The organism is Pseudomonas sp. MWU12-2029, from assembly GCF_023242425.1.
Taxonomy (GTDB): Bacteria; Pseudomonadota; Gammaproteobacteria; order Pseudomonadales; family Pseudomonadaceae; genus Aquipseudomonas; species Aquipseudomonas kribbensis.
In genome coordinates this window covers 287,564-345,234 of record NZ_JALJDY010000007.1, presented here as the reverse complement: position 1 = coordinate 345,234, position 57,671 = coordinate 287,564, and the positions used below count along the sequence as shown (strand labels likewise).

The 57,671-nt window shown below is 61.8% G+C and carries 49 protein-coding genes (2 of these 49 running past the window's edge); 29 read left to right on the top strand and 20 right to left on the bottom strand.

The features are described 5' to 3' along the window. On the bottom strand, positions 1-1,203 hold the 5' portion of the coding sequence (locus M5B44_RS19760) for an SfnB family sulfur acquisition oxidoreductase (RefSeq protein ID WP_248740246.1). Its footprint begins 12 nt before the window's first position; only the first 1,203 of its 1,215 coding nucleotides appear in the window; the start codon lies at positions 1,201-1,203; its stop codon lies off the left edge, out of view. Between the two features lie 259 nt (positions 1,204-1,462). On the opposite strand from M5B44_RS19760, the gene M5B44_RS19755 reads away from it, so the two are divergent. From M5B44_RS19755 to M5B44_RS19710, 10 genes are all read left to right on the top strand, one after another. Further along, positions 1,463-1,924 carry a VOC family protein gene (locus M5B44_RS19755; RefSeq protein WP_248740245.1) on the top strand — a complete coding sequence of 154 codons (462 nt, stop codon included), beginning with the start codon at positions 1,463-1,465 and terminating at the stop codon, positions 1,922-1,924. Positions 1,925-2,064: 140 nt separating this feature from the next. Then, entirely contained in the window at positions 2,065-2,940 is an 876-nt protein-coding gene (locus tag M5B44_RS19750) for an alpha/beta fold hydrolase (protein WP_248740244.1), read from the top strand. 223 nt (positions 2,941-3,163) lie between these two features. Next, positions 3,164-4,366 carry a PepSY-associated TM helix domain-containing protein gene (locus tag M5B44_RS19745; protein ID WP_248740243.1) on the top strand — a complete coding sequence of 401 codons (1,203 nt, stop codon included), beginning with the start codon at positions 3,164-3,166 and terminating at the stop codon, positions 4,364-4,366. Beyond that, positions 4,363-4,902: a thiamine pyrophosphate-binding protein gene (locus M5B44_RS19740; RefSeq protein WP_248740242.1), complete on the top strand. Its 540-nt coding sequence runs from the start codon at positions 4,363-4,365 to the stop codon at positions 4,900-4,902. The genes M5B44_RS19745 and M5B44_RS19740 overlap by 4 nt, the downstream gene beginning before the upstream one ends. A gap of 20 nt (positions 4,903-4,922) precedes the next feature. Next, positions 4,923-5,231: a hypothetical protein gene (locus tag M5B44_RS19735; RefSeq protein ID WP_225739982.1), complete on the top strand. Its 309-nt coding sequence runs from the start codon at positions 4,923-4,925 to the stop codon at positions 5,229-5,231. Next, a complete protein-coding gene (locus tag M5B44_RS19730) occupies positions 5,228-5,794 on the top strand; it encodes a DUF6162 family protein (protein ID WP_248740241.1) in 567 nt (188 codons plus the stop codon). The genes M5B44_RS19735 and M5B44_RS19730 overlap by 4 nt, the downstream gene beginning before the upstream one ends. 35 nt (positions 5,795-5,829) lie before the next feature. Next, entirely contained in the window at positions 5,830-6,759 is a 930-nt protein-coding gene (locus M5B44_RS19725; RefSeq protein ID WP_248740240.1) for a metal ABC transporter substrate-binding protein, read from the top strand. Continuing rightward, positions 6,756-7,499, top strand: coding sequence for a metal ABC transporter ATP-binding protein (locus M5B44_RS19720; RefSeq protein WP_248740239.1), 744 nt, complete (start codon positions 6,756-6,758; stop codon positions 7,497-7,499). Before M5B44_RS19725 ends, M5B44_RS19720 begins: the two co-directional genes overlap by 4 nt. Then, a complete protein-coding gene (locus tag M5B44_RS19715; RefSeq protein ID WP_248740238.1) occupies positions 7,499-8,398 on the top strand; it encodes a metal ABC transporter permease in 900 nt (299 codons plus the stop codon). The genes M5B44_RS19720 and M5B44_RS19715 overlap by 1 nt, the downstream gene beginning before the upstream one ends. After that, complete coding sequence (locus M5B44_RS19710; RefSeq protein ID WP_248740237.1) at positions 8,399-9,298, top strand: metal ABC transporter substrate-binding protein; 900 nt, start codon at positions 8,399-8,401, stop codon at positions 9,296-9,298. 71 nt (positions 9,299-9,369) lie between these two features. Here M5B44_RS19710 and M5B44_RS19705 read toward each other — a convergent pair whose 3' ends face one another. The 5 genes from M5B44_RS19705 to M5B44_RS19685 all read right to left on the bottom strand — a co-directional run bounded on the left by M5B44_RS19705 (position 9,370) and on the right by M5B44_RS19685 (position 13,823). Then, complete coding sequence (locus tag M5B44_RS19705; protein ID WP_065257038.1) at positions 9,370-9,594, bottom strand: MbtH family protein; 225 nt, start codon at positions 9,592-9,594, stop codon at positions 9,370-9,372. An 83-nt stretch (positions 9,595-9,677) separates the two neighbouring features. Then, a complete protein-coding gene (locus M5B44_RS19700) occupies positions 9,678-11,090 on the bottom strand; it encodes an aspartate aminotransferase family protein (RefSeq protein ID WP_248740236.1) in 1,413 nt (470 codons plus the stop codon). A gap of 143 nt (positions 11,091-11,233) precedes the next feature. Further along, a complete protein-coding gene (locus M5B44_RS19695; protein ID WP_248740235.1) occupies positions 11,234-11,719 on the bottom strand; it encodes a GNAT family N-acetyltransferase in 486 nt (161 codons plus the stop codon). A gap of 101 nt (positions 11,720-11,820) precedes the next feature. Next, entirely contained in the window at positions 11,821-13,143 is a 1,323-nt protein-coding gene (locus M5B44_RS19690) for an ATP-binding protein (RefSeq protein ID WP_248740234.1), read from the bottom strand. Further along, entirely contained in the window at positions 13,143-13,823 is a 681-nt protein-coding gene (locus M5B44_RS19685) for a response regulator (RefSeq protein ID WP_114884486.1), read from the bottom strand. The genes M5B44_RS19690 and M5B44_RS19685 overlap by 1 nt, the downstream gene beginning before the upstream one ends. A 153-nt stretch (positions 13,824-13,976) precedes the next feature. On the opposite strand from M5B44_RS19685, the gene dsbD reads away from it, so the two are divergent. The 3 genes from dsbD to dsbG are packed head-to-tail and all read left to right on the top strand — an operon-like array spanning position 13,977 to position 17,331. Further along, a complete protein-coding gene (gene dsbD / locus M5B44_RS19680; protein ID WP_248740233.1) occupies positions 13,977-15,710 on the top strand; it encodes a protein-disulfide reductase DsbD in 1,734 nt (577 codons plus the stop codon). Next, positions 15,710-16,585: a TlpA disulfide reductase family protein gene (locus tag M5B44_RS19675; RefSeq protein WP_248740232.1), complete on the top strand. Its 876-nt coding sequence runs from the start codon at positions 15,710-15,712 to the stop codon at positions 16,583-16,585. Before dsbD ends, M5B44_RS19675 begins: the two co-directional genes overlap by 1 nt. Beyond that, positions 16,561-17,331, top strand: a complete 771-nt coding sequence (gene dsbG, locus M5B44_RS19670) for a thiol:disulfide interchange protein DsbG (protein WP_248740231.1) — start codon at positions 16,561-16,563, stop codon at positions 17,329-17,331. Before M5B44_RS19675 ends, dsbG begins: the two co-directional genes overlap by 25 nt. 33 nt (positions 17,332-17,364) lie before the next feature. Here dsbG and M5B44_RS19665 read toward each other — a convergent pair whose 3' ends face one another. From M5B44_RS19665 to M5B44_RS19655, 3 genes are all read right to left on the bottom strand, one after another. Further along, entirely contained in the window at positions 17,365-18,402 is a 1,038-nt protein-coding gene (locus M5B44_RS19665) for a hypothetical protein (RefSeq protein WP_248740230.1), read from the bottom strand. 31 nt (positions 18,403-18,433) lie between these two features. Next, positions 18,434-19,258 (bottom strand): alpha/beta fold hydrolase, encoded by an 825-nt coding sequence (locus tag M5B44_RS19660; protein ID WP_248740229.1) that lies wholly within the window; start codon positions 19,256-19,258, stop codon positions 18,434-18,436. Positions 19,259-19,378: 120 nt separating this feature from the next. Further along, complete coding sequence (locus tag M5B44_RS19655) at positions 19,379-32,377, bottom strand: non-ribosomal peptide synthetase (RefSeq protein WP_248740228.1); 12,999 nt, start codon at positions 32,375-32,377, stop codon at positions 19,379-19,381. Positions 32,378-32,757: 380 nt separating this feature from the next. On the opposite strand from M5B44_RS19655, the gene M5B44_RS19650 reads away from it, so the two are divergent. Further along, complete coding sequence (locus tag M5B44_RS19650; protein WP_096821112.1) at positions 32,758-33,312, top strand: RNA polymerase factor sigma-70; 555 nt, start codon at positions 32,758-32,760, stop codon at positions 33,310-33,312. Between the two features lie 72 nt (positions 33,313-33,384). Here M5B44_RS19650 and M5B44_RS19645 read toward each other — a convergent pair whose 3' ends face one another. The 3 genes from M5B44_RS19645 to M5B44_RS19635 all read right to left on the bottom strand — a co-directional run bounded on the left by M5B44_RS19645 (position 33,385) and on the right by M5B44_RS19635 (position 35,998). Further along, entirely contained in the window at positions 33,385-34,398 is a 1,014-nt protein-coding gene (locus tag M5B44_RS19645; protein ID WP_248740227.1) for a GNAT family N-acetyltransferase, read from the bottom strand. Positions 34,399-34,485: 87 nt separating this feature from the next. After that, positions 34,486-35,247, bottom strand: a complete 762-nt coding sequence (locus M5B44_RS19640) for a substrate-binding periplasmic protein (RefSeq protein WP_248740226.1) — start codon at positions 35,245-35,247, stop codon at positions 34,486-34,488. 127 nt (positions 35,248-35,374) lie between these two features. Beyond that, entirely contained in the window at positions 35,375-35,998 is a 624-nt protein-coding gene (locus M5B44_RS19635) for a TetR/AcrR family transcriptional regulator (protein WP_248740225.1), read from the bottom strand. A gap of 187 nt (positions 35,999-36,185) precedes the next feature. Between M5B44_RS19635 and M5B44_RS19630 the strand changes: the two genes are divergently transcribed. The 8 genes from M5B44_RS19630 (at position 36,186) to M5B44_RS19595 (ending at position 45,468) form a co-directional block, all read left to right on the top strand. Next, positions 36,186-37,976 carry an acyclic terpene utilization AtuA family protein gene (locus M5B44_RS19630; protein ID WP_248740224.1) on the top strand — a complete coding sequence of 597 codons (1,791 nt, stop codon included), beginning with the start codon at positions 36,186-36,188 and terminating at the stop codon, positions 37,974-37,976. A 12-nt stretch (positions 37,977-37,988) separates the two neighbouring features. Then, a complete protein-coding gene (locus tag M5B44_RS19625) occupies positions 37,989-38,858 on the top strand; it encodes an SDR family oxidoreductase (protein WP_248740223.1) in 870 nt (289 codons plus the stop codon). A gap of 3 nt (positions 38,859-38,861) precedes the next feature. Continuing rightward, entirely contained in the window at positions 38,862-40,478 is a 1,617-nt protein-coding gene (gene atuC / locus M5B44_RS19620; protein WP_248740222.1) for a geranyl-CoA carboxylase subunit beta, read from the top strand. Between the two features lie 30 nt (positions 40,479-40,508). Continuing rightward, positions 40,509-41,666 carry a citronellyl-CoA dehydrogenase gene (gene atuD, locus M5B44_RS19615; RefSeq protein WP_085710720.1) on the top strand — a complete coding sequence of 386 codons (1,158 nt, stop codon included), beginning with the start codon at positions 40,509-40,511 and terminating at the stop codon, positions 41,664-41,666. Then, a complete protein-coding gene (locus M5B44_RS19610; RefSeq protein ID WP_248740221.1) occupies positions 41,663-42,460 on the top strand; it encodes an enoyl-CoA hydratase/isomerase family protein in 798 nt (265 codons plus the stop codon). Before atuD ends, M5B44_RS19610 begins: the two co-directional genes overlap by 4 nt. 68 nt (positions 42,461-42,528) lie before the next feature. Next, complete coding sequence (locus M5B44_RS19605) at positions 42,529-44,490, top strand: acetyl/propionyl/methylcrotonyl-CoA carboxylase subunit alpha (protein ID WP_248740220.1); 1,962 nt, start codon at positions 42,529-42,531, stop codon at positions 44,488-44,490. Positions 44,491-44,559: 69 nt separating this feature from the next. Next, complete coding sequence (locus M5B44_RS19600) at positions 44,560-45,102, top strand: exonuclease domain-containing protein (RefSeq protein ID WP_248740219.1); 543 nt, start codon at positions 44,560-44,562, stop codon at positions 45,100-45,102. A gap of 81 nt (positions 45,103-45,183) precedes the next feature. Further along, the gene (locus M5B44_RS19595; protein ID WP_007940055.1) at positions 45,184-45,468 is read left to right on the top strand and encodes a pyrimidine/purine nucleoside phosphorylase; all 285 of its coding nucleotides are present in this window, start codon (positions 45,184-45,186) and stop codon (positions 45,466-45,468) included. A 71-nt stretch (positions 45,469-45,539) separates the two neighbouring features. Here the strand turns inward: M5B44_RS19595 and M5B44_RS19590 are convergent, their stop codons facing one another. Together M5B44_RS19590 and M5B44_RS19585 are read right to left on the bottom strand one after the other, a co-directional pair. Then, a complete protein-coding gene (locus M5B44_RS19590) occupies positions 45,540-46,346 on the bottom strand; it encodes an MOSC domain-containing protein (RefSeq protein WP_248740218.1) in 807 nt (268 codons plus the stop codon). 90 nt (positions 46,347-46,436) lie between these two features. Further along, on the bottom strand, positions 46,437-47,372 hold the full coding sequence (locus M5B44_RS19585; protein ID WP_085710725.1) for a chemotaxis protein CheV: 936 nt from the start codon (positions 47,370-47,372) through the stop codon (positions 46,437-46,439). Positions 47,373-47,828: 456 nt separating this feature from the next. Between M5B44_RS19585 and M5B44_RS19580 the strand changes: the two genes are divergently transcribed. The 3 genes from M5B44_RS19580 (at position 47,829) to M5B44_RS19570 (ending at position 50,339) form a co-directional block, all read left to right on the top strand. Beyond that, positions 47,829-48,299, top strand: a complete 471-nt coding sequence (locus tag M5B44_RS19580) for a hypothetical protein (protein ID WP_096821100.1) — start codon at positions 47,829-47,831, stop codon at positions 48,297-48,299. 490 nt (positions 48,300-48,789) lie between these two features. Further along, the gene (locus M5B44_RS19575; RefSeq protein ID WP_134827815.1) at positions 48,790-49,683 is read left to right on the top strand and encodes a sensor histidine kinase; all 894 of its coding nucleotides are present in this window, start codon (positions 48,790-48,792) and stop codon (positions 49,681-49,683) included. Further along, the gene (locus M5B44_RS19570; protein WP_085710728.1) at positions 49,680-50,339 is read left to right on the top strand and encodes a response regulator transcription factor; all 660 of its coding nucleotides are present in this window, start codon (positions 49,680-49,682) and stop codon (positions 50,337-50,339) included. Before M5B44_RS19575 ends, M5B44_RS19570 begins: the two co-directional genes overlap by 4 nt. Here M5B44_RS19570 and yegS read toward each other — a convergent pair. Continuing rightward, positions 50,323-51,240, bottom strand: coding sequence for a lipid kinase YegS (yegS, locus tag M5B44_RS19565; protein WP_248740217.1), 918 nt, complete (start codon positions 51,238-51,240; stop codon positions 50,323-50,325). The genes M5B44_RS19570 and yegS overlap by 17 nt on opposite strands. 314 nt (positions 51,241-51,554) lie before the next feature. Here yegS and M5B44_RS19560 point away from each other — a divergent pair, with 314 nt between their 5' ends. Next, on the top strand, positions 51,555-51,863 hold the full coding sequence (locus tag M5B44_RS19560) for a hypothetical protein (RefSeq protein ID WP_192552129.1): 309 nt from the start codon (positions 51,555-51,557) through the stop codon (positions 51,861-51,863). Positions 51,864-51,905: 42 nt separating this feature from the next. Here the strand turns inward: M5B44_RS19560 and glp are convergent, their stop codons facing one another. Together glp and moaB are read right to left on the bottom strand one after the other, a co-directional pair. Next, positions 51,906-53,132, bottom strand: coding sequence for a gephyrin-like molybdotransferase Glp (gene glp / locus M5B44_RS19555; RefSeq protein WP_248740216.1), 1,227 nt, complete (start codon positions 53,130-53,132; stop codon positions 51,906-51,908). Beyond that, positions 53,116-53,655 (bottom strand): molybdenum cofactor biosynthesis protein B, encoded by a 540-nt coding sequence (gene moaB / locus M5B44_RS19550; RefSeq protein ID WP_248740215.1) that lies wholly within the window; start codon positions 53,653-53,655, stop codon positions 53,116-53,118. Before moaB ends, glp begins: the two co-directional genes overlap by 17 nt. An 81-nt stretch (positions 53,656-53,736) precedes the next feature. Between moaB and mobA the strand changes: the two genes are divergently transcribed. Continuing rightward, complete coding sequence (gene mobA, locus M5B44_RS19545; protein ID WP_248740214.1) at positions 53,737-54,339, top strand: molybdenum cofactor guanylyltransferase MobA; 603 nt, start codon at positions 53,737-53,739, stop codon at positions 54,337-54,339. A gap of 77 nt (positions 54,340-54,416) precedes the next feature. Then, positions 54,417-54,638, top strand: a complete 222-nt coding sequence (locus M5B44_RS19540; protein ID WP_085710733.1) for a YgdI/YgdR family lipoprotein — start codon at positions 54,417-54,419, stop codon at positions 54,636-54,638. A gap of 74 nt (positions 54,639-54,712) precedes the next feature. Here M5B44_RS19540 and M5B44_RS19535 read toward each other — a convergent pair whose 3' ends face one another. From M5B44_RS19535 to M5B44_RS19525, 3 genes are all read right to left on the bottom strand, one after another. Next, a complete protein-coding gene (locus M5B44_RS19535; protein ID WP_248740213.1) occupies positions 54,713-55,606 on the bottom strand; it encodes a pseudouridine synthase in 894 nt (297 codons plus the stop codon). Positions 55,607-55,675: 69 nt separating this feature from the next. Next, positions 55,676-55,993 (bottom strand): transcriptional regulator, encoded by a 318-nt coding sequence (locus M5B44_RS19530; RefSeq protein ID WP_085710735.1) that lies wholly within the window; start codon positions 55,991-55,993, stop codon positions 55,676-55,678. A gap of 164 nt (positions 55,994-56,157) precedes the next feature. After that, the gene (locus M5B44_RS19525; RefSeq protein ID WP_114884529.1) at positions 56,158-56,394 is read right to left on the bottom strand and encodes a glutaredoxin family protein; all 237 of its coding nucleotides are present in this window, start codon (positions 56,392-56,394) and stop codon (positions 56,158-56,160) included. Between the two features lie 202 nt (positions 56,395-56,596). On the opposite strand from M5B44_RS19525, the gene M5B44_RS19520 reads away from it, so the two are divergent. Beyond that, on the top strand, positions 56,597-57,671 hold the 5' portion of the coding sequence (locus tag M5B44_RS19520) for a cation:proton antiporter (RefSeq protein ID WP_248740212.1). 638 nt of this gene lie beyond the right edge of the window; the window shows 1,075 of its 1,713 coding nt (coding positions 1-1,075); the start codon lies at positions 56,597-56,599; its stop codon lies off the right edge, out of view.

Genomic DNA, 57,671 nt, shown 5'->3' with positions numbered 1-57,671 from the left:
GTGGCGCGGTGGTTTGACGCCGTTGAGCAGCCAGTTGCCGACCACGTGGTATTTCCAGCGTACCGGGTCATGCAGGGTGTGAACCCGGGCGTTGCGCCAGTGGCGGTCGAAGTTGTGCTTCTTCAGGGTCGAGCGGGTGCCACCGAGTTCGAACAGCTTGTTGCTGGCCTCGATAGCAATTTCGGTGGTCAGCACTTTGGCCTTGGCCACGGCAAGGGACGCCAGTGCGACGTTGTCTTCATCGGGTGCCGGACGTGCGGCGTCGAGCGCCCAACCGGCGCGTTCGAGCAAGGCTTCGGCAGCTTCCAGACGGATTTCCAGTGCGCCGATCTGAATGATGGTCAGCGGATCTTCGCTGGCCTTGTCCACACCCGCATCGATCCATGGCCGGGCGAACTGGCGGACGAACTCAACTGTGTCACGTAGCGCCGCCCGGGCAATGCCGGCGTCGATGGCGGCAGTGGTCAACTGGGCGAACGGCCCGGCCAGGGTCGGGCTCTCGTAGGAGCGATACGTCGGGAACAGATTGAACGGCGTTACGTGAAGATCTTCCGCCAGCACGGTGCCGCTGGACGTGGTGCGCTGGCCGATGCTGTCCCAGTCGTCGACGATCACCAGCCCTTTTGTGCCGCGTTCGACAAAGGCCAACTGGCCCTTCTGTTCCTCATCCAGCGCCAGCACCGCCAGCCAGTGAGCGTAGAGCGAACCGGTGCAGTAACCCTTGCGGCCGTTGATCACAAAGCCATCGCCATAACGACGGATCGTGGTCTGGATGTCCTGCACGTTCTTGCCGCCGGTTTCCGACAGCGCATTGGCGAAGCGATGACCTTGCAGCGCCAGCTCAAAGAAGTGCGCCTGCTGCGCCGGCGTGCCTTGCAGGCGAATATCCTCGAGCAGGCAGTAGTGGTTTTGCGGGATCTGCCCGAGGGACGGATCGGCAGCGGAAATGATCGCGATCACCCGCGCCAGCACCGCACAGGACACCTGCGCGCCGCCGTACTCCTTCGGCACGGTGATGCCCCAAAGGCCACTGTTGGAATACAGATCGACGATTTCGGCGGGCACTTCACGGTGGCGGTCACGCTCGGCGGCGTGCTCCTGCAAAACGGCGGCGACCTGTGCGGCCACGCGCAAGGCTTCGGCGTCGTCGGCGATCCGATGGGCGGCCGGCGGGTTGATCGGATAAACGGCAGATTCAGACATGGATGACTCTCGGTATCGGTGTTGTACCGGGTCATTGCAGCTTCTGTGCCTGACTGGCAGCCCTTGTCTGACGCGGCTTTCAACGGCTATCAACAGATAATGGCGATAAAAACCCGCGCATTCTGTTGCTTCACTGTCGATGGCTGAACACTGCTCGTCGGCTACTCGTTCATGGCTGCGCGACGGATCTATAGTTGAGCGACCGGAAACCCCGGCGAAGGCAAACCTTCAGTCACTCATAAAAAAAGGGAGTACCGCCATGAGCGTCCAACCCATCCCGGAGGGGTACCACAGCGTGACCCCGTATCTCGGCATCCATAAGGCCGCCGAGGCCATCGATTTCTATAAAAAGGCGTTCGGTGCCACCGAAGTCATGCGCCTGAGCATGCCTGACGGTCGCGTCGGCCACTGCGAACTGCGCATCGGCGACAGCGCGATCATGCTGGGCACACCGTGCGACCAGGGACCATTGAGCAATCCGGACAGCGCCGTGTCCGTCGGTCTGCATCTGTACGTGACCGATGTCGACAAGTCGTTCCAGCGTGCACTGGATGCCGGGGCGAAGGCAGTGTCCGAGGTCAAGGATCAGTTCTACGGCGATCGCAGCGGTACGTTGAAAGATCCCTATGGGCATCTGTGGTTCCTGGCCACACGCAAGGAAGACCTGACCCAGGCGCAGATCGAACAGCGGGCAAAGGAAATGTTTCAGCAGGCTCAGTAATGACGATTCTCCATTCCCGCGCCGCGCGCGGGGATGGGTGAACACGATTCATGAACCGTCGAACCACGCTTCACGCCTTGTCATGAACGCCCGGCGATTTCAGGATGCAGGTCAACCGCCTGAATAAAGGATCACCCCCGATGTTTGCCGGATTCGTCAAAGACCAGCGCCACGTCAATGGCATGGACATCACTTATCGCCTCGGCGGCAGCGGCCCGGGCCTGCTGCTGTTGCACGGGCACCCGCAGACCCACGTCATCTGGCACAAGGTCGCCGAGCAACTGGCCGAACATTTCACCGTGGTCGCCGCCGACCTGCGCGGTTATGGCGACAGCAGCCGACCACCCGCCGATGAGCGGCACGCCCACTATTCCAAACGGGAGATGGCCCGCGACGGCGTGGAATTGATGAAGGCGCTGGGCTTTACGCAATTTTCGATCCTCGCCCACGACCGTGGCGCCCGGGTCGCCCATCGCCTGGCCCTGGATCATCCTTTTGCCGTGCAACGCATGGTGCTGCTGGACATCGCGCCGACCCTGGCGATGTACAGCCAGACCAACGAAGCCTTCGCCCGAGCCTACTGGCACTGGTTTTTCCTGATCCGCCCGGCGCCGCTGCCGGAAACCCTGATCGAGGCCGATCCCGAAGCCTACCTGCGCAGCGTCATGGGCAGCCGCAGCGCCGGGCTCAAGCCGTTCACTGACGAAGCGTTCGCCGAATACCTGCGCTGCCTGAACCTGCCCGGCAGCGCTCGCGGCATCTGCGAGGACTACCGGGCCAGTGCCGCTATCGATCTGGAACACGACCGCGCCGACCTCGATGCCGGCCATCACCTGAGCCTGCCGCTGCTGGTGCTGTGGGGCGCCGAAGGCACGGTCGGTCGTTGCTTCGATCCACTCAGGGAATGGCAACAGGTGGCCACCGACGTGCGCGGCAAGTCCTTGCCCGCCGGGCATTACCTCGCTGAAGAAGTGCCCGAGCTGTTGCTCGCCGAAGCGCTGCCGTTCCTGCGCTGAACCATCCCGCCCATCCGCTCACCACGATTCCAACAGGCGTCGTGGTGAGATTGCAGTCGCGAAACATTTACTTTCATATCCTTCATCGGGATTTGCTTCAGTCATCCGTCTTATAGAGATGCGGGCCAGTCGCGTAGGCAAAAGCCACGACCGGCCCTTCAGGGACTCCCGCGCTGCGAAGCCCGTAGCACCAAGCCCCCTCACTGAATCAAGACCCGTCATCATGTCGAAGAAATCCCGCTCGAAACTGTGGTTCCTCATACACAGCTGGTTGGCGTTGCCGATCTGGTTTTTTGTTCTGATTGTCTGCGTCACCGGCACCCTGGCGGTGGTCAGCCAGGAAATCGTCTGGCTGGCCAACCCGCAGATGCGCGCCAGCGCCCCTTCGGACGACGCACCGCGCCTGAGTTACGACCAGATCCTCGCCGAAATCAAAAAAGCCGAACCGCAGACGCTGGTGCAAAGCATCAGCCGGCCTGACGAGTCGCACTTTGCCCTCGACGTCGAAGTCAGCTACCCCGACGGCCGCTCGCTGACGGTCTACGTCAATCCTTACACCGGGGTCATCCAGGGCACCGCGCCGACCTTTGACTTCAAGGCTTTCACCCGCGCCTTGCACGGCTGGTGGCTGGTGCCGTTCACCAACGGCTTCAGCTGGGGCTGGTATCTGGTGTCCTTCCTTGGCCTGCCGATGCTGGCGTCGCTGGTGACCGGGCTGGTGGTGTACAAGCGCTTCTGGAAGGGCTTTTTCCGTCCGACCCTGCGCTTCAACCACGGCGCGCGAATCTTCTGGGGCGACTTCCATCGCCTGAGCGGTATCTGGTCGATCTGGTTCATCGCGGTGATTTCCATCACCGGGGTCTGGTTTCTTATCCGCGCCCTGCTGTTCGATTTTCAGATTTCGATTTCCAGCGAGCCGATCATTCCGGCCATGTCCCGTGAAAGTGTGCCGATCTCCACCGACGGCACGCCCCCGCCAACGATCAGCCTGGATTCGGCCATCGAGATCGCCCAGGCAAAAATCCCGGGGCTGGAAGCCAGTTTCGTCAGCCTGCCCGGCAACGCCTACAGCCACATGAGTGTCGGTGGTCGCGGCTGGTATCCGCTGATGTTCCAGACCGCCACGCTCAATCCTTACAACGGTGAGATTGCCGCCTCGCGCCTGCTGTCCGACCGGTCGGCCATAGAGTTCGTCACCGAATCCATGCGTCCGTTGCACACCGGCGACTTCGGCGGGATATGGATCAAACTGATCTGGTTTTTCTTTGGCTTGCTGCTGAGCATGATGGTCCTCAGCGGACTGCTGATCTGGACCAAACGCACCGCACTGGCCACGCTCAACGCCCTCAAGCGCGAAGACAAGAGAAACCGCAAGGCGATACCACGCTCGACTTCCCGACAGGAACCTTCGGAGGTGAGCCCGTGAGCCAGAGCAAAGCAATATCACCCTCGCGTCTGAGCCGGTTCTGGCACAAGTGGCGATTCCACCTCAATGTCCTGCTGTTGCTGATCCCGCTCGGGTTCATGCCCAAGTACTTTGCCGATGCTTCGCTGTTTCGCGGCGACAGTGGGCTGGGCGAACGGGAGATCGGCGAAATCCAGGTCGGTCCCTGGAGCCTGCGTCTGGCGGAGCTGCGCAATCAGGCGCCGATCCTGACCGGCCCTGCCGGTTACATGAAGGACTTCAGCGCCGCCCTTTGCGACGACTGCATCGATCATGTCAAGGCAACTTACCTTCGCATCGGCAAACCCCGCAGCCTGCGGGCTGCCGGCGTGATCTTCTTCGGCACGCCGTATCGCATGGGCACCCAATTGCCAGTGCCGGAAAAGACCGCCGCCGACGCCGAGCTGTGGATCACCATGGAAGGCTGGGACGGCAGCATGCACCAAGCCTCGATTCCGCTGAGCCAGGCCTCACCCGCCACCCTTGCCTGGCTGAACAAACAAGGAGCCAAACCATGAGCCGTCCTTTCCACCCGATCATGAACGCTGCCTTGCTGGCACTGTGTGCCGGTTTCAGCGCCAGCGCCCTGGCCCACAACCCGATGTGCGAGTGCAAGGCCATCGATGCCGAGCAGATCAAATGCACCGGCGGTTTCTCCGACGGCAGCGGCGCGCCGGGGGTGACCCTCGACGTGATCGGTTACGACGAGACCATCCTGGTACCGGGCAAGCTCGGCGCCGATTCGACCCTGACCTTCAAGAAACCCGGCGCCGAGTTCTACGTGCTGTTCGACGCCGGCCCCGGCCACGTGGTCGAAATCGACCAAGCGGATATCGAAGCCCCATGACCACGCCGACCACTCAAATCGTACGCCCTGCCGGCGCCGGCCATGAAACCCTCAATGTCTTGCTGATGTGCCTGCTGATCCTCGCGGTCGCCGGCTCTGTGGTGGCGTGGCGCGGCGTTTCCCACGAACCGGAGCCGGTTTCCAGCCATCAGCTCGACGCCCGCCGCGACCTCAGCGCCAGCGAGCAAGGCATCTACGCCGACCTGCGGGTGACCCTCGACGAAATCCACCTGTTGCGCGAAGAACAGCAAACACTGCCGACCCCGCAGAACCTGGCGGACGAAGGTTTCGCCCCGTTTGCCCAGGACGCCAGCTCGGTCAGTCGTGGTGGTCATGCCTGGCAGTTGCTGGCCGACCGCGCCTACTTCGGCCACAGCCAGGCACCGGCCGTGGCCGGTTCGTTTCTGATGCGCCTGAACGACGCCGCGCCGGACATATGGCTCAACCGCGCTGCCGATCTGCAAACGCCGACAGATCTGTCTGACGCTGCCCTGACCGCCACCGGATGGAAACAGATCGTCGCGCAATTCGATGCCGGGGTGACCCGCGAACATCGTCATTGAACCCTCGCCTTCATTCGAGAGAAGACCGCTTGCCCATGCCTAGTTCATCTCAACGCCGCCCCTTCCTGCGCCTGCTGCTGATCGGCCTGTGCGCCTGCCTGCTGAGCCCGCTGGCCAGCGCCGATCCGGCCAAACGCCTGCGCATCGGCATCACCCTGCACCCTTATTACAGCTATGTGGCGAACATCGTCGGCGACAAGGCCGATGTCGTGCCGCTGATTCCTGCCGGCTTCAATCCGCACGCCTACGAGCCGCGCGCCGAAGACATCAAACGCATCAGCGGGCTGGACGTGATCGTGCTCAACGGCGTCGGCCATGACGACTTCGCCGACCGCATGATCGCCGCCAGCGAAACGCCGGGCATCAAGACCATCGAAGCCAACGAAAACGTGCCGCTGCTGGCCGCCACCGGAGTCGCCGCGCGCGGTGCCGGCAAAGTGGTGAACCCGCACACCTTCCTGTCGATCAGCGCCTCGATTGCCCAGGTCAACAACATCGCCCGGGAACTGGGAAAACTCGATCCGGACAACGCCAGGACCTACACGCAGAACGCCCGCGCCTACGGCAAGCGTCTGCGGCAAATGCGCGCCGACGCCCTGGCGAAACTGACCCAGGCGCCAAACGCCGAACTGCGGGTTGCCACCGTTCACGCGGCTTACGACTACCTGCTGCGCGAGTTCGGCCTGGAAGTGACGGCGGTGGTCGAGCCGGCCCACGGCATCGAGCCGAGCCCGAGTCAGTTGAAGAAAACCATCGATCAACTGCGGGAACTGGACGTGAAGGTGATCTTCTCCGAGATGGATTTCCCGTCCACCTACGTCGAGACCATCCAGCGCGAATCCGGTGTGAAACTGTACCCGCTGTCGCACATTTCCTACGGCGAATACACCGCCGACAAGTACGAAAAGGAAATGACCGGCAACCTCAACACCGTGGTTCGGGCGATTCAGGAGTCCGGCGCATGACGGCACAGGAAAACCTCTCGATCGTCAGCAGTGGCCCGACCCTGGAATTTGCCGAAGTCAGCCTGACACTGGGGCGCACCACGATTCTGGACAAGGTCAGCTTCCAGGTGCAGCCCGGCCACGTGCATGCGCTGGTCGGCCCCAACGGTGGCGGCAAGAGTTCGCTGATCAAGACCCTGCTCGGGCAAATGCCCCATCAGGGCCGGCTCAGCCTGCAATGGCCCGGCGAGCCCGGCACCATCGGCTATGTGCCGCAGGCGCTGGAATTCGACCGGGGGCTGCCGATGACCGTCGACGACTTCATGGCTGCCATGTGCCAGCGCCGCCCGGCGTTTCTCGGCCTGAGCAAACGCTACGCCGGCGCCATCGGTGAAGCACTGGAGCGGGTCGGCATGCAGGACAAACGCAAGCGCCGGATGGGCGCGCTGTCCGGTGGTGAACGCCAGCGGGTGCTGCTCGCCCAAGGCCTGATCCCCGCCCCGCAACTGTTGGTGCTGGATGAACCGATGTCGGCCCTCGACGAAGCCGGGATCCAGGTGTTCGAACGCCTGCTCGGCGACTGGCGCGCGGCGGGCATCACCGTGCTGTGGATCGAACACGATCTGGAAGCCGTCGGGCGCCTGGCCAATCGCGTCACCGGCCTCAATCGCCGGGTGCTGTTCGACGCCACACCGCAGCAGGCGCTGACCCCGGAACGCCTGCTGACCCTGTTCTCGACCCATCCACGGAGCGCTGCCTGATGAGTTACGAAGCCTTTCGATTGATGGTGCAGGGCTGGGCGTCGTCCGGATACTTGCCGGAAGCCCTGGCCTACGGTTTTGTGGTCAACGCGCTGCTTGCCGGTTTGCTGATCGGCCCGGTGCTGGGTGGCCTCGGCACGCTGGTGGTGGTCAAGCGCTTTGCGTTCTTCTCCGAGGCGGTCGGCCACGCGGCACTGACCGGCGTGGCCATCGGCATTCTGCTCGGCGAGCCCTACACCGGGCCGTACGGCAGCCTGTTCGGCTACTGCCTGCTGTTCGGCATTCTGCTCAATTACCTGCGCAACCGCACCGGACTGGCACCCGACACGTTGATCGGCGTGTTCCTCTCGGTGTCTCTGGCGCTGGGCGCCAGCCTGCTGCTGATCCTCGCCGGCAAGATCAACGTGCACATTCTGGAAAACGTACTGTTCGGCTCGGTGCTGACGGTCAATGGCAATGATCTGGCGGTGCTGGCCATCGTCGGTTCGCTGGTAATGGCGCTGGCGTTGCCGCTGTACAACCGCATCATGCTTGCGAGTTTCAACCCGCAACTGGCAGCGGTGCGCGGCGTCGCGGTGAAGGCCCTGGATTATCTGTTCGTGATTCTGGTGACCCTGATCACCGTCGCGGCGGTAAAAGTCATCGGCGCGATTCTGGTCGGCGCCCTGCTGGTGATTCCGGCGGCCGCCGCGCGTTTGCTCAGTCAGTCGCTCAAGGGCTTTTTCTGGTGTTCGGTGCTGATCGCCACGGTCAGCACGCTGTGCGGGATTCTCGCGCCCATTGTCTTTGACCTGCCGATTCCGTCCGGCGCCGCGATCATCCTCGTCGCCGGTATCGGCTTCGCCCTCGCGGCCATTGCCCGGGGCGTCGTCCCCAGTCTGAAAGGGAACCTTGGATAAATGTCATTTTCATTGCGACAACTTGCCCTGGCCATCGCCCTCAGCGGCGCCGTCTCCGGCCCATTGCTGGCCGCCGAAAACCCCGTGCGCGTGCTGGCCTCGCTGCCGATCACCTATGGTTTGGGTGAAGTGCTGCTCAAGGGTACCGACATCAGCCTCGAACGCGCGGCACCGGCGAACCTGCCGGGCAGCCGTCAGTCCGCGTACTTCACCGGGCGCGGCGCTCCGGCACTGGACAAGCTGGCCAGCGGCGCCGATGCGGTGATCGGCGTGCGCTCGCTGTGGGCCGACGACCCGCTGTACCCGATGGCCCGACGCAGCAACATCCGCATCGTCGAAGTCGATGCCGCCCGTCCTGTAGACGGCGCCCTGCCCGGCATTGCCGTGCAGCAGGGGCTCAAGGTCGATGGCCTGAACAGTCAACCGTGGCTGGCCAGCAACAACATGGGGCGGATGGCGGACGTGATGGCGGCGGATCTGGTGCGTCTGGCGCCGAAGGACAAGCCGAAGATCGAGGCCAACCTGGCGGCGCTGAAACAGCGCCTGCTGAAACTCAGTGCCGACAGTGAGGCGCGCCTGGCCAGTGCCGACAATCTGAGCGTGATGAGCCTGAGCGATCACTTCGGCTATCTGATCGGCAGCCTGAATCTGGAGTTGATCGGACAAGACCCACGACCGGACGCCGAATGGACGCCGGAAGACCTGAAAAAACTGACTGCAATGCTCAAGGACAACGACGTGGCGGTAGTGCTGCACCATCGGCAGCCGTCGGACGCGGTAAAAGCGGCGATTGCCGAGTCGGGCAGTCAGCTGCTGGTGCTGAGCACCGATGCGGCGGATCCGGTGGCAGAACTGGAAGGGAATGTGGATGCGCTGCTCAAAGGCTTGAGCGGCGCGTAACACCGAACCTCCGGGCATGAAAAAACCCGCTGACTGTTTCCAGTCCAGCGGGTTTCTTTTTGGCAGAAGACTTACTGTGCCGCCGCTTGCGCTTCCATCTTCTGGCGCAGGCTCAGCGGGCGCATGTCGGTCCAGACTTCTTCGATGTAGGCCAGGCATTCTTTCTTCATGCCACTCTTGCCCACGGTGCGCCAGCCTTCCGGGATGGCCTTGTAATCCGGCCAGATCGAGTACTGCTCTTCGTGGTTGACCACGACCTGAAAGAGGATGTCCTCGCGGTCGAATACTGACGTCATGCTGTGTCTCCATCGTTGTAGGGGTGGGCTGCACGGTGGGTGCAGCCAGGTATGTAGAAGGAACGTTCGGCGCGGCGAAAAATTTACAGGGCGGCGGTCGCGGCGCTCAGCGCGCGGCCGAAGATCTCGGCGACGCGGTCGATTTCAGCGGCAGTGATCACCAGCGGCGGCAGGAATCGCACCACCGCGCCATGCCGTCCGCCCAACTCCAGGATCAGCCCGCGTTTGAGGCATTCGCGCTGCACCAGCGGCGCCAGACGGGCGAAGGCCGGTGGGTGGCCCAGTGCATCCGGTGCACCGTTCGGATCCACCAGCTCGACACCGAGCATCAGGCCACGACCGCGAATGTCGCCCAATTGCGGGAAATCACGCTGCAGGATGTGCAGGTGCTCGCTCAGGCGTTCGCCCATGGCAGCGGCGTGTTCGCAGACCTTGTTTTCGACCAGGTAACGCATCACGGCAGAACCGGCGGCCATCGCCATCTGATTGCCTCGGAAGGTGCCGGCATGGGCGCCCGGCTGCCAGGTGTCGAGCCAGTCGCGATAGACCACCACCGCCAGCGGCAGGCTGCCGCCGATGGCTTTGGACAGCACCACCACGTCCGGGGTGATGCCGGCGTGCTCAAAGGCAAACATCTTGCCGGTGCGGGCGAAGCCGCTCTGGATTTCGTCGACGATCAGTGCCACGCCAGCCTTTTCGGTGATGCGACGCAGACCGCGCAGCCACTCGATGTCCGCCGGGATCACCCCGCCCTCGCCCTGCACTGCCTCGACGATCACCGCCGCCGGCAGTTGCACACCGGCCTCCGGGTCGTTGAGCAGGTTTTCCAGGTAACTGAGGTTGGCCTTCACGCCCGCAGCGCCACCGAGGCCGAACGGGCAACGGTAGTCATACGGGAACGGCATGAACTGCACGCCGTTGCTGAGCAGCGCGCCCAACGGTTTCTTCGGCCCCAGGCTGCCCATCAGGCTCAACGCGCCCTGGCTCATGCCGTGGTAACCGCCGGAGAACGACAGCACGGTGCTGCGGCCAGTGGCCGTACGCACCAGTTTCAACGCGGCTTCCACGGCATCAGTGCCGGTCGGGCCGCAGAACTGGATTTTCGCTTCCTTGGCCAATGCTGGCGGCAGCAACCCGAACAGATCCTGGACGAATCGGTCCTTCACGGGCGTGGTCAGGTCGAGGGTGTGCAGCGGCAACTCATCGGCCAGCACCTGCTGGATGGCTTCGATCACCACCGGGTGGTTATGCCCCAGCGCCAGGGTGCCGGCACCGGCCAGGCAATCGATGAAAGTGCGGCCTTCAACGTCTTCGACATACAGACCCTTGGCACGCTTCAGCGCCAGGGGAATGCGTCGCGGATAGCTGCGGGCATTGGATTCCTGCTGGCTCTGGCGGGCCAGCAGCGGCGATTCATTGAACTGATACAGCGTTTCCGCCGGCGCGGAGGCGATCCGGGCCGACGACTCTTCGATAAGGCTGGTGGCGACTGACATCTCTCGACCCCTCAATTCGCTATGGATAGTGACCAAAACTGCACACCGCACAGGTGCGCGTTCCGGTCCCGGGGCGCACATGCAGGTTTTCCTGTTCTGGAAACGCACCAGCACGTCGAGGATTTACACCCTTGAGCGAGTTGTCATGCCGACAGCGGCAGCGACTTGTGCATCGGCAGGCTGCGCATGCCGTGGCGGATGAGCGGCGGCGCCGATTCGCGATAACCCAGACGCCGATAAAAGGCTTCCCCGGTGCGGGTGCTGGTGAGCACGGAACGGGCGCTGCCGCGAGTCAGCAGCCAGCCTTCAAGGTCAGTCATCAGCGCCCGGCCGACGCCCCGGCGAAACCATTCCGGCTGCACATGACAAAGGGTGACATCGCCGTCGGCCAACGCCATGCCGACACCCACCGGTCGGCCCTGCATCAGGGCAATGTTCAGATAGCGCTGTGGATCGGCGAGCCAGGCGCTGATGTGCTCCGGCGATTGCTGGCGGACCCAGAGATCGACAAGGTGGGGGTCATTACGATGGTCCAGTGCGCAACCGACGCGGATCGAACGCTCGACGATGCGGCTGATGATACCGGCATCGGCCGCAGTGGCCGGGCAAATGTAGATGGATGCATCCATGGCGCTGTTTCCCTCAATCCATTGAGTCAAAGGCTGGGGCGACAATAGCGGCGCGCTCGGCGAATGACCAATGGAGAGAAGTTACATTTGATGTGCCGGGATCAGGCCGGTTGCAGCGGCATGGTCAGTTCGACCCGCAAGCCATCCGGGCGACTGTCGAAATGCAGGGTGCAGGCACAGCGCTGGACAATCGCCTGGACAATCGCCAGCCCCAGCCCGCAGCCGGTGCTCTGGCCGTTGCGCCAGAAGCGTTGGGTCAGATGTTGCAGATCGTCCGGCGCAATCCCCGGTCCATGATCGCGAACGACGAAGCGCACGCGGTTGCCGCTGGTTTCCAGGCTCAGTTCCACGGCGCCTTCCGTCGGGGTATGACGCAGGGCGTTATCGAGCAGGTTGCGCAAGGCTGCGATCGACAACACCGCCGGCATTTGCAGCGGTGCGCTGGACAGTTTTTCAGGCAGGTGCAGTTTGATCCGCTGCCGCTCGTCGCTGGCAGAGTCCTGAATCGCCAGTCTTGCCACTTGCTCGGCGCTGCACTGCACTCCGTCGTCGAACGACAGGCTGCCCTCTACCCGGGCCAGCAACAGCAATTGTTCGAGGGTGCGGTGCAGGCGGTCGGCGCCTTCCTCGGCCCGGGCCAGGGACTGGTCGCGGGCGCTGCCGTCGGTCATGCGCGCCACTTGCAGGTGGGTCTTGATCGCCGTCAGCGGGCTGCGCAGTTCATGGGCGGCGTCACCGGTGAGGCGACGTTCGCGCTCGATGGTCTTGCCGATGCGCTGGAACAATTGGTTCTGGGTTTCCAGCAGCGGTTTCAGTTCGCTGGGGAATGATTGCAACTGCAACGGTTCGAGGGAGTCGGCGTTGCGGCGCATCAAGGCTTCGCGCAAGCGATTGAGCGGCGCCAGGCCCTGGCCGATCCCCAGCCACAGCAAGCACAGACAGCCAAGCAGCGCCACTCCTACCGGAACCGAGGCGGCCAGCAGGATCGACATGTTCAGGGCTTCGCGCTCGATCACCCGGTCGGCGGTGGTAATGCGCACGTCGCCCCGGGCCAACGTGAAAGTGCGCCAGGGCGCGCCGTCGATCATCTGATCGTGGAAGCCCATTTTCTGAGCTTCCAGTGCCTGTTCCGGGTTGTTGTGGCTGCGGGCGAGGATTTCGCCGCGCAACGAGCTGACCTGACAGGCCATGCCACCGGGAATGTTCAGTTGTTCGGCGCTGAAATGGGTGCCCTCGCCCTTGCTCGGGATCGCCGGCAATTGCTCCAGCAACCCGGCGACCATGCGCGCCGAGGCCACCAGCCGCTGGTCGAGGGAAAACATCATCTGGTTGCGCAGGTCGCTGAGCATCCAGGCAGCCGCCAGGGCCCAGATCAGCGCAAACGCAGCGCCGAGGGTCAGGCTCAGGCGCAGGCGCAGACTCATCACTTGTCGGGCTCTCCACCATCGGCCGGGCCCAGGCGATAGCCCAGACCACGCACGGTTTCGACGATGCCTTTGCCCAGTTTGCTGCGCAGGTGGTGGATGTGCACGTTGAGGGCGTTGCTCTCCAGTTCATCGCTGAAACCGTAGACGCTGTCTTTCAATTGCTCGGTGGACAGCACCCGGCCACGGTTGTGCAGCAGGGCTTGCAGCAGGGATTGTTCGCGACGGGACAAATCCACCGAACGGCCGGCCAACGTGGTTTCGCGGCTGCTCGGGTCGTAGGTCAGCGCGCCGTGCTCGATCAGGTTGACGCTGCGCCCGGCCACCCGGCGCAACAGGGTTTGCAGACGGGCGAACAGTTCACGCAGGTCGAACGGCTTGAGCAGGTAATCGTCGGCGCCGGACTGCAGGCCGTCGACCCGGTCAGTCACCGAGTCTCGCGCAGTGAGGATCAACACCGGAATTTCCAGGCCCTGCTGACGCAGTTGCTGCAGCAGTTTGAGGCCGTCTTCGTCCGGCAATCCGAGGTCGAGCACCATCACGTCAAATTCGGCGACCTTGAGGATCGCCCGGGCCTTGGAGGCGGTGTTGACGTGTTCGACCGTCAAGCCCTGGGCCGTCAGCCCGGCGACGATGCCGCTGGCGATCAACTCATCGTCTTCGCAAACCAGTACGTGCATGGTGAGTCCCGTAGAAAAATGCCGATTAGGCGGTTGGCCGATTAAGCTGACATTATGCCCCGAACGCCACAGCGACAAGGGTGCCGCGGTTAATCATCGGTTAATCGCCGCCGCCCATTGTGCTCATCACTTGCACAGGGACAAGGCTCCTCCATGCGTCATATTTTTTTGCTGTTTGCACTGTTGATTTCGGGTCTGGCCCAGGCAGGGAACGATCCTTTTGCGACAAAACCGGAATTTCTCCCGGTCGACAAGGCCTTCGTCCTGACGTCCGAACGTCTGGACTCCGGCGAAACTCAACTGTTCTGGCAGATCACCGACGGTTACTACCTGTATCAGAAACGCCTGAAATTCGACGGACTGGCGGCGGAAAACGCTCCGGCGCTGCCCGAAGGCGAATCCCACAGCGACGAATATTTTGGTGAGCAACAGGTCTATCGCCAGGGTCTTGAACTGAAAATCCCGGCAGCAGCCAAGGGCCAGATCAAGGTCAGTTATCAGGGCTGCGCCGATGCCGGCCTGTGCTATCCGCCGCAGACCCGCGTGATCGATCTCGGTGGCAAAGCGGCCGCTGCGGCGAACGATGAGGCGCAGGATCAAGCGTTGGCCAGCGGCTTGCAACAGCACTCGCTGGGCTGGAGCCTGCTGGTGTTCTTCGGGCTCGGCCTATTGCTGGCCTTTGCGCCATGTTCGTTGCCAATGCTGCCGATTCTGGCGGGCATGGTAGTCGGCAGCGGTGCTACGCCGCGTCGCGGTTTCGCGCTGGCCAGCAGCTATGTGGTTTGCATGGCGCTGGTTTATGCGGCAATGGGCGTGATCGCCGCGCTGCTGGGGGCGAACCTTCAGGCATGGTTGCAAAACCCGTGGCTGCTCGGAACGTTCGCGGCGGTGTTCGTGATTCTGGCGCTGCCGATGTTCGGCTTCTTTGAACTGCAATTGCCAGTGGCCGTGCGCGATCGACTGGAGCACGCGTCGCGCGGTCGCAGCGGCGGCAGCCTGGTCGGTGCGGGTGTACTGGGCGCATTGTCCGGTCTGCTCGTCGGCCCGTGCATGACCGCACCGCTGGCCGGTGCCCTGCTCTACATCGCGCAAAGCGGTAATGCGCTGCACGGCGGCTTGATCCTGTTTGCCCTGGGCATCGGTATCGGCATCCCGCTGTTGGTGCTGGTGACGGTCGGCAATCGCTTCCTGCCGAAACCCGGCGCGTGGATGAACCTGCTCAAGGGCGTGTTCGGCTTCCTGTTCCTGGGTACGGCGGTGTTGATGCTGCGTCCGGTGCTGGACTCTTCGCTGTGGCTCGCATTGTGCGGCGCGCTGTTGCTGATCGCGGCCTACAGCGCCTGGAAACAGTCCGAAGGCTTCGGCCGGGTCGCCCAGTTGTTCGGTGCCAGCTCGCTGTTGCTGGGACTGTGGGGCAGTTTGCTGGTGGTAGGTGCAGCGGGCGGTAGTGATGATCCGTTTCAACCGTTGCAGGTGTATAGCGCCGGACACACCGGCACGGCGGCACCGAATGGTCACGAAGCATTCATTACGATCAAGGATCCAGCGGCCCTGCAAAGTGAACTCGACGCCGCCAAGGCTCAGGGTCAGTGGGTGTTGCTCGATTACTACGCCGACTGGTGCACGTCGTGCAAAGTCATGGAGAAAAAGGTGTTTGGCCAGGCGCGGGTGATGCAGGCCCTGAGCGATGTGCGTTTACTGCGCCTCGATGTCACCGATGACAATGCCGCCAGCCGCGAACTGCTCGGCCGCTACAAGGTGCCAGGGCCACCGAGTTTTGTGTGGATCGGCACCGACGGTGAAGAGCGCCGCAGCCAGCGCATCACCGGCGAGGTCGATGCCGACACCTTCCTGCAACGCTGGACCACCACCCGAGACGCCCGTTAATGCTGACCTTCACCCTCGGCACCTTTGCCATCGCGCTTAACCACCTGCTGCTGATCAGCGCCCTGGCGCTGGCGACATTCGTCGGCTGGCGGGTGGCCAAACGCGGTGGCGATAACCCCGAGTCGGCGCTGTTCAGCCTGTTTCTGCTGGGCATGCTCGCGGCGCGCATCGCGTTTGTCGCCGTGTACTGGGGTCACTATCGCAACGATCCGTGGCAGATCATCGACCTGCGCGATGGCGGCTTTCTCGCCTGGCCGGGGGTGATCGTGCTGTTGCTGGCGGCGCTGTATCGCGGCTGGCGCCGACCGGGTTTCCGTCGACCGCTGGGTTTCGGCGTGGTCAGCGGTGTGGCGTTCTGGGTACTGGCGACCCTGTCGCTGAACATCTATGAACAAGGCACGCGCCTGCCGGACATCACCCTGCGCAACGCCGCCGGGGAAACCGTGAAACTCGCCGACTATCAAGGCGGTCCGCTGGTGATCAACCTGTGGGCCACCTGGTGCCCGCCATGTCGCCGGGAAATGCCGGTATTGGAAAACGCCCAGCAGCAACGCCCGGACCTGACGTTCCTGTTCGTCAACCAGGCCGAAAGCATGCAAAGCGTCGCGACCTTCCTCGAAACCCAGGGCCTGAGCCTGAACAACGTGCTGTTCGACCGCAGCGGTCATCTGGGGCAGGCCGTGGGTTCCATGGCATTGCCGACTACGCTGTTCTATAGCCCTGACGGTCAATTGCTGGCCAGCCATCTGGGCGAGTTGTCGAACGCCAGCCTGGCCCGGGCCCTGGAAAACTTCGACACCCCGAATCCGACTACGAACGCCGCACCGGCCACCTCTGCAAGGAAACTGCCATGCCCCGCCTCCGCCACCTGCTGACGCTGTCTCTGGGCGCCGCCCTGCTGCACTTGCCGTCGGTGCAGGCCGCTGAAGAATTGCCTGATGCGATCAAGAAAATCGAAGCCAAGGGCGCGAAAATCGTCGGCCAGTTCGACGCGCCCGACGGACTGCGCGGTTACGCCGCGCAATACCAGAACCGTGGCATGGCGCTGTACCTGACGCCGGACGGCAAGCATGTGCTGCTGGGCAATCTGTACGACGCCGACGGCAACGACCTGAGCAGCGCACCGCTGCAAAAACTGGTGTACGCGCCGATGGCCAAGGAAGTCTGGGCCAAGTTCGAGGCGAGCAACTGGATTCAGGACGGCAAAAAGGACGCACCGCGCACGGTGTACCTGTTCAGCGACCCGAACTGCCAGTACTGCAACATGTTCTGGGAACAGGCCCGCCCTTGGGTCAAGGCCGGCAAGGTGCAGTTGCGACACATCATGGTCGGCATCATCCGCGAAGACAGCCCGGCCAAATCCGCTGCGCTGCTGGCGGCCAAGGACCCGGCCAAGGCCCTGGACGATCACGAAAAGGCCGGCAAGGCCAGCACCCTCAAGGCCATGAAGGATATTCCGGCCGCCGTGCAGACCAAACTCGCAGCGAACATGCAGTTGATGGAAGACCTGGAATTGCAGGCCACCCCGGCGATCTTCTACATGGACGACAAGGGTGAACTGCAACAACAGCAAGGCGCGCCGACGCCAGACAAGCTGGCGAAGATTCTCGGGCCGATGTAACGATTGGCGGCTCCGGCAAACACGCCGGAGCCATCACCACTCACGCGGCTGACACCGGTCCAGGATGTCGTCCAGCTCAGCTGTCGCTTCGCGCTCGAGCAAAAACTGCGTCACCTCTTGCGACCACTCCGTGTCCGATACGATGCCGGCCCAGGCATGGGTTTTTGCCGAATGGCAGGGACGATCATCGAAGTTGTTGATCAACGCCTGGTTCAAAGTTCGTACATCAAATTCCGGATTCCTTTCGCTTTGCAGCATCAGGGAATTGAACACCCGCTGTTGAGTGTCGGGATTGGGTGTGAGGGAGTAGGTTTCAGTTGAACTCAAAACGATAAACGTCGGTTTGACGCTTTCAGCCAGCGCGGCCTGCAATCGATAGTGACCGTCGATAATCACGTAAGAACACAACGCGCCGACATACCACAGCAAGACAGGAGGCAGACTGTCCTCTCTCGCCTTCTTGCGCCACCACTTCATACGCCCTGCATATGGATCGACCGTGTGCAGACCGATCAGGTTGCCCAAATCCCAGTCGAGCCACTCCACCGGTCGTGGTTGAAGGTTGTCGAGAATTCCGTCACCACGAGCTGACCATCTCGGTAAATGACTGGTCGTCTCTTGCTCAGTCGTGAAATACCAGTTGCTCAGACCGTCGCCACGTTGTTTTTGCACCGCCACAGGCATCATGGGCCGAGCCACCCAGTGTCCGGGATAAAGAAAGCCGGTCTGATGCTCCATCAATTGGTTGATGAAGTATCGGCTCCAGGCTTTCATTTGCTGCCCGGCGGGCAAATGACGGTGATGTTCGACTTGCGCCGAGTCGATGGCCGGAACCGGTGGCGACTCCCATTGCATCGGCAACGGGTTGCGTACCAGCCAGGCACCGTAATACGAAGTCGCTATCGTTCCCCAAAGCAAAGGGGTCTCGTTGAACATCAGTTTCAGGCGAGCATTGTTGCCCGTCCGCAGATGCAGTTGTGGTTTGCCCTGAGGGGGGCCGCTGATCTCGATGCTCAGCCCACCCCATTGTCCTTGCAGATCTTCAAGATCGCGCCAGAAGAATTGCTTCACACCAGTCCCTTAAATGAAATTCCATGCGCAATTACAGCGTATTTCGATTGCGCTCACTCAAAAAACTGAACAACACCTCCGTCACGAACTCCGGATTCTCCAGATTGGAGATATGCCCCGCTTCCGGCACCAGCACACACGGGCAGCCGATCAGCTCGGCCATTTCCCTGGCTTCCGACGGAGGACGGGGTTTGTCCTGATCGCCGCAGACCACCAATGTCGTTGCTGCATTCAGTTCGCCCAGACGCGACAGCAGATCATCGCGGCCAAAGGTGATACGCCCCATCGGCACGATGCTTTGACGCAAGCGTTCGGCGGAATAGCCCGAGAGTTTTGCGCGAAAATCCTGATAGAGCGCCGACTGGGGATCGATGCCCGGACGGAAGAAGATCGGCACCACGATGTCGAGCAACTGCTCGGAGATCCCGCCGCTTTCCTCGATCTGTCTGAACAGCGAGAAGTAATACTGACGGGTCGGCTCCGGCTCTACACCGACATAGGTGTCCATCAGCACCAGACCGTTGAGCCGCTGCGGTGCCGACAGCGCCAGACGCACGCCCCACATGCCGCCGACCGACAACCCGACCAGCGTCACCCGGTCGATGTCCAGATGATCGAGCAAGGCCAGCGTCTGACGTGCGATGTCATCCAGAGACGTGGTGCCTTCAGGCAAACGCCCGGATTCACCATGGCCCCAGAGGTCCAGCGCAATCACCCGATAGTGCGGCGACAACGCGGCAATCTGCGGTGCCCACATGGCCTGGTCCCACAGGTAGCTGCCAGCCAGCAGCACAGCCGGGCCTGTGCCTTGATCAATGTAGTGAAGCGCTTGTCCGTCAACCTCGAAGAAAGCCATCGATTCACCTGCACGGTAAAAAAGAGAACCGGCAGACTGAGCTGCCGGTTCTCGATCGTCAACCTTGGAAATGTACGCGAATGTACAGGTTGAATAGTGTTGAACGCGCAGCGCTGAAGACTACAAACCCTCCAGCTCTGCCATCAGATCATTCAACCGATCCACCTTCTCTTCGGTAATGTCACTGGCCGCCAGCCCTTCGATGTATTCGGCCAGTTCCTCCACCGTGCTGCACTCGAACATGGCCCGTAGCGGCACATCCCGTTGCAGGGCTTTCTGCACCCGCGAGGCGATCTGTGTGGCAAGCAGCGAGTGGCCGCCGAGTTCGAAGAAGTTGTCGCGTACCCCGACCTTCTCGACCTTCAGCACCTCGGCCCAGATATCGGCCAGGGTCTGCTCGAGTTCGCTGCGCGGCGCCAGGTAATCCTGGCTCTGCAACTGGCCGATTTCCAGCGCCGGCAGGGCCTTGCGGTCGAGTTTGCCGTTGGCGTTGAGCGGCAACCGGTCAAGCCACAACCAGTGCAGCGGCACCATGTATTCCGGCAGTTCGGCGCGCAGGCGCTGCTTGATTCGTTCCAGTCGTTCACTCGGGTTCAGTGCGGAATCCGCGGCGACCAGGTAGCCGACCAGATGCTTGCCATTGACGCCTTCCTGCACGCCGACCGCCCCGTCGCGGACTTCCGGTTGCTCGTGCAGACGCGCTTCGATTTCACCCAGCTCGATCCGGTAACCGCGAATCTTCACCTGATGATCGACCCGGCCGACGTATTCCAGCACGCCGTCACTGCGGCGGCGCGCCAGGTCACCGGTACGATACAGACGCTCGCCGGGCGCACCGAACGGGTTCGGCACGAACACCGGCGCGGTGCGCAGCGGATCGCTGACATAACCGCGACCGACACCGGTGCCCGCCACGCACAACTCGCCCACCGCACCCAGCGGCACCAGATCCAGCGCGCCATCGAGCAGGTACAGCAAGTTGTTGTCGGTCGGCGTACCGATTGGCAGGTAACTGCCGCGAGTCGAGGCCATATCGACGCGGAAGAATGCTACGTCGTCCGAGCATTCCGCCGGGCCATAGGCGTTGACCAGACCGATCTCCGGATAACGCAGCAGCCATTGGTGCGCCAGCTCCGGCGGCATTGCTTCACCGGTCGGCAACATCCAGCGCAGACCGTCGAGGCTCAGGCGATCCGAAGCGAGCATGCCCTGAATCAGCGACGGCACGCTTTCCAGCACGGTGATGCCCTGCTGTTGCACATGCACCAGCAAGCCTTGCGGATCGTGGGCGATGGTGTTCGGCACGATGTCCACCCGCGCCCCGAACAGCGGCGCGGCGAGGAACTGCCAGACCGAAATGTCGAAGCTTTGCGAAGCGGTCTGGGCGATCACATCGGCGTCGCTCAGGTTCAGGTACGGCACCTTGCTCAACTGGTTGTTGAGCATGCCGCGCTGCTCGACCATCACGCCTTTCGGCAACCCGGTGGAGCCCGAGGTGTAGATCACGTAGGCCAGGTTGTCCGGGCCGCTGAAGATGCCCGGATTCGCCGACGACACCGCGCCCGCCTGAACCTCTTCCCACACCAGCAAGCGTGGGCGGTTGGCGCAGCTGAATTCATCCAGCAAGGTCTTCGCCTGTTCACGGCAAGCCTCAGTGCACACCAGCACCGGCGTGCGACTGAGTTCGATGATACGTTGCAGACGCTGGCCCGGCAGGCCCGGATCCAGCGGCAGGTAACCGGCACCGGCCTTGAAGCTGCCGATGATCATGCCCAGCAGATCCAGATTGCGCTCGCCCAGTAGCGCCACCGGTTGATCCCTCTGCACCCCGGCCGCGACCAGCGCATGGCCGAGACGGTTGGCGTTCTGGTTCAGCTCGGCATAGCTCAGTTGCTGATCGAGGCAACTGGCGGCAATGCGTTGCGGATGTTGCGCGACCTGCGCCTCGAACAGTTCGACGTAGCTCTGCTCCAGCGGATAGTCGTGCTCACTCTGGTTGCAGCCGTGGAGCAGGAAATCCTGTTCCTCATGGCCCAGCAGCGGCAAGTCAGCCATGTCGCCATGGAAGCCATCGACCAGCGCCAGCAGCAGACGCTTGAACTCGCCGAGCATGCGCTCGATGGTCGACTCGTCGAAGTAACGCTGGTCGTAAGACAGATGCAGACCGAGGTCATCGCCCGGATAGCAAACCGCCGTCAGCGGGAAGTTGGTGTGAGTACGGCCCGAATCCGAGGTCGCGTTGAGGCTCTGCGCACGGTCCAGCACCGAGACTTCCACCGGGGCATTTTCGAACACGAACAGGCTATCGAACAGCGGCTGGCCTTTCGGCAGTTCGCTCTGTTCCTGGATGTTCACCAGCGGCAGGTATTCGTACTCGCGCAGTTGCATGTTGCTGTCGAGCAGACCGCTCAGCCACTGACGCACGCTGGCGCGCTGATCGTCCGCCGGGATCTGCACCCGCAGCGCGATGCTGTTGATGAACAGGCCTACGGTGCGTTGCATCTCCGGCATCTCCACCGGACGCCCGGCCACGGTCACGCCGAACAGCACGTCGCGATCACCGCTCAGGCGTCGCAGCACCAGTGCCCACGCCGCCTGGGCGAAGGTGTTGATGGTCAGTTGATGGGCCTGGGCCAGCTCACGCAGACGGGCGCCATCCTCGACATTGAGTCGGGTGTAGCGGTCGCCGACGATCATGCCGCCGCTTTCGCCGGCGTGTTCACGCAGGAACGGACGGTCGCTCGGGATCGGCGTGGTGCGCTCGAACCCTTGCAGGTTCTGCTGCCACCACTGACGCGCTTCGGCCAGGCTCTGGCGTTGCAGCCAGCCGATGTAATCGCGGTAGCGCGGCGGCACCGCCAATTGCGCTTCGCGCCCTTCGCCCAGAGCGGTGTAGATCTCGAAGAAATCGTTCATCAGCAGCGAACGACACCAGGCATCGATCAGGATGTGGTGGTTGCTCATCATGAACCAGTAACGCGCCGCGCCGACCTTGATCAGGCGCAGGTGGAACGGTGCCTGATTGAGCAGATCGAACCCGGCCTCGCGCTCGGCCTTGAGCAGCGCTTGCAGTTTCGGCTCCTGCTCGGCGTCAGCGATGGCGCTCCAGTCCAGATACTCGATCGGCGTGCGACCCGGCGTATGAATCACTTGCAGCATGTCTTCGCCGACGTTCCAGCAGAACGACGCACGCAACGCTTCATGACGGGCGACCACAGCCTGCCACGCCTGGGCGAAACGCTCGGGGTCGAGTTCGCTGTTGATGCGGTAGCGATCCTGCATGTAGTACAGACCGGTGCCCGGTTCGAGCAAGGTGTGCAGCAGCATGCCTTCCTGCATCGGCGTCAGCGGGTACACGTCTTCGATGTGCGCCGCCGGCACCGGCAGTGCGTCGAGTTGCGCCTGGGTCAGTTTCGCCAGCGGGAAGTCCGACGGCGTCAGACCACCGGCCTGGTCCTGCAGGCAATGTTCGATCAGACTCTGCAGCTCGCCGACATAGGCATCGGCCAAGTCGTTGATGGTCTGCGCGTCGTAGCGTTCGGCGCTGAAGGTCCAGCGCAGCAGCAGTTCCCCGCCGTACACCTGACTGTCGACGCTCAACTCGTTCGGCAACGGTGCGTGCGGATCGTGGGCCGCGCCGAGCGATTCATCCAGCGGACGGAACAGTGCGTCGCTACCGAAACTCTGGTCGAACTGGCCGAGATAGTTGAAGGTGATCGGCGCGTTCGGCAATGCCGCCATGCTTGCGCGGCTGGCGTCATCGGCGAGATAACGCAGTACGCCATAACCCAGGCCTTTGTGCGGAACGGCACGCAGTTGTTCCTTGATCGCCTTGATCGAAGCACCCTGCCCGGCGGCTTCTTCGATGTTGTGCGGAGTCAGACGCAGCGGATAGGCGCTGGTGAACCAGCCAACGGTGCGGGTCAGGTCGATCTCGTCGAACAGGGTTTCGCGGCCATGGCCTTCCAGTTGAATCAGTGCCGACGGCTGACCGCTCCAGCGGCACAGCACCCGGGCCAATGCCGTCAGCAACAGGTCGTTGACCTGCGTGCGATAGGCGCTCGGTGCCTGTTGCAATAGCTGCTTGGTGCGTTCGGCATCCAGTCGCACGCTGACGGTTTGCGCATGACGATTCTCGCGACCGCCCTCAGGACGTTCGCACGACAAATCGGTATTCGGACCGGCCAGTTGCGCCTGCCACCAGCTCAGTTCTTCCCGCAGGGATTCACTGCCGGCGTAGGCCTGCAAGCGCGCCGCCCAGTCCTTGAAGGCGCTGGTTTTTGCCGGCAGTTTCACCGACTGATCGGCGTCGAGCTGGCGATACACGGTTTGCAGATCATCGAGCAGAACGCGCCACGACACACCGTCGACCACCAGGTGATGAATCGCGATAAACAAACGTTGCTGGGCGTCCGGCCCATCGACCAGCACCGCACGCAGCAGTGGGCCCTGGGCAAGGTCGAGACTGCGCTGGGCGTCGGCGAACAGAGCCGCGCATTTGTCCATCGACGGCACGCGAACCTGCCACAGCACGGCGGCATCGGTGACCGGTTGATGGGTCGCTTGCCATAAGCCGTTGGCCTCGGTGAAGCGCAGGCGCAGGGCGTCATGCTGCTCGATCACGGCCAGCAACGCCTGTTCCAGACGATGCGGTTCCAGCAGCACGGTCGGCTCCAGCAGCAATGCCTGGTTCCAGTGTTGGCGCTCGGGAATCTCGGTGTCGAAGAACCAGTGCTGGATCGGGGTCAGACGCGATTCACCAGTCACCAAACCTTGTTCGGCCGTCACGGTTTCACTGCGACTGGCAACAGCGGCCAGGGTCTGCACGGTCTGGTGCTGGAACAGATCACGCGGGCTGAAGTGAATGCCCTGCTGACGCGCCCGGCTGACCACTTGAATCGACAGGATCGAGTCGCCGCCCAGCTCGAAGAAGTTGTCATTGAGACCGACCTGCTCGACGTTGAGCACTTCGCACCAGATCTGCGCCAGGGTCTGCTCCAGCTCGTTGCTTGGCGCTACGTAATCCTGACGGTTCAGCTCCGGGTCCGGTGCCGGCAGGGCGCGGCGGTCGAGCTTGCCGTTGGCGGTCAGCGGCATGCTGGCCAGCAGAATCAAATGGGTCGGCACCATGTAGTCCGGCAGTTGCGTCTTCAGGTGCGCCTTCAGGGCTTCGCGCAGTTCGGCTTGCTCGGCTTCGCTTCGCGAAGCGATCTCGGTCACGAGATAGCCGACCAGTTGCTTGCCGCTCGGCGCATCCAGCGCCAGCACCACCGCTTCGCGGATCGAGTCGTGATCGAGCAGGCGGGTTTCGATCTCGCCCAGTTCGATACGGAAACCACGGATCTTCACCTGATGGTCGATTCGCCCGAGGTATTCCACCAGACCGTCGGCACGCTGGCGCACCAGGTCGCCGGTGCGGTACATGCGCCCGCCATCGGCGGCAAACGGGTCGGCGACAAAACGCTCGGCGCTGATGCCGGCGCGGTCGTGATACCCCTGGGCCAGACCGGCGCCGCCGACGAACAGTTCACCGGTCGCACCTTGCGGCACCAGCGCCAGATCGGCGTCGAGGATGTAGGCCACGCGATCACCGATCACGCTGCCGATCGGCACGCTGCCGGCGCCCTCTTCCAGTACTTCCGGCGCAAGGCTGGCCAGCGGCATGACCACGGTTTCGGTCGGGCCGTAGGCATTGAAGAACAGGCTCGGCTTGAACGCTGCGCGAATCCGTTGCAGGTGTTCGCCGGTCAGCGCTTCGCCACCGGTGATGATCATGCGCACTGGCAGGATGTCGTTTTGCGTGGCGAGGAACTGCGCCAACTGGCTGCCGTAGCTCGGGGTGAAGCCGAGAATATTGATGCGATGTTCGCGGATCAGGCCGCAGATTTCTTCCGCGTCCCACTGACCTTGCGCACGCAGCACCACCTGCGCACCGCTGAGCAGCGGCACCAGCAGACGCTCGGTGGCGGCGTCGAAGTTGATCGAATAGAAATGCAGCTCGCAGTCGTCCGGGCGCATGCCAAAGCGCTCGATCACGGCCTGACAGTGCATGGCGATTTCACCGTGGGACACCACCACGCCTTTCGGCTTGCCGGTGGAACCCGAGGTGTAGATCAGGTACGCCTGATGCTGCGGCAGGCTGATGAACGGAAGTTCGGTGGCCGGGTAATCAGCCAGCGCCGCGCTGTCATCTTCCAGGCACCAGCGCGCCACGTTTGGCGGCAGTTCTCCGAGGGCCTTGAACATCGCGCGGTCGCTGAGCAGCAGGCCGACGCGGCTGTCTTCGATCATGTAATGCAGGCGGTCGAGCGGGTATTCCGGGTCCAGCGGCACATAGGCGCCGCCGGCCTTGAGGATCGCCAACAGGCCGACGACCATTTCCAGCGAGCGCTCCAGCGCCAGACCGACCCGCACTTGCGGGCCGACACCCCGCTCACGCAAGGCCCAGGCCAGACGATTGGCGCGCGCATCGAGTTCGGCGTAACTCAGGGTCTGCCCGGCAAAGGTCAGGGCCGGTGCATCTTTGCGCGCCAGCGCCTGTTCGGCGAACAGGTGATGAATGCACTGGTCGAGACGATGCTCGCCCGGCTCGACGCCGAGGCTGTCGAGCAATTGTTGTTGCTCCGGGGCGTCGAGCAGCGGCAGTTCGCTGAGGCGTTGCTGCGGGTCGGCGATCAACGCTTCCAGCAGGTTGCGCCAGTGCTTGGCCATGCGCGCAATCGTCGGTTCGTCGAACAGGTCGGTGCTGTACGTCAGGCAGCAACCGAGGCGATGGTCGAGGTCAGTGACTTCCAGGTTGAGGTCGAACTTGGTCGCCCGCGCATCGTTGGCCAGATACTCGACGGTCATCCCGGCGAGCATGCGGCTCTGCTGGAACTCCCAGCGCTGCACGTTACACATCACCTGGAACAGCGGGTTGTACGCGGCGCTGCGCGGTGGCTGCAGGGCTTCAACCAGATGATCGAACGGCAGGTCCTGATGGGACTGGCCTTCAATCACGGTGTGGCGCACCTGCTCGAACAACTCGCCGACCGACATCTGGCCGTCGAGCTGGCAACGCAACACTTGAGTGTTGAGGAACGCACCGATCAGTCCTTCGCTTTCCGGACGGATACGGTTGGCCACCGGCGCGCCGATGCGCAGATCGGTCTGGCCGCTGTAGCGGTAAAGCAAGGTCGCGAGGGCAGCGGTCATGGTCATGAACAGGGTCAGACCGTTTTGCGCGTTGAACGCCCGGACTCGTGCGGCAAGATCGTCGCTCAGATCGAAACGGAACAGCTCACCCTGGTGACTTTGCACCGGTGGACGCGGACGGTCGCCCGGCAATTCCAGCAGCGGATGTTCGCGCCCCAATTGCGCGGTCCAGTAGTCGAGCTGGCGCTGACGCTCGCCGGATTCCAGCCAGTTGCGCTGCCATACGCTGTAGTCGAGGTACTGCACCGGCAGCGGTTCCAGCGGCGAGTCGCGGTCATCGACGAATGCTTCGTACAGCGCGCTGAGTTCCCGGGCGAAGATGTCCATCGCCCAGCCTTCAGTAACGATGTGGTGCAGGGTCAGGACGAAGTAATGCTCGTGCTCGGCGGTCTTGACCAGACAGGCGCGCAGCAGCGGGCCGGTCTCCAGATCGAACGGCAGGTGCGCTTCGTCGTCAGCCAGTTGCTGGACTTTCTGCTCGCGCACATCGGCGGCGAATTTCGAGAAATCCTTCCAGTCCATGCGCACGCCGGTCTCGGCATGCACTTGCTGACGGGCCACGCCGTCGATGCTCGGGAACGTGGTGCGCAGGGTTTCGTGACGCAGGATCAACGCTTGCAGCGCCGACTCGAATCGCCCGACATCCAGCACGCCACGCAGGCGCGCCATGCCGCCGACGTTGTACGCCGGACTGTCCGGCTCCATCTGCCAGAGGAACCACATGCGCTGCTGGGAATAGGACAGCGGCACCGGTTGGCTGCGATCGACCTTGTCGATCGGTGGCTGTTTGTTGGTGCGGCCGCTGGCCTGGATCTGCCGGATCTGCTCGGCGAAATCACCCAGTTCGCTGTGTTCGAACAAGGCACGCAGCGGCAATTCAACGTCGCAGGCCTGACGGGTGCGGGAGATGATTTGCGTGGCCAGCAGCGAGTGACCGCCGAGGGCGAAGAAGTCGTCGCGCAGGCCGACTTGTTTCAGGCCCAGCACTTCACGCCAGATCGCGGCGATCTGTTGTTCCAGCTCGGAGACCGGTTCGACGTGTTCGCGCACCTGCCATTGCGGCTCGGGCAAGGCGCGGCGGTCGAGTTTGCCGCTCGGGCTCAGAGGCATTTCGTCGAGGCGCATCAGTTGCGCCGGGACCATGTATTCCGGCAGCTCGGCGGCCAGTGCGGTTTTCAGGCGAGCGGTTTGCGCGTCCTGATCTTCGCTGGTGTCGGTTGCAGTGAAGTAGCCGATCAGTTGCGGGCCGGCGACAGTTTCGCGCACCAGCACGGCGGCCTGGGCGACGCCGTCCTGAGCCAGCAGACGCGCTTCGATTTCCTCCGGCTCGACGCGGAAGCCGCGCAGTTTGACCTGCTGATCGAGACGGCCGAGGTATTCGATCACGCCATCGTGGTTCCAGCGCGCGCGGTCACCGGTGCGGTACAGACGTGCGCCCTGCTCGCCCAGCGGATCGACCACGAAACGTTCGGCGGTCAGCGCCGGTCGACCGAGGTAACCACGGGCCAGGCCGATGCCGCTGATGCACAGCTCACCCGGCACACCGGCCGGCACTGGATTGAGATCGCTGTCGAGCACGCGGCAGACCACGTTGCCCAGCGGACGGCCAATCGGCGAACGCTCGCCGTCGGCCACGCTGCAATGCCAATGGGTGACGTTGATCGCGGTTTCAGTCGGGCCGTAGCGGTTGTGCAGTTGCACCGCCGGCAGTTGCGCCAAAACGCGGTTGCGCAGTTCCGCCGGCAGCGCTTCACCGCCGGAGAACACGCGACGCAGACTGGTGCACTCGGCGCTCAACGGTTCATCGATGAACAGCGAAAGCAGCGGCGGCACGAAGTGCAGCGTGGTCACGCCGTACTGTTGAACCAACTGCGCGATGCGATGCGGATCGCGGTGTTCACCGGGCCCGGCGATCAGCAGGCGCGCGCCGGTGATCAGCGGCCAGAAGCATTCCCACACCGACACGTCGAAACTGATCGGCGCCTTCTGCATCAACACGTCGGTGTCGTTCAGGCGATAGGTGTTCTGCATCCATTGCAGACGTTCAGCCAGCGCCGCGTGAGTGTTGCCCACGCCTTTCGGCTGGCCGGTGGAACCGGAGGTGTAAATCACGTAGGCGAGGTTGTCGCCGTGCAGGTGAAGGCCCGGTGCCTGGCTCGGCCAGTTTTCCAGGTGCAGGGTGTCCATGGCGATCACGCTGACCCCTTCGCTGGCCGGCAAGCGGCCGAGCAACGCAGTCTGGGTCAGCAGCAGTTCGACGCCGCTGTCGCTGAGCATGTAGGCCAGACGATCGGCCGGGTAATCCGGATCCAGCGGCACGTAGGCGCCGCCGGCCTTGATGATCGCCAACAGACCGATCAGCAGTTGCGGCGAACGCTCGGCGGCGATGGCCACGCACACGTCCGGGCCGACACCTTTGTCGCGCAGGTAATGGGCGAGACGGTTGGACTGAGCGTGCAGTTCAGCGAAGTCTAGACTGCCGCCGTCCCATACCAGCGCAGTGCGATCAGGCGTCTGTCGTGCTTGTTCATTCAGCAGCTCCGGCAACCATTGCTGCGCCGGGGTGCACGGGACGATGCTCCACGCGTTTTGCTGAGTGTGTTCGGTGGCGGTCAACAGCGGCAGGTCACCGATGGCCTGCTCCGGACGTTCGCAGACAGCACGCAGCAAGTTGCTGAAATGCTCGGCCAGACGCTCGATGGTCGCAGCGTCGAACAACTCATCGGCGTAGTCGAACGACAGCGTCAGGCGACCATTACGGTCTTCTTCGCTGTGCAGTTGCAGATCGAACTTGGCCTCGCGGCTGTGCCACGGCAGTTCTTCGGCGAGCAGACCCGGCAGACGTTTCAGTGCGCTCAGATCGCGTTGCTGATGGTTGAACATGACCTGGAACAGACCCTGTTCGCGGGCCTGCGGGAAGGCTTCTAGCAGTTGTTCGAACGGCAGGTCCTGATTCGCCTGGGCACCGAGCGCAGACTGACGGGTTTGTGCCAGCAGTTCGGTGAATGGCAGACGCGAATCGACGTCGACGCGCAGCACCTGGGTGTTGATGAAGAAGCCGATCAGGCCCTGGGTTTCCAGACGCGGACGGTTGGCGTTGGGCACACCGATACGAATGTCGCGCTGGCCGCTGTAGCGGTGCAGCAGGCTCTGGAACGCAGAGAGCAGCAGCATGAACGGTGTGGATTGATGGGTTTGGGCAGTCTGGCGAATGGCGTCGCTGAGGCTGATTCCCAGACGAACGCTGTGGCGTGCGGCGCTGTGCTTTTGCTTGGCAGAACGCGGATGGTCAGTCGACAGTTCCAGCGTCGGATGCTCATCACCCAACTGGGATTTCCAGTACGCCAGTTGTCGCTCGCCTTCACCTTGCGCCAGCCATTGGCGCTGCCAGCTGCCGTAGTCGGCGTATTGGGTGGGCAGTGGCGCGAGTTCGGCGCGCTGGCCTTGGGAAGCGGCAGCGTACAGACGCGAGAATTCGTCGATCAGCACATTCAACGACCAGCCGTCGGCGATGATGTGGTGCAGGGTCACCAGCAGCTGGTGATCTTCATCGTCGAGGCGAACCAGCGTCACCCACAGCAACGGGCCTTTCTCCAGATCGAACTGGGTGCGGGCTTCGTCTTCGCGGATCTGTTGTGCGCGGGCTTCACGTTCGCTGGCCGGCAGGTCGCTGATGTCGATCAGTTGCAGGTTGAACTCACCCGCCGCTTCGACCTGTTGCAGGGCCACGCCGTCGCGCTCGAAGAAACGCGTGCGCAGGGATTCGTGGCGTTCGATCAGTTGCTGGAAACTGGCGCGCAGTGCGTCTTCGTCCAGTTCGCCACGCAGGCGCAGGGCGCCGGGAATGTTGTAGGCGCTGCTTTGCGGGTCGAGTTGCCACGTGATCCACAGACGGTTTTGCGCCAGGGATTGCGGCAGTGCTTCGGTGCGCGACAGTGCGGTGATTTCGCCCTGGGCGCTGCCGCCGTCCTGTTGCTGTTGCGCCACGGCAGCGGCGAACGCGGACAGGGTCGGCGCTTCGAACAGCAGACGCAGGTTCAGCTCCAGGCTCAGTTCTTCGCGCACCTTGGCAATCACTTGGGCGGCGGCAATCGAGGTGCCACCGAGCAGGAAGAAGTGATCGTCGGCGTTGACCTGTTTGACGTTGAGTTGCTCGGCCCAGATCTTGCCGATCAGCACTTCCAGTTCGGAGGCGGACGCGGTCGATTCGCTGGTTTCAGCCGCGGCCGACGGGAACACCGCGTAGCTGTCGAGGCTGCCGTCAGCCAGACGATTGCGGCAGGCCGATCGTTGCAGCTTGCCGCTGGAAGTCTTCGGCAATGCGCCGGGATTGAGCAGCACCACCACGCTCGGTGCTTCCTGATAAGCCTCGGCCACGGCCTGGCGGATGGCTTTGATCAGCGCTTCAGGCGGAAGGATTTTCTGCACGCTGCGGCTGATTTCCGCCGCGATGCCGATGCCTTCTTCGCCGTTCTGATTGACCACGAATGCAGCAACGCGACCCTTGCGCACCACCTCCACTTCGTTCTCGACTGTTTTCTCGATGTCCTGCGGATAGAGGTTGTGACCGCGCACGATCAGCATGTCTTTCAGTCGACCGGTGATGAACAGTTCGCCGTCGCGGATGAAGCCCAGGTCACCGGTGCGCAGCCAGGTCTGGCCGGCGTGCTGAACGAAAGTCTTGGCAGTCGCCTCGGGATTGCGCCAGTAGCCGTGGGCGATGCTCGGGCCGGTGGCCCAGACTTCGCCGACGGCGTTGTCGGCCAGCTCTTCGAGACTGCCCGGCTCAACGATCAGCACCGCGTGTTCCGGCTGGCTGATGCCGCAACTCATGATCGGGCTGCCCTCGCCCGCTTCGGCACGGTTCTGTGCCAGGGCTTGATCGTCCACGCGCAGCGCCGGAATGCCAGTGCCGCGCGGTGTGCCGGCGACGAACAGGGTCGCTTCGGCCAGACCGTAGGACGCCATGAAACTGTTTTCGCTGAAGCCGCACGCGGTGAACTTCTCGGCGAAGCGTTCGAGGGTGTCGAGACGGATCGGCTCCGAGCCGGAATAGGCCACGCGCCAGCGGCTCAGGTCGAGACGTTCGAGCGCCGATTCGCTGACCCGCTCGCTGCACAGTCGATAGGCAAAGTCCGGCCCGCCGCTGATGGTACCGCCGTATTGGCTGATCGCTTCGAGCCAGCGCAATGGCCGGCCGAGGAAGTACGCCGGCGACATCAGGATGCACGGCACGCCGCTGAAGATCGGTTGCAGCAGGCCACCGATCAGGCCCATATCGTGGTACAGCGGCAGCCAGCTGACGATTACGTCGTCCGGGTTCACGTCGATACCGAAGCCGTGACGGATCAACAGTTCGTTGGCTACCAGGTTGCCGTGGCTGACCTGCACGCCTTTGGGCAGCGCGGTCGAACCGGAGGTGTATTGCAGGAAGGCGATGTGGTCTTGCGGCAAGGTCGGTTCGACCCAGTGTTCCGCCAGTGCACTGTCGAGGGTGTCGACGCACAGCAGCGGCGGTGCACCTTCGATTTGCTGCAAGGCATCGCGCAGGTCGGCGCTGGTCAGCAGCAGACGCGGTTCGGCGTCGGCGATGATCGACAGCAGACGCTCTTGATGGTGACGTTTGGCCGATTCCGGCGGATAGGCCGGCACTGCGATCACGCCCGCGTACAGGCAACCGAAGAATGCTGCGACGTAATCCGGGCCGCTCGGGAACAGCAGCACGGCGCGATCGCCAAATCCAGCCTCCGCCTGCAACGCAGCAGCGATGGTGCGGGCGCGCTGATCGAGTTCGCGGTAACTGAGCACCACAGCCTGCTCCTCGGTTTCGGCGAGAAAGCGCAAGGCCAGCCGGTCCGGCGTCAGGGCCGCGCGTTGCTGGAGGGCTTGGACCAGGGTGCTGGGGAGTTCGAACGCGTCGGTCATGAGGTTTCCTGCCTGAATTCGGCTTGCTGGTGGAATCGGGTTGGCTGCGGCACGCCCATGAGAGGCATGCGGGACACGGTCTTCGCCGACCGTGCAAGGCATTGGAATGCGGTAGGTCCGGGGCTGCGAACCCGGATCCATTCACCAATGAGAACGGATGACGTCTTGAAATAATTAGTCGGCAGGCTGGATCGCCAATGGGGCTGGGCGCATGGACGAGTGCGGCGGCGTGTCGCAGTTCTCAGATCGCACCGTTATGGATCATTAGTTCTCTTTCTCAATTGACAATCATTATCATTCAACATAGTTTGTCGCTCGATGTGTAGGACGGCCCCGTCCCCCAGGCGTCCCACTAACCTATTGGCAGCAAGGTGATTTCCATGACGGAACAAGTATCCACAAGCAGGTGCGATTCACCGCTACTTCAGGCATTCGTCGACAATCGACTGATTCTGGTCAAGATTGCAGCCCGCATTACCGGCTGCCGTTCACGCGCCGAAGATGTGGTGCAGGATGCGTTCTTCCGACTGCAATCGGCGCCGCCGATCACGTCGTCGATCAAGGCCCAGCTGAGTTATCTGTTCCAGATCGTGCGCAATCTGGCCATCGATCACTACCGCAAACAGGCGCTGGAGCAGAAGTACGCCGGCCCCGAGGAGGAAGGGTTGAACGTGGTCATTCAGGGCGCTTCGCCGGAAACCTCGCACATCAACTTCTCGACCCTGGAACACATCGCCGATGCGCTGACCGAGCTGCCGGTCCGCACGCGCTATGCGTTCGAGATGTATCGTCTGCACGGCGTGCCGCAGAAGGACATCGCCAAGGAACTCGGCGTTTCACCGACCCTGGTCAACTTCATGATTCGTGATGCGCTGGTGCACTGCCGCAAAGTGTCGGGCAGCCGTGCTGATGCCGTGACTGCAAACCGTCGCTGACAGCACACCACCCAAAAAAAAGATCGCAGCCTTCGTCGAAGGGCTGCGATCTTTTTTTGTTTCAGCGAGACGTCACGCCAGTTTGCAGCGATCAAAAAACCGCTCACGCCCGAGGATCATCAGCGCCGCGCGCTTGTGCGGGAAGTCGAATTCCTTTTCGCAGTGAAAGCACTGATTGTGCATGTGGCCGATCATCTTCGCGTTGTCGGCACGCGGCTCGGCGACGACGCGCTGCGTACGAGGATCATCCAGAAACAGATAGTGCACCAGCGCTGACAGCCAGCTCGCCACTTTGTGCGGGCCGCGATGGTCTTCCTCACCGACCAGCATGTGAATGCCACGATCGTAGTCATCGGCATCGTAGAACGGCGCGATGCGATCTTCCTTGGCCCAGTAGGCCTCGAAGTAAGCGAACGGCTGATCGTCGAAACAGCCAATCAACGTCAAGGTGTGCGGGTCGGCGTCGAGCTTGCTCAGGTACTCGCGATGCTGTTCGAGGCTGCCCTCTTCCTGCCAGAAACTGGCGACTCGTGGACTGTTTTGCCAGCGATTGAAACGCGCAAGATCCTGCTCGATCTCCACCGTTCGCAGGGAAATCCACGCACCAAGACGCGCATCGAAACGTCGATAGACCTCACCCCGCGGTTTGACCGGGCGCAGCGGATGGCGCTTGCCGTTGCTGATGACCATCTGCTGCGGGTAGCTGCCGGTCAATGAAGTACCCAGCCAAGGCTGCGGCAGTTGCCAGAACAACGTGCGCTCACAGCGATATTCGCCCGCCATGTCGGTGCTCACCAGCAAGCCGCTGAGCAAGGCTTCGGTCGGTGGCTGATCCAGTTGCCAGATCAATTGCTGACGTGCCGGATCCCGGGCGAACAGCCAATAACAGGCCGCCCACAACGCCTGACCTGGCGGCAACGCATAACGTTCATCGATCTGGATCGGCCCCTGCCCTTCACGATCGAGGCGCAGGCGAATCAGCGGTTGCCCGTCCAGGCTGAGGCTCAGACGGCTTTCGGTGGCATCGGCTATCAGTTGACTGCCCGAAGGCAAGGCCAGGGCAGTCAGGTCATTCAGATTGGACATGGGTCGGGCTCACGATAATCGTCGACAGTTCAACGATGGGACGTGAGCCGGGGCGGGAAATTTAGGCCGGCCGCGAAAAACCGCCAGTCATGGGTGAGGCACCGGCACCACGGCAATCTTGTAAGGTTCGAAGATCTTCAGCATCTGCCCGCTGTCGCGCAGCCCCTGAAGCAACTTGCCGAACGCCTCGCCGGTAATCGGCGCTTTCGGGCTGAGAATCGCGTAATGGTGATAAATCTGGTCGATGCGCTGGGACACCAACAATTCGTCACGCACCTTGTCGTTGCGCAGCAGGTAATCGAACAGATAGGAGCGAGTCACCAGCGCAATGTCCGCCCGACCGCGCAGCACCATCAACAGGTTGCTGTCATGGGAATAGGTCAGTGTCGCGTTGTAAGTTTCAGCGAGATACTTGGGGTCGGCATTGAAGTTGGCGAATTCGTAGTGATAGCCGCTGTACAGTGCCAGCCGTTTGCCCTTGAGATCGGCGAAGTAATTCTGCTGGCGACCGGGTTCTTTCTGTGCGACGAAAATTTCCGCGTCTTCCAGCCCCATGTCGACCGTGGTGTGGGGAATGTCTTTCCAACCCCAGTCCGGGTTCTCGAAGATCGCCATGTCCGTGCGACCTTCCTTGAAATCGCCGAACCGCCGCGGAATCGAGGTAGGGACAAGCTCGAAACGATAGTCGCTCTGCGAGTGGTTCAATGCCTCGACCAGTTCCGGCAGCAGACCGGTGTCGGCGCCGTTTTCCGGGCGAATGGTGTAAGGCGGAAAATGCGCGGCGCCCACCCGAACCACTTGCACCGCCTGAGCGGGCAATACCCATAGTGCAGCCAGCGCTGCGAGCATCAGCCCCGCGGCCGTCCGATCTGGCAAAGACTTCAAAACACCCCACTCCCCGAAAAAGTACCGTTGCATGCATTCAAGCTAGGCGGTTTCGCCCAGTTAGCCAGTTTCCCGGGCCGATAGAAAGCGATTAGCGCTCTTCGAGCACCAGAATCAACGCCTCTTCGGCCAGTTGATCGAGGCTCAGACTGCCGCCGGCGCGGAACCAGGTGGTAGTCCAGGACAACGCCCCCGTGAGAAAACGTCGGGTAATGAACACATCGCCGCGAATGAACCCCGCTTCTTTGGCTTCACCCAGCACTTGCAGCCAGATGTCCTCATAGATGTCACGTAGCGCCAGTACCTTGGCCTGACCGTCTTCGGACAGTGAGCGCCATTCATACACCAGCACCGCCATCGCTTCGCCGCTGCCGCCCATGATCGACTGCAATTCGCAGCGGATCAGCGCCAGCACCCGCTCGCGCACATTGGCCGCATCGGCCAGGGCCGCACGCATCAGCGCTGTGTTGTAGCGGATGGTTTCTTCCATCACGGCACGCAGGATTTCATCCTTGCTCTTGAAGTGATGAAAAATGCTGCCCGACTGAATGCCCACGGCGCCGGCCAGGTCGCGCACCGTGGTGCGTTCGTAGCCCTTGTTGCGAAACAGGTGGGCCGCCACTTGCAGCAATTTGCCGCGAGCGCTGTCCGGGTCGGTCAACTGGCCTTCGTCGACCAGTTCGCGCATCACCTTCAGGGCTTTTTGCTCGTCCACCCGTTCTCTCCTACAGTCGTTCAGTCGTCTGCCGCCCTGAAACCGCAGGGTTGCGCGGGCAATTTAAGCCGCCGGCCGCGACCAAGCAAGCGCTTGGGCAGAAGATAATTTCGCCTGTTTACAAACCAAGCGCTTGCTTGGTAGCCTCGATGCACTTCTGTCACAGGTTGCTGAGTCGGAGATGAAAATGCCCACCACGGTTCGCATCGGATGCGCCAGCGCATTCTGGGGAGACACCTCGACCGCCGCCGCGCAGCTCGTGGCCGCAGGACAGCTGGATTATCTGGTGTTCGACTACCTGGCCGAGATCACCATGTCGATCATGGCCGGCGCGCGCATGAAGGACCCGCAGGCCGGATTTGCCGGCGATTTCATCGAAGTCCTCACGCCATTGCTGCCACAACTGGCGGAACAGAAGATTCGCGTCATCAGCAATGCCGGCGGGGTCAATCCCCAGGCCTGCGCCGCCGCGTTGCAAGCGGCCTGCGACAAGGCCGGCGTGGCGCTGAAAATCGCCGTGCTGTCGGGTGATGACCTGCAACCGCAATTCAAACAACTCGCCACCCAAGGCATCACGGAAATGTTCAGCGGCGCCCCGCTGCCGCCGATGTGCGTGTCGACCAACGCCTACCTCGGCGCCCCGGGCATCGTCGAAGCCCTGCGCCTGGGCGCCGACATCGTCATCACCGGCCGCGTGGTCGACAGCGCGGTGGTCAGCGCCGCGCTGGTGCATGAATTCGGCTGGTCGTGGCACGACTACGATAAACTCGCCCAGGCCGCATTGGCCGGGCACATCATTGAATGCGGCGCGCAGTGCACCGGCGGCAATTTCACCGATTGGCGTGACGTGCCGGATTACGAACACATCGGTTTCCCGATCGTCGAGGTCAGCGCCGACGGCCAGTTCATCGTCAGCAAACCCGAAGGCTCCGGCGGACTGGTCACGCCGCTGACCGTCGGCGAACAGATGCTTTACGAAATCGGCGACCCACAGGCCTACCTGTTGCCCGATGTGGTCTGCGATTTCAGCCAGGTCAAACTCCAGCAACAAGGCAAAAACGCGGTCCGCGTCCATGGCGCAAAAGGCCTGCCACCCAGCGACAAATACAAGGTCAGCGCGACATACCCGGACGGTTTCCGCTGCACCGCCAGTTGCCTGATCGCCGGTATCGATGCGGTGGAAAAAGCCCGGCGCGTCAGTCAGGCGATCATCGACAAGACCTCGGAAATGCTCGGCCAGAAAGGCCTCCGGCCTTACACCGAAACCCATATCGAACTGCTCGGCAGCGAAGCCACCTACGGCCCCCACGGCCAGCGCCGGGACAGCCGCGAAGTGGTGATCAAACTCGCCGTGCGCCACCCGAACAAACAAGCCTTGATCCTGTTCTCCCGGGAAATCGCCCAGGCCGCCACCGGCATGGCGCCGGGCCTGACCGGCATCGTCGGCGGACGGCCGACAGTGTATCCGTTGATCCGGCTGTTCTCGTTCCTGATCGACAAAAGCGCCTGCACCTTGCAGATCGACATGGACGGCGAGCGTCACCCGTTCGCCCTGCCCGCCTCCGCCATCCTCGACAGCCAGGATCTGCCCCTGCCCCACGAAACACCCAAACCCCATGGGCGCGCCGACGCGAGCGTGCCATTGGTGAAACTGGCCGTGGCGCGCTCCGGCGACAAGGGCAATCACAGCAACATCGGTGTCATGCCGCGTCGCCCGGAATACCTGCCGTGGATCGCCGAAGCGCTGACACCGGCGGTGGTGGTCGACTGGATGAGTCATGTCCTCGACCCGATTCATGGCCGTGTCGAACGCTGGTATCTGCCGGGTACTCACAGCCTCAATTTCCTGCTGGAAAACGCCCTCGGTGGCGGTGGTGTGGCGAGCCTGCGCATCGACCCTCAAGGCAAAGCCTTCGCCCAGCAATTGCTGGAAATCCAGATCCCGGTGCCGCAGAGCATCGCCGAACAGTTCGACTAGAGGATTGGCACCATGGCGTATGAATCGATTTTCAGGGCCGATCTGTTCAGCGGCCAGACCGTGATTGTCACCGGTGGCGGCAGCGGCATCGGGCGTTGCACCGCCCATGAACTGGCGGCGCTCGGGGCCACCGTGGTGCTGGTTGGACGCAAGCCGGAAAAGCTGCAAACCGTCGCCGCCGAAATTGCCGAGGACGGTGGCCGGGCACACTGGAAGGCTTGCGACATTCGTGACGAAGAAGCGGTGAAAGCGCTGGTCAGCGAGCTGATCCGCGAACACGGGCCGATCCATGGACTGGTCAACAATGCCGGCGGGCAATACCCGTCGCCATTGGCCTCGATCAATCAGAAAGGCTTCGAAACCGTGCTGCGCACCAACTTGGTCGGCGGTTTCCTGATGGCCCGGGAAGTGTTCAACCAGTCGATGAGCAAGCACGGCGGCAGCATCGTCAACATGCTCGCCGACATGTGGGGCGGCATGCCGGGAATGGGCCACTCGGGCGCTGCGCGTTCGGGCATGGACAACTTCACCAAGACCGCCGCCTTCGAATGGGGTTACGCCGGCGTTCGGGTGAATGCCGTGGCGCCGGGATGGATCGCCTCCAGTGGCATGGACACCTATGAAGGCGCGTTCAAGGCCGTGATCCCGACCCTGCGCGAACACGTGCCACTCAAGCGCATCGGCACCGAATCCGAGGTCAGCGCAGCAATCGTGTTTCTGCTGAGTCCCGCTGCCGCCTTTATCAGCGGCAGCACCTTGCGCATCGACGGCGCTGCCAGCCTGGGCAGTCGCGCATGGCCGTTGCACAAGGCGACCCACAGCGAATCCTTCAACGGTTTTCACCGGGCCTATATGCCGGACGTCTTGAAGGACAAGGAGTAAGCCATGCCGGTCATTCAATCCCAGCTCGACCCGCACAGCGAAGCCTTTGCCCGCAACCGCGCGGCCATGCTCGCCGCCATCGAGCAAGTCCAGCAGCTCGAACAGAACCTGCTGAACAAGGCCGCCGAAGCCAAACCGAAATTCGACAAGCGCGGGCAACTGCTGCCCCGCGAACGCCTGAACCTGCTGCTCGACCCGGGAGCCCCCTTCCTCGAACTGGCGAGCCTGGCCGGCTACAAACTGCACGACGACAAGGACGGCAGCTCGGCCGGTGGCGGCTTGATTGCGGGCATTGGCTACGTTTCCGGCGTGCGGGCGCTGGTGGTGGCGAACAACAGCGCGATCAAGGGCGGGACGATCTCCCCGTCGGGTCTGAAAAAATCCCTGCGCCTGCAACAGATCGCCCAGGAAAACAAACTGCCGGTGATCACCCTCGCCGAAAGCGGTGGCGCCAACCTCAACTACGCGGCGGAAATTTTTGTCGAAGGTGCACGCAGCTTTGCCAATCAGGCGCGGATGTCGGCCATGGGTTTGCCGCAGATCACCGTGGTTCACGGCTCGGCCACCGCTGGCGGCGCGTATCAACCAGGACTGTCGGATTACGTGGTGGTGGTGCGCGGCAAGGCCAAGCTGTTTCTTGCCGGCCCGCCGCTGCTTAAAGCGGCGACCGGTGAAGTGGCCACCGACGAAGAACTGGGCGGCGCCGAAATGCACGCGCAAGTCGCCGGCACCGCCGAATACCTGGCCGAAAACGATGCCGACGGCGTACGTCAGGTGCGGGAAATCGTCAGTCTGCTGAACTGGAACGAGCAACTGCCGTGGCTGCCCGAGCCGCAATTCAAGGAGCCGTTGTACCCCATCGACGAACTGCTCGGCCTGATCCCGGACGACCCGAAAAAGCCTTACGACGTACGCGAAATCATCGCGCGGATCGCCGACGAATCACGCTTCATGGAATTCAAGGGTGAGTTCGATCAGCAGACCATTTGCGGCCACTTGAAGATTCAGGGCCGCGCCTGCGGCTTCATCGGCAACAACGGCCCGATCACGCCCAACGGCGCGAGCAAGGCGGCGCAGTTCATTCAGCTCTGCGACCAGAGCCAGACGCCGCTGCTGTTTTTCCACAACACCACCGGGTTCATGGTCGGCACCGAATCGGAACAGCACGGCGTGATCAAGCATGGCTCCAAATTGATCCAGGCCGTGGCCAATGCACGAGTGCCGAAACTGACGATCGTGGTCGGCGGCTCCTATGGCGCAGGCAACTACGCGATGTGCGGGCGCGGGCTCGATCCGCGCTTCATCTTCGCCTGGCCCAACAGCCGCACGGCTGTAATGGGCGGCGCCCAGGCCGGCAAGGTGCTGCGCATCGTCACCGAAGCCAAGCAGTTGAAGGACGGCCTGGTGCCCGACCCGAAAATGCTCGACATGCTGGAACAGGTGACTGCGCAAAAACTCGACAGCCAGTCCACCGCCCTCTACGGCAGCGCCAACCTGTGGGACGACGGACTGATCGATCCGCGTGACACCCGCACTCTGCTTGGCTACCTGCTGGACATCTGCCACGAAGCGGGCATCCGCACGCTGGCCCCCAACAGCTTCGGCGTCAGCCGCTTCTGACCGCCTCGGACCTCAAGGAGAACAATAAAAATGATCTTCACCCCGGAACACGAAGCCCTGCGTCGCACCGTCCGCCAGTTCGTCGAGCACGAGATCAACCCCCACGTCGATGAATGGGAAAAGGCCGGGCGCTTTCCGATCCACGAAATTTTCCGCAAGGCCGGCGACCTCGGCCTGCTGGGGATTTCCAAGCCGGAAAAATTCGGCGGCATGGGCCTGGATTACAGCTATTCGATCGTCGCCGCCGAAGAGTTCGGCACCATCCATTGCGGCGGTATTCCGATGTCGATCGGCGTGCAGACCGACATGTGCACCCCGGCCCTCGCCCGCTTCGGCTCCGATGAGTTGCGCGACGAATTCCTGCGCCCGGCGATCACCGGCGAACAGGTCGGCTGCATCGGCGTGTCGGAAGTCGGTGCCGGCTCCGATGTCGCCGGGCTCAAGACCACCGCGCGCAAGGACGGCGACGACTATGTGATCAACGGCAGCAAGATGTGGATCACCAACTCGCCAAGCGCCGACTTCATCTGCCTGCTGGCCAACACCTCGGACGACAAACCGCACGTCAACAAATCGCTGATCATGGTGCCGATGAACACGCCGGGCATCAGCCTCAGTTCACATCTGGACAAGCTCGGCATGCGCAGCTCGGAAACCGCCCAGGTGTTTTTCGATAACGTGCGCGTGCCACAGCGCAATCGCATCGGCCATGAAGGCGCCGGGTTCATGATGCAGATGTTGCAGTTCCAGGAGGAACGCCTGTTCGGCGCGGCCAACATGATCAAGGGCCTGGAATACTGCGTCGACAGCACCATCGAGTACTGCAAGGAACGCAAGACCTTCGGCAATGCGCTGATCGACAATCAGGTGATCCACTTCCGCCTCGCCGAACTGCAGACCGAAATCGAATGCCTTCGGGCGCTGGTCTATCAGGCCACCGAGCAGTATGTGAAAGGCCAGGACGTCACCCGGCTGGCCTCGATGGCCAAACTCAAGGCCGGGCGCCTTGGCCGCGAAGTCAGCGACAGTTGCCTGCAATACTGGGGCGGCATGGGGTTCATGTGGGACAACCCGGTGGCCCGCGCTTACCGCGACGTGCGTCTGGTATCGATTGGCGGCGGCGCCGACGAAATCATGCTGGGCATCATCTGCAAACTGATGGGCATCCTGCCGGGGAAAAAGAAATGACCACCCTGCCCGCTTGCCAGACGCTGTTGCTGGAGCCGCATAACGGCGTGCTGCACATCACCCTCAATCGCCCGGAAAGCCGCAACGCCATGAGCCTGCAAATGGTTGCCGAACTGCGCGCAGTTTTTGCCGCTGTGCGCGATGACCGTAGCGTGCGCGCCCTGGTGCTCAGCGGCGCCGGCGGGCATTTCTGTGCCGGCGGCGACATCAAGGACATGGCCAACGCTCGCACTCAGGGCAGCGATGCCCATCGTGAGTTGAATCGGGCTTTCGGGTCGCTGCTGGAAGAAGCGCAGCACACACCGCAAGTGTTGATCACCGTGCTCCAGGGCGCGGTGCTCGGTGGCGGTTTCGGGTTGGCGTGCGTGAGCGATATCGCGATGGCCGATCATCAGGCGCAATTCGGTCTGCCGGAAACCAGCCTCGGCCTGTTGCCGGCGCAGATCGCACCGTTTGTGGTGCAGCGCATAGGTCTCACAGAGGCCCGGCGCCTGGCGCTGACCGCCGCCCGCTTCGATGGTCATCAGGCTCGACGGCTGGGGCTGGTGCACTTTGTCGAACAGGATCCGCAGTCACTCGCCGAACGCCTGGATGAAGTGCTCGATCACGTTTTGTGTTGCGCCCCCGAAGCGAATGCCGTGACGAAAAAACTGCTGCTGGCCAGTGCCGGCCAGCCATCGAGCGAACTGCTGGATGAAGCGGCGCAGTGGTTCAGCGAAGCGGTGACCGGTGCCGAGGGCATCGAAGGCACGATGGCGTTCGTGCAGAAACGCAAACCCGGATGGAGTACCTGACCCTGTGGAAGCGGGCTTGCCCGCGCTGAGGCCCTTCAATCCACCGCCAACATTCAGGAAAAACCACCATGCCCGCCATCCATAAAATCCTGATCGCCAACCGCGGTGAAATCGCCTGCCGCATCCAGCGCACCGCCCAGGCCCTCGGCTATCGCACCGTCGCGGTGTTCAGCGACGCCGACGCCGATGCGCTGCACGTTCAGATGGCGGACGAGGCCGTGTACATCGGCCCGGCGCCGGTTCAACAGTCCTACCTGAACATCCCGGCCATCCTCGACGCCGCACGGCGTAGCGGTGCCGACGCGATTCATCCCGGTTATGGCTTCCTCTCGGAAAACGCCGAGTTCGCCCGAGCCTGCGAACAGGCCGGCCTGACCTTCATCGGTCCCAGCGTCGAAGCCATCGAGCTGATGGGCAGCAAACGCCAATCGAAAATCGCCATGCTCGCCGCCGGTGTGCCATGCATCGCCGGCTATCAAGGCGCCGAGCAGGACGACGCGACCCTGACACGGGAAGCCGAACGCATCGGCTATCCGCTGATGATCAAGGCCAGCGCCGGCGGTGGCGGACGTGGCATGCGGCTGGTGCACAGCGCTGAAGAATTGCCGGCGCAATTACGCACCGCCCGCTCCGAAGCCTTGAATGGATTCGGCAGCGACGAACTGATCCTCGAACGGGCCCTGATCGAACCGCGTCATGTCGAGATTCAGCTGTTCGGCGACCGGCACGGCAATCTGATCTACCTCGGCGAACGGGACTGCTCGATCCAGCGTCGCCACCAGAAGGTTATCGAGGAAGCGCCGTGCCCGGTGATGACCGAAGAGTTGCGTAAGGCGATGGGCGAAGCGGCGCTCAAGGCCGGACGTGCGGTGAACTATGTGGGCGCTGGCACCGTGGAGTTTCTGCTCGATGCCCGAGGCCAGTTCTTCTTTCTGGAGATGAACACCCGGCTGCAGGTCGAACACCCGGTGACCGAATTGATTACCGGACTGGACCTGGTGGCGTGGCAGCTCTTGATTGCCGAAGGCCAGCCGCTGCCGTTGACCCAGGCGCAGGTCAAACTCGATGGCCACGCCATGGAAGTGCGACTCTATGCCGAGGATCCGGCCCAGGGATTCCTACCGCAGACCGGCCGTGTCGAAGCCTGGGCACCGGCACTGGATCGGGGAGCGCGGGTTGATCATGGGCTGATCGAAGGTCAGTCGATCTCACCGTTCTATGACCCGATGCTCGGCAAACTGATTGCCCACGGTGCGACACGTGAAGAGGCCCGGCGCAAACTGTTGTGCGCGGTGCAGGACAGCGTGTTGCTGGGTGTGCAGAGCAATCAGCGGTTGCTGGCCAGTCTGTTGCAGCATCCGCAGTTCATCAGCGGCGAATTCAGCACCGGGTTTATCCCGCAACACTTCGCCGACCATCCATGCCTGCATCCCTATACACCGAGTGCCGAAGAACTCGCGATCGCGGCGTTACTGTTCTATCAATCTGCCGCGAGTTCGCATCGCGCACCGTTGCCCGGTTGGCGCAACAATGCCGGCGCGCCGCTGCACTATCGCCTGGGTCTTGAAGATCAGGAATGGAGCGTGCAGTTACTGGCCGCCCCGGATGGCATCGTTCGGGTACTGGTCGCTGAACGCGCCTTCGAACTGAAGCTCATCGAACACGGCGACTGCTCGATTTCCCTGGACATCGAAGGTCTGCGCCAGCGCCACGCCTATCGCCTGCACGACGACCAGCTCTGGCTGTTCACCCGCCCCGGCAGCCTGCGTCTGGTGGATCGAACTCATGCCGTGATCGACAGTCAGACCAGCGTCAGCACCGGCACCTTGAAAGCCCCGATGGATGGCGCAATCATCGACGTGCTTGTCAGCGAAGGCAGCCCGGTCAGTAAGGGCCAGCTGCTGGTGGTGCTGGAAGCGATGAAAATGGAGCACCCGCTCAAGGCCGGCATCGATGGCGTGCTCAAGCGGGTGCAGGTCAAGGTCGGCGATCAGGTGAAAAATCGTCAGGTTCTGTTGCAGGTCGAGTAGTCACCGCGCGCATCCGCAAGGTTTGACTACGCTCTGAATAATCAGGACGCGGAAATCAGGAACCCTGCGATGCCCCATTGGCTGGTCATTGATCTGGAAGCCACCACCGATGAAGGTGGCTGGCCGGTTACGGAAATGGAAATCATCGAAATCGGTGCCACCCTGGTGGATCGAACCGGTCGCGAGCAGGATCACTTTCAACGGTTCGTCAAACCGACGCGTCGGCCCCTGCTGACGCCGTTCTGTCGTGAGTTGACACACATCACCCAGGCCAACATCGACGCGGCGCAACCGCTGACCGAGGTCTGGCCGGCGTTCGAGCGCTGGCTCGCTCAGCACCAGACACGCCTCGAAGGCTGGGCCAGCTGGGGTGATTACGACCGCAAGCAATTGCTTCAGGAATGGCAGCGCCTGCAACTCGACAGCGCGCTGAGCCGTGTGCCGCACATGAACCTCAAACAGCGCTTTGCCAAGGCCCGACGCCTTGAACGGCCCCTGGGACTCAATGGCGCCCTGCAACTGGCGGGCATGCAGTTCACCGGTCAGCAGCACCGGGCGCTGGAAGATGCGCGCAATACCGCCCGATTATTGCCGCTGGTGCTGCCGCTCTAGCGCAGGTGACGGCGCCATGAGCCTTGTGCATACTGGCCGACCTTTTTGACCCTTTTAAGCCCTTTTCGAGAGGAATCGCCCATGTTTAAAGTCAACGAGTACTTCGACGGCACCGTCAAGTCGATCGCTTTTGGCACTGCCGAAGGCCCTGCGACCATCGGCGTCATGGCCCCGGGCGAATACGAATTCGGCACCAGCCAGCGTGAAATCATGCACGTGGTGTCCGGCGCACTGACCGTCAAGTTGCCAGACAGCAGCGACTGGGAAACCTTCGCCGCCGGCAGCCAGTTCAACGTGCCAGCCAACAGCAAGTTCCAGCTGAAAGTGGCCGTCGACACCGCTTACCTGTGCGAATACCGCGGCTGAAACCACGGTTTCCTGCGGCAATAAAAAATGCCCGTGTCCAAGGACACGGGCATTTTTCGTTTCAGGGCCGGTTATTCGAGGATTTCCACCGGCATCCCGATTTCGAGTCGACCGTTGCTGTCATTGACCAGGTTCTGACCGAACATCGCACCGTCGGCCTGGGCCCGGGTCTTCTGCAGGGTCGCCAGTGGCTCGCGGTCGGCGCTGCGCTCTCCGGTTTTCGGGTCGATGGTGGTGAGAATGCAGCGCGAGCACGACTTGACCACGCGGAATTCGACATCGCCAATGCGGATGCGCTTCCAGCCATCCTCGGCATACGCCTCGCTGCCCTCGATCACCAGATTCGGCCGGAACCGCAGCATTTCCAGCGGACGCCCGACTTCCTGCGACAGATGTTGCAGCGACGCCTCGCCAATCAGCAGCAGCGGGAAACCGTCGGCGAACGCCACCTGATCGTCATCGTTGCCGTACCCGGCCTGGGTCGTGCGGGCGCGGTCCAGTGGCACTTGCACCAGTCGGGTCGGCTTGCCGATGAATTCGCTGACCCAGCGGGCCGCTTCTTCACCGGCATCAGGTACACGCAAAGTGTCGCGCCAGATGGTCACACCGCGCAGCTCGGCTTCGTTGCCGGGCAAGGCGATATCAATCGCCGAATGTCCCGGCGCCTCGAGGGTCAGGCCACCGTCAGCATTCCACAGCGCCGACAACTGGCTCATCTTCGCTTCGGCGCGCTGGGTCAGGAAACGCCCGCTGGCTTCGTCCACCAGCATCCAGCGCCGGTCGCCCTCAAGCCCCAGTTTGTCCAGGCCGATCCCTTGCAGGACCTCGCCCTTGCCGGATTTCAGCGGGTAACGATAAAGCGCGCTCAGACGCAGCATGGCCAGCTCCCTGGTGGGTGAAAAACGCCACCCTATACGAGCTTTGTCGCCGAATCAAAGGCTGACGCCGGGTCAGCCTCGACAAGTTGATCAGGCCGGTACTTCGTCGAGCATCAGACGCTGGCGCACCACATCGACCAGCTTGTCCGGCTGGAATTTGGAGAGGAAGTTGTCGCAGCCGACCTTCTTCACCATCGAGTCGTTGAAGCTGCCGGACAGCGAAGTGTGCAACACCACATACAGGCCACGCAGACGCGGGTCGTTGCGGATTTCGGTGGTCAGGCGATAGCCGTCCATTTCCGGCATTTCCGCGTCGGTGAAGATCATCAACAACTTGTCGGTCATGTTGACCCCGGTGTCGGCCCAGGCCTTGAGCATGTTCAGGGCTTTCAGACCGTCGCTGGCGATGTGCATCTTCACGCCCAACTGGCCGAGGGTGTCGCGCAATTGCGACAGCGCCACATTGGAATCGTCCACCAGCAGCACTTCACGGCCGCGGGCACGCTCCAGGACCGGATCCTCCAGTTTGTCGCGGGACACCTTGGCGTTGTACGGAACAATTTCGGCAAGGACTTTCTCGACGTCGATGATTTCCACCAGTTGATCGTCGACCTTGCTGATGGCGGTCAGGTAGTGCTGGCGACCGGCGCTGGTCGGCGGCGGCAGGATGGCTTCCCAGTTCATGTTGACGATGCGATCCACACCACCGACGAGGAAGGCCTGTACCGAACGGTTGTATTCCGTAACGATGATCGTGCTGTTGGGGCCCGGCACCAGCGGGCGCATGCCGATCGCCTGGGACAGGTCGATCACCGGCAAGGTCTGGCCGCGCAGGTTGACCACACCGCAGACAAACGGGTGACGCTGAGGCATCAGGGTCAGCTTCGGCAGTTGCAGGACTTCCTGAACCTTGAACACGTTGATCGCGAACAATTGGCGCCCGGCCAGTCGAAACATGAGAATTTCCAGGCGATTCTCACCCACCAGTTGCGTGCGTTGGTCTACCGTATCGAGAATGCCGGCCATCAATGACTCCTGGGCTTGTTCTGGTGAATTCATTAAAGGGGGTTATCGGCGGATTCCGGCCAATCTTGATCCCCATACAAATCACCTACAAAATGCCATGAGCAGGCATTGATGTCACATTAACATCATGCTTTACTGGCCCCCGTGATTTCATCTGCTACATTCTCTGCGGCGCGACCTCGGTTTGCACCGTAGGTTCCCGTGTCTAAGGGATTCCCCTAGTAACAATCAGGCCCAACCTGATGTTCGCAATATCCAATAGCCATTAATGTGACGCCATTCTCATTGCATGAACGGAGTCAGGCTTTTGTGTGCGATCGCAGTTCAGTGGAACCCCATCCTCTCGAAACCCCCGGCACCAGCCTTCTCGGCACTGCAGGGCGCGATCTCACGACGGTTCATGATCGTCGACACACACGACATTCGCTCATCAGACATGACGTTGTGGAGATAAGCATGCCGAACGACCGTAAAGAGTGGGCGCAGCGGTTCCCCGAATTTCTTGTCGAGGCTGAAACGCTCCTGGCCAAGTCCGAAGAGTGCCTGAGTCATTTGCAACTGATCAGCAATGACAAGGACGCAATCGATTGCATGCTCAGCACCCTGCTCAAACTGGCGAACAAGGCCGATGCCCTGGCACTGGTGGCAGTCTCCGAGTTCTGCCTGCACCTGCACGGTTTGCTCACTCAGACGCAAGATCATGTCGACCTGCATGCCCAGGCGCTCGATGCCCTGAAAGACTGCTTCACTCTGATGGCATGGCAACTTGAACTGGTCGACCAGAGCACCGGCCAGCTAAGCCTGGACGAAAGCGAGCAGACGTCCCTCATCGAAGCGTTCGCCTTCCAGGTTGGGCAGAGCCAGTTTCAACCGCCGCTCAGTGCCAAACCCTTGTCCCTCGTGTCTTACTCGGAGCGGCAAGCGTAATCGAGTGCACGCCGGGTCCGTTGGAGCCTGTTAGTTCGAGCCATCGAATGTCGCAATTGAATAACTCATGCCTGCCAGCGACATCTCCAAATAAATAATTACGCTTCAACATGCAGACTGCCTACCGTTGAAGTCAGGGTTTACCTGTGTATAAAAATTGAAGACTTCAGGTGTCACCGATAATTATCGACTCCAATAAATCAACTTTTTCCATTATGGAACTCACGTCCAACATGGCGTATTTCCTGACTCTTTGGACATATAGGGCGAACGCGACCAACGGTATGTTAAGTGGTATTATGCCGCGCGTTAGTTGCTTTCACTTAATGGCACAGTGACTTCAATGATCGGTCTGCTCCGAAGTTGGCAGTCAATTATCGATCACTGAACCGTATTGAAACCAACAACCTGAATCACAGATTTTCAGACAGAGACCGCCAGCCACTCTGACCGGTCTGCCCGCAGCGAACATCCATTGGCTCCATCCGCTATGTACGCCAGCCTCAAGTCAATCGCCACATGGCCACCCTCCCGAGAAAACGCGCGCAGGTTCACGCTCACGCTTTGCATTGGTGCAGCTTTGGGCAGTCTGCTGACTTATTGCCTGTCCGCACCGTTGTCATTTGGCCTGCTGCTGCTCAACGTGGCAGCCGCCGCTTGCGTCTTTACCCAGCATCGCCTGTCGCGCAAGTCGATCAAGTTTCAGCCCCAGGAGCTGGCCGATCGATTGCTCGAAGTCCAGGAAAACGAACGCCATCGCCTCAGCCGTGAACTGCACGACGATATCGGCCAGTTGCTGACCGCCGCCAAGTTGCAGAGCGAATGGCTCAAACGGCGTCTGCCCGAAGAGCTTCAGGAACAATGTTCGGCACTCTGCGACACCCTTGAGGAAACCCTCAATAAAGTCCGCGACGTTTCGGCCATTCTCAACCCACGACAACTGACCAGCCTCGGACTGGAAGCCAGTCTGCGCGCGCATTTGCTCAAGACACTGGCCAATACATCGGTTCACTGGAGCCTGGACTGTCAGCAGCGTTTGAACGGCATCCCTGAAGAAATGGCTGTCGCCGCCTTCCGCATCACTCAGGAAGCCGTGACCAACATCCTGCGACATGCGCAGGCCAAGAACCTGCTGATCCGCGTGCAACGCCTTCCCCAAGGCTTGACCCTGCTGATCAGCGATGACGGTCTGGGGTTTGCCCCGGCCGCCAATCCCGGTCGTGAAGGACAACGAGGCATGGCCGGGATGGCCGAACGGATCGAGCAACTGGGCGGCAGCCTGAGCGTGACGAGCGAACCGGGCAAAGGCACTCAAATCGAAGCACTATTCCCCTGGGCGCCCCGTGCACTCGAGCGGGCCAGTACGAATAAGGTTATGCGTTGACTTGTAACTTACTTCTGGTGGATGACCACTCGCTGATCAGAGCCGGCGTGCGCGCTCTGGTGCTGGATATTCCCGGTTACGCGGTAATCGGCGAGGCCAATGACGGCTCGCAATTGCTCGAGATGGTCGAGCAGTTGAACCCCGATATCGTCTTGCTGGATATTTCCATGAGAGAAACCGGCGGCCTGGAGGCATTGCAGCGGCTCAGACGGGTTCGCCCGCACAGCAAAGTGCTGATTCTGTCGATGCACACCGACCCTGCGCTGATCATGCAGGCACTGGAATCCGGTGCTCATGGCTATCTGCTCAAGGACACCACGGCCACCGAGCTCGAACACGCACTGGAAGCCCTGCGCAACAACGAACGCTACCTGAGCCCGGCCATCGCCCACACGGTGATCAACCAGGCCCTGACACGCAATCAGAAGTTGCAACCGGAAGTCGCCGATTCCCACAACCTGACGGCTCGCCAGCTGGAAATCCTGCGCCTGATCGTTCGCGGCAAGTCCACCCGTGAGATCGCCAATGGTTTGGGTCTGAGCATCAAGACTGTGGAAACCCACCGCTCGCAGATCATGAAACGCCTGCAGATCTACGATGTGGCGGGGCTGGTACTGTTTGCCGTACGGGAGCAGATCATCAGTCTGGACGACTGACCCGCCGCGTCCTGCCCAACAGCGGCGAGTTCTCCGGCAAATGCACACGCAATGCCGCCGGACGAGCCGCAAACCGCAGACTGTCGCCTTCCAGCGGCTCGCCATCAAGATTGATGCAGAGCCCTTCGGCAACCTTGATTTCGACCCACGGCAAACGCGTGCGGACAAACATGTTGTCGAGACCGAATCCGTCGCTGAGCAGGTTTTTCAGCGTGCCGACCAGCTCCTGTGGTGCCGGCAGAATACTGATATCCAGCAGGCCGTCATCCGCCAGTGCCTCCGGGCACAACACATGTCCTCCGCCTGCCTGGCGGCCATTACCGATACCCAGCGCGAGCAGTTCACCGCTCCAGTGAAAGTCCGGCCCCTGCAATTCGCCATAGGCGGCGTGCAACTCACTGAATCGCGACAGGCCCGTAAACAGATAGGCCGCGCCGCCCAGCACCTTTTTCAGATCCTCCGAGGTATTGGCAGTGACCTGACTGCCAAACCCGCCCGTGGCCATGTTCAGGAATATCTGCCCGCCCACCTCACCCAGATCAATGTCATGGGCAGGTGCACCGAGCAACTCAAGCGCCTCGGCGGGCTCCGGGGGTATACCGGCCGCGCGGGAAAAATCGTTGGCGGTTCCCAGTGGCAGCAGCACCAGACTGGCCTCTCCCGGGTGAGCCGCCAGGGCCTCGGCGATGTCGCGCAAGGTGCCATCGCCACCGCCGGCGATGATCTGCCTGTATCCACCAGCCAGGGCCTCTTCGACCAGACGCTGGGCATCACCGGCCTCCCAGGTCAGGCGTACCGCCAATTCCCAGCCCTGCTTGCGCTTGTGTTCAACGGCGGCACGAACCGCTTCGTTAAGTGCCTGCTTGCCATGCAGAATCAGCAATGCCCTGCGCTCATCCATATTGGCCACTCCCGTTATCAAATCAGTTCGGGACATCTTGACCCTCACAGCACGCAAAAGAGCCACCGTAATCCCAAGTATTTCCAGCGACGCGGCTCATTCGTCCTACAAGGCGGTATTTTTTCGTACGGAATGTAAGGAATCGGCTCAATTGACCCATCCAGACCATTCGTACACTGTGGGTCTGAGGCAGCAATCTTTAACCCGATAACACAAGGATGTGCAGGTAATGAGTCAAAACATCACCCGGACGCTGGATCATTCGAGCAGCAGTTTCAGCCGGCAGAAACTCATGGCAGCAGGCGGAATTTCCCATGCACGGTCATGACGCAAGAATGACCGCAAGTCCGGTTGCCCCCCTCTCCGGCAGTCGCGCCTGCCATAAACCCGAACTCAAGAGCAGCGCCAAAAACACTGGAGAAAAAATCATGGACCCCCGTGTCACCGAGCTGGAAACCCACCTCAAATATATTCGCCGAGACATGGACGAAGTAAAGGGAGACGTCAAAGCCATCAAACATCGTCTCGCCTACTCTGCGGGCGCCACAGCAGTGGTCCTTGGATTGTTGGGCTGGGTTGCCAATAGTCGCTTCGACCAGCTCGTGACGCTGATCAGCCGATGACTTACAGAAATGCAGGCCCGCGCCGGGCCTGCATTTCAATGATCAGCCGAGAAGGTCACTCAGGGGAATGAAGGGCACCATTTCTCCCTGGATCAGGGTGCGCCCCTCCTGCACTTCTACCAACCCATCAGCCCAGGCGGCGCTGCGCAGAACACCTGAACTTTGGTTTCGGTAGATAGTTGCCTGTCCCTGCTCCAGTCGCCCCCGCAGGAATTCACGCCGATTACCGGCCTGGGGCCAGACGAATCCAGCCGGGACTGGAAACTTGAGAGGCTCTACATCTTGCACACCCTGACGACGCAGCAGATAAGGCTTGGTCAACAAGGCAAAAGTCACCAGCGTCGACGCGGGGTTGCCGGGCAGACCGATGACCGGAACACCCCGAAAATGCCCAACAGTCAAAGGTTTCCCGGGCTTGATCGCCAGCTTCCACAGCGTCAGCTCACCCTCCTCCCTAAGCGCGACGCCGAGGAAATCCGCTTCCCCAACCGATACGCCTCCGGTCGACAGTATCAAGTCGGCCTCTTCGAGCTCCCCAAGACGCGCTCGGGTGGCGGACAAGTCATCTGGAAGAATCCCGGCATCCAGCACTTCACAGCCCAGACGCTGCAGCCAGCTGCACAGCACCACCCGGTTGCTGTTGTAAATCTGTCCCGGACCCAGTGCCGCTCCCGGTTCAACCAGCTCATCGCCAGTGGACAGCACTGCCACACGGGGCTTGCGGATCACTTCAAGGCCGGCGCAGCCCAAAGACGCAGCCAACCCCAGCTCGATCGGACCGAGCCGGGTTCCCGCGGACAGGACCAATTCGCCCACCGTGGTTTCCTGACCCTGCGGGCGGATGTTTTGCCCGAACACCATGGACTCGATGAACCGGACTCGTCCGTCGGCCTCGGTCACGGCGTTTTCCTGCATCTCGACGCAATCGGCGCCCGGTGGAACGGGTGCCCCCGTAAAGATACGGGCACAGGTTCCCGGTTCCAGCGGTACAGGCGACTGACCGGCAAAAATCTTCTGACTGACGGGCATCGGCTCACTGGTCCAGTCAGCCAGGTTCAAGGCATACCCGTCCATGGCACTGTTGGGCCACGGCGGCAGATCCAGTGTCGAAACCAGATCCCGCGCCAACACCCGCCCCTCGAGCTGCGCCAATGGCAGACACTCGGACTCGACAATACGCGAGGCATCAGCCATTTCCAGCAGACGCGCCAAGGCCACCTCGACCGGCATCAGGCTGCCGGTCTTGCCAGGCTTACCCGCGGGATTCACAAGGAGCCGCCTGTTTCAGGTGAGGGACGAAATTGCACGGGCGATGCCGCGAATCCAGTTGCTCGGCCAGGATGCCATCCCAACCGGTGCGCACCGCGTTGGTCGAACCTGGCAGGCAGCAAACCAGCGTACCGTTAGCCAGTCCAGCCAGTGCACGGGATTGCACAGTGGAAGTACCGATATCAGCCACCGAAATCTGCCGGAACAGTTCACCAAAACCATCCACCTGCTTGTCGAGCAGGCACGCAACGGCTTCCGGTGTACTGTCGCGACCGGTAAAGCCTGTGCCCCCGGTGATCAGCACCACTTGCACGGCATCTTCAGCAATCCAGTGGGCAACTTGCGCGCGGATTTTGTACAGGTCATCTTTGAGCAATACCCGCTCCGCCAGGTTGTGACCGGCAGCGGTCAAACGGTCGACGAAGACCTGGCCGGAAGTATCGGTTTCCAGAGTGCGGGTGTCGCTGACCGTCAATACCGCGATATTGAGCGGTGCAAAAGGTACATCAGCCTTGGCTTTCATAGGCTCATCCAGTTGTAGGAGAAACAGCCCGGTGTTATATCACAGCGCCCCATTTTTTCACCGAACCTGCGGAGAGCTGCCATGACTTCGAATACGCAACTGCCCTCCTGCTCCGTCCTGCTGCTGGCCGGCGGGCGCGGTCAACGCATGGGTGGCCAGGACAAGGGGCTGATTGAATGGCACGGGGAACCGCTGATCGCTCATTTGCAGCGCAAGGTTCGCCCGCTGACCGACGATCTGATCATTTCCTGCAACCGCAATCGCGAACGCTATGCGCCCTTCGCCGATCAATTGGTGACGGACGACGAAGAAGACTTTCCCGGACCATTGGCTGGCATCCGTGCCGGTTTGCGAGCCGCTCGCCATTCCCATCTGCTGGTATTGCCATGCGACGTACCGCGAATCGATCTTCCCCTCTTACAGAGCATGCGCGAGACCGCCAGCCTGCACCCTGAAAACCCGTTGATGCTGCGTCACGACGAGCACTGGGAACCACTGCTTTGCGTAATTCCGGTGGCGCTTCAGCCCGCATTCGAAGAGGCCTGGCACGAGGGAGAGCGCAGCCCTGGCCGACTCATGCGCAGCCTTGGAGCCCAGGCCCTGATTTGCCCGGACAACGACCCACGGCTGGCCAATCTCAATACCCCGGAACTGTTAAGCTCTCATAACACTGTGTCAGACTGACCGCATTCAAGGAACTCTCACGCCTTGCATACGTCTACAGCTCAGTAACCAAAAGAATTCCCTTCGGAGACAAACACATGACTCAACGGACTCTCGCCACTTTCATGCTCGCACTGGGCCTGGCCACCCTCGCCGGTTGCGCTTCGCCAACGGTGATCACCTTGAATGACGGTCGCGAAATCCAGGCCGTCGACTCGCCTAAATACGACAAGGATTCGGGCTTCTACGAATTCGAACAGCTGGACGGCAAGCAGACTCGCATCAACAAGGATCAGGTTCGCACCGTTAAAGAACTGTAAGCGACGCCAGATACAGAAAAGCCCGCATTTGCGGGCTTTTTCGTGGGCGTCAGAAAGATGGCTTGCACTATTTCTCACCAGTCCAGCGTGATCCGGCTTTCAAAATCACGCACCTGCCCCGTCACTGGATCAATGAACCGCAAACCCTGCGCCAGCAGCTTGAGCGGTTTGGTGTAATCGTCCTCGACGTCCTTCAACACCTCGGGATAGAACGGATCGTTGCAGATGCTCGCACCCAATGCCGTCATGTGCACCCGCAACTGGTGTTTCTTGCCGGTCACCGGATACAGGCCGTAACGCCAGAGGTCGCCGTTCCGTTCCCGCACTTCCACTGCCGTTTCGGTGTTGCTGACACCGGGACCTTCCTGCATGCGGAAAAAAGGCTCGCCATCGACCATACGGCTCTTGTGTACCAACGGAAAATCCAGCCCCGGCAATGCAGCAGCGATGGCTTCGTAGCGTTTTTCGATTTGCCGTGTAGGGAACAATGACTGATACGCCGAACGTGTTTGCGGATTGGCCGAAAAAATCACCAGCCCGGCGGTGTGCCGGTCGATTCGGTGCAGCGGCACCAGGTGCGGGTTGTCCAGACGACGAATCAACCGGCGCAGCAGCGTTTGTTCCACGTATTCCCCCGCTGGCGTCACCGGCAGGAAATGGGGTTTGTCTGCAACGACAAGATGTTCGTCCGCGTAGAGAATCGACTCGACCACCGGAATCGGCTTTTCATCCGGCACTTCGCGAAAGTAATGGATGCGCAGGCCTTCCTTGTACGGCAGGTCCAGCGCAATCGGCTGGCCTTCGCCATCCAGTACCCGGCCTCGGGCAATCCGGTCCAGCCACTGATCCCGTCCGATGGCACTGAAGTGATCACACAGACAATCGAACACCGTCCGCCAGTCGCCGGGAGGCAGATAAAGCGTGCTGGCCTGATTCTGTGCGGCGGAAAATGTAGATGTGCTGGACATACGGAGAACTCGAACCCTCAAAGCAGAGCGGCATTATCCAACACCGGACGCAGCAGACCTAGCGCAGAATCAGGCGGGAATCGATTTGAGGGCCGCGGCCTCGGTGAACTCCTTCAGCCAGCGCAGTACATCGACAGCCTCCCAGCGACCCGGGTCGTACAAGGCGTACAACAGTCCCTGATAACCCACCACATCCAGTTGTTTGTGATAGCCGGCGCGCTGGAACAACGCCTCGATCTCGGCAAAACAGGTATTGAAATGCAGCTTGTTGAAAGGCGTCTTGCCCTCCGTGACCAGACCGTCCAGACGCAATTCGCGGACGGCGTCGTGCACCACATCAACCGACATCCGGTTCACGCTGCTTTTCAACTGTTCGACATTGACCACGGTTCATCCCTCTGACGTCCTGGCTGCCCTGCTCATTGCCCAAAAAAAGAAGCATGGCGAGCCCACCCAATTACTGTATGAACATACAGTAACCGAATAAACCCGAGAGTGCCAAGGTTCGATAACCGTCTCGATGAATGGCCAGACAGCATCGAGGGAAAGGATTAACGCAGAAATGCCACAACCTGATCAGCGCTGAACGGCCAGCCCAGTTCCGCTCCGGTATCGGTCCGGCGCAGCACGGGGATCCGCAGGCTGTAGGCCTCGAACCAGGACTCGTCGTCGGCAATGTCCACCAGCTCCACCAGCAGGCCATGCTCGACGAACGGCATCAGCTCGGCTTCAGCGACTTCACACAGATGGCACCCCAGGGTGCCGAACAACTGGCATTCAGGAAGCATGCGCGTTCAATCCCAAATTTTGATTGGCCATTTTAGGCCTGACCTGTGAACCCGTCGACCCGTCAGAGACCTCAAGTTTTTGAGCGAGTTTATCCTCGCAAAACCCTGACTCAAATCAGCCCGCACAAATGCGTTTTACACCATGCTCCGGTGTTTTTTGCCTCTACGCTTGAAGAGCCTGACCCTGCCACCGGAGTGTTTTGTGTTTGCCAATCTGTTGATCATTCTTGCCTCGTCCCTGGTGATGATTGCCCTGTTTCGCCGCCTGCGCCTGCCACCGGTGCTGGGCTATCTGTGCGTCGGGCTGATGGTCGGGCCGAAAGCGTTCGACTGGATCAACGAGAGCGAGCATCTGCCGGATCTTGCCGAGTTGGGCGTGGTGTTTCTGCTGTTTTCCCTGGGGCTGGAATTCTCCCTGTCGAAAATGATTGCCCTGCGCCAGGTGGTTTTTCGTCTGGGCAGCCAACAGGTGCTGGTCAGCACAGCGCTGCTGGGAAGCGTGCTGATGCTGCTGGGCATGCCCCTTACCCCGGCGCTGCTGCTCGGCGCGGGGCTTTCACTTTCGTCGACGGCGATCGTCACCAAGGAACTGGGAAGTCTCGGTGAAATATTCAGCAGCCATGGGCAGAATGCGGTCGGGGTTTTGTTGTTTCAGGATGTGGTGGCCGTATTATTGCTGACGCTGGTACCCGTCTTCGCCGGCAGCAGCGATCAAGCCTGGTATTGGGCGTTGCCGCTGACACTGATCAAGACTGTCGTGCTGTTCATCGGCTTGCTGCTGGCCAGTCGCTGGCTGTTGCCGCGTCTGTTTCAGGAGGTGGCGGCATCGCGCTCGGCCGAGCTGTTCGTGCTGCTGGCGCTGGTGATCGTGTTGCTCACCGCTTGGCTGACTCACCTGCTTGGCCTCTCCCCTGCCCTCGGCGCGTTCCTGGCCGGCATGCTGCTGGGGGAAAGTCATTATCGGCATCAGATCGAGGCCGATATCCGGCCGTTCCGCGACATCCTGCTCGGCCTGTTCTTCGTCAGCATCGGCATGCTGATCGACCTGCAATTGTTTGCCAGCCACAGCGTCGTGATTATCGCCATGACCCTGGGCTTGCTGGTGATAAAGGGCTCAGTGGTGGCGCTGCTGGTGAAATGGCGTGGCAGCGACAATGAAACCGCCTGGCGCAGCGGCCTGGCCCTGGCTCAGGGCGGCGAGTTCTGTTTCGCCCTGATGGCGCAGATGCAGCAGAACCGGTTGATGCCCACCGATCTCGGCGCCCTGCTCCTCGCTG

Bases quoted from the DNA above. Each gene is read 5' to 3' on its own strand.
- M5B44_RS19675 (WP_248740232.1), top strand. From the start codon at position 15,710: ATGCTGACCTTCACCCTCGGCACCTTTGCCATCGCGCTTAACCACCTG.
- yegS (WP_248740217.1), bottom strand. From the start codon at position 51,240: ATGGATGAGCGCAGGGCATTGCTGATTCTGCATGGCAAGCAGGCACTT.
- M5B44_RS19595 (WP_007940055.1), top strand. From the start codon at position 45,184: ATGTTTAAAGTCAACGAGTACTTCGACGGCACCGTCAAGTCGATCGCT.
- atuC (WP_248740222.1), top strand. From the start codon at position 38,862: ATGCCGGTCATTCAATCCCAGCTCGACCCGCACAGCGAAGCCTTTGCC.
- M5B44_RS19640 (WP_248740226.1), bottom strand. From the start codon at position 35,247: ATGCTCGCAGCGCTGGCTGCACTATGGGTATTGCCCGCTCAGGCGGTG.
- M5B44_RS19725 (WP_248740240.1), top strand. From the start codon at position 5,830: ATGCCTAGTTCATCTCAACGCCGCCCCTTCCTGCGCCTGCTGCTGATC.
- M5B44_RS19755 (WP_248740245.1), top strand. From the start codon at position 1,463: ATGAGCGTCCAACCCATCCCGGAGGGGTACCACAGCGTGACCCCGTAT.
- M5B44_RS19610 (WP_248740221.1), top strand. From the start codon at position 41,663: ATGACCACCCTGCCCGCTTGCCAGACGCTGTTGCTGGAGCCGCATAAC.
- M5B44_RS19645 (WP_248740227.1), bottom strand. From the start codon at position 34,398: ATGTCCAATCTGAATGACCTGACTGCCCTGGCCTTGCCTTCGGGCAGT.
- M5B44_RS19690 (WP_248740234.1), bottom strand. From the start codon at position 13,143: ATGAGTCTGCGCCTGCGCCTGAGCCTGACCCTCGGCGCTGCGTTTGCG.
- dsbG (WP_248740231.1), top strand. From the start codon at position 16,561: ATGCCCCGCCTCCGCCACCTGCTGACGCTGTCTCTGGGCGCCGCCCTG.
- mobA (WP_248740214.1), top strand. From the start codon at position 53,737: ATGACTTCGAATACGCAACTGCCCTCCTGCTCCGTCCTGCTGCTGGCC.
- M5B44_RS19705 (WP_065257038.1), bottom strand. From the start codon at position 9,594: ATGACGTCAGTATTCGACCGCGAGGACATCCTCTTTCAGGTCGTGGTC.
- M5B44_RS19600 (WP_248740219.1), top strand. From the start codon at position 44,560: ATGCCCCATTGGCTGGTCATTGATCTGGAAGCCACCACCGATGAAGGT.
- M5B44_RS19650 (WP_096821112.1), top strand. From the start codon at position 32,758: ATGACGGAACAAGTATCCACAAGCAGGTGCGATTCACCGCTACTTCAG.
- dsbD (WP_248740233.1), top strand. From the start codon at position 13,977: ATGCGTCATATTTTTTTGCTGTTTGCACTGTTGATTTCGGGTCTGGCC.
- M5B44_RS19535 (WP_248740213.1), bottom strand. From the start codon at position 55,606: ATGTCCAGCACATCTACATTTTCCGCCGCACAGAATCAGGCCAGCACG.
- M5B44_RS19590 (WP_248740218.1), bottom strand. From the start codon at position 46,346: ATGCTGCGTCTGAGCGCGCTTTATCGTTACCCGCTGAAATCCGGCAAG.
- M5B44_RS19660 (WP_248740229.1), bottom strand. From the start codon at position 19,258: ATGGCTTTCTTCGAGGTTGACGGACAAGCGCTTCACTACATTGATCAA.
- M5B44_RS19715 (WP_248740238.1), top strand. From the start codon at position 7,499: ATGAGTTACGAAGCCTTTCGATTGATGGTGCAGGGCTGGGCGTCGTCC.
- M5B44_RS19525 (WP_114884529.1), bottom strand. From the start codon at position 56,394: ATGCTTCCTGAATGCCAGTTGTTCGGCACCCTGGGGTGCCATCTGTGT.
- M5B44_RS19625 (WP_248740223.1), top strand. From the start codon at position 37,989: ATGGCGTATGAATCGATTTTCAGGGCCGATCTGTTCAGCGGCCAGACC.
- M5B44_RS19695 (WP_248740235.1), bottom strand. From the start codon at position 11,719: ATGGATGCATCCATCTACATTTGCCCGGCCACTGCGGCCGATGCCGGT.
- M5B44_RS19750 (WP_248740244.1), top strand. From the start codon at position 2,065: ATGTTTGCCGGATTCGTCAAAGACCAGCGCCACGTCAATGGCATGGAC.
- M5B44_RS19730 (WP_248740241.1), top strand. From the start codon at position 5,228: ATGACCACGCCGACCACTCAAATCGTACGCCCTGCCGGCGCCGGCCAT.
- atuD (WP_085710720.1), top strand. From the start codon at position 40,509: ATGATCTTCACCCCGGAACACGAAGCCCTGCGTCGCACCGTCCGCCAG.
- M5B44_RS19605 (WP_248740220.1), top strand. From the start codon at position 42,529: ATGCCCGCCATCCATAAAATCCTGATCGCCAACCGCGGTGAAATCGCC.
- M5B44_RS19630 (WP_248740224.1), top strand. From the start codon at position 36,186: ATGCCCACCACGGTTCGCATCGGATGCGCCAGCGCATTCTGGGGAGAC.
- M5B44_RS19580 (WP_096821100.1), top strand. From the start codon at position 47,829: ATGCCGAACGACCGTAAAGAGTGGGCGCAGCGGTTCCCCGAATTTCTT.
- M5B44_RS19560 (WP_192552129.1), top strand. From the start codon at position 51,555: ATGCACGGTCATGACGCAAGAATGACCGCAAGTCCGGTTGCCCCCCTC.
- M5B44_RS19575 (WP_134827815.1), top strand. From the start codon at position 48,790: ATGTACGCCAGCCTCAAGTCAATCGCCACATGGCCACCCTCCCGAGAA.
- M5B44_RS19700 (WP_248740236.1), bottom strand. From the start codon at position 11,090: ATGTCAGTCGCCACCAGCCTTATCGAAGAGTCGTCGGCCCGGATCGCC.
- M5B44_RS19685 (WP_114884486.1), bottom strand. From the start codon at position 13,823: ATGCACGTACTGGTTTGCGAAGACGATGAGTTGATCGCCAGCGGCATC.
- moaB (WP_248740215.1), bottom strand. From the start codon at position 53,655: ATGAAAGCCAAGGCTGATGTACCTTTTGCACCGCTCAATATCGCGGTA.
- M5B44_RS19585 (WP_085710725.1), bottom strand. From the start codon at position 47,372: ATGGCCGGCATTCTCGATACGGTAGACCAACGCACGCAACTGGTGGGT.
- M5B44_RS19745 (WP_248740243.1), top strand. From the start codon at position 3,164: ATGTCGAAGAAATCCCGCTCGAAACTGTGGTTCCTCATACACAGCTGG.
- M5B44_RS19720 (WP_248740239.1), top strand. From the start codon at position 6,756: ATGACGGCACAGGAAAACCTCTCGATCGTCAGCAGTGGCCCGACCCTG.
- M5B44_RS19710 (WP_248740237.1), top strand. From the start codon at position 8,399: ATGTCATTTTCATTGCGACAACTTGCCCTGGCCATCGCCCTCAGCGGC.
- M5B44_RS19655 (WP_248740228.1), bottom strand. From the start codon at position 32,377: ATGACCGACGCGTTCGAACTCCCCAGCACCCTGGTCCAAGCCCTCCAG.
- M5B44_RS19540 (WP_085710733.1), top strand. From the start codon at position 54,417: ATGACTCAACGGACTCTCGCCACTTTCATGCTCGCACTGGGCCTGGCC.
- M5B44_RS19735 (WP_225739982.1), top strand. From the start codon at position 4,923: ATGAACGCTGCCTTGCTGGCACTGTGTGCCGGTTTCAGCGCCAGCGCC.